The sequence below is a fragment of the Lactobacillus psittaci DSM 15354 genome (assembly GCF_000425905.1).
Taxonomy (GTDB): domain Bacteria; phylum Bacillota; class Bacilli; order Lactobacillales; family Lactobacillaceae; genus Lactobacillus; species Lactobacillus psittaci.
In genome coordinates this window covers 1-45,043 of sequence record NZ_KE384473.1, presented here as the reverse complement: position 1 = coordinate 45,043, position 45,043 = coordinate 1, and the positions used below count along the sequence as shown (strand labels likewise).

General features: G+C 36.0%; 36 protein-coding genes, 26 tRNA genes, 2 rRNA genes, 1 pseudogene and 1 other annotated feature. Of the genes and pseudogenes, 3 read left to right on the top strand and 62 right to left on the bottom strand.

Features of this window, described 5'->3' with window-relative positions:
* Positions 1-404 (bottom strand): annotated as a pseudogene (locus tag H628_RS07465) (hypothetical protein); the annotation flags it as partial.
* A gap of 561 nt (positions 405-965) precedes the next feature.
* Here H628_RS07465 and H628_RS0104545 point away from each other — a divergent pair.
* Entirely contained in the window at positions 966-1,922 is a 957-nt protein-coding gene (locus H628_RS0104545) for a GHKL domain-containing protein (protein WP_162139506.1), read from the top strand.
* Between the two features lie 3 nt (positions 1,923-1,925).
* Positions 1,926-2,666, top strand: coding sequence for a LytR/AlgR family response regulator transcription factor (locus H628_RS0104540; RefSeq protein WP_027825372.1), 741 nt, complete (start codon positions 1,926-1,928; stop codon positions 2,664-2,666).
* Positions 2,667-2,738: 72 nt separating this feature from the next.
* Here H628_RS0104540 and H628_RS07320 read toward each other — a convergent pair whose 3' ends face one another.
* From H628_RS07320 to H628_RS07315, 43 genes are all read right to left on the bottom strand, one after another.
* Positions 2,739-3,575, bottom strand: a complete 837-nt coding sequence (locus tag H628_RS07320; protein ID WP_027825371.1) for an SLAP domain-containing protein — start codon at positions 3,573-3,575, stop codon at positions 2,739-2,741.
* A 388-nt stretch (positions 3,576-3,963) separates the two neighbouring features.
* Positions 3,964-4,851 (bottom strand): ribose/proton symporter RbsU, encoded by an 888-nt coding sequence (gene rbsU / locus H628_RS0104530; protein WP_027825370.1) that lies wholly within the window; start codon positions 4,849-4,851, stop codon positions 3,964-3,966.
* Positions 4,852-4,947: 96 nt separating this feature from the next.
* Entirely contained in the window at positions 4,948-5,553 is a 606-nt protein-coding gene (locus tag H628_RS0104525; protein WP_027825369.1) for a response regulator transcription factor, read from the bottom strand.
* Between the two features lie 2 nt (positions 5,554-5,555).
* A complete protein-coding gene (locus H628_RS0104520) occupies positions 5,556-6,665 on the bottom strand; it encodes a sensor histidine kinase (RefSeq protein ID WP_027825368.1) in 1,110 nt (369 codons plus the stop codon).
* A gap of 18 nt (positions 6,666-6,683) precedes the next feature.
* Positions 6,684-7,421, bottom strand: a complete 738-nt coding sequence (locus H628_RS0104515) for an ABC transporter permease (RefSeq protein WP_027825367.1) — start codon at positions 7,419-7,421, stop codon at positions 6,684-6,686.
* A gap of 2 nt (positions 7,422-7,423) precedes the next feature.
* Positions 7,424-8,293 carry an ABC transporter ATP-binding protein gene (locus H628_RS0104510; protein WP_027825366.1) on the bottom strand — a complete coding sequence of 290 codons (870 nt, stop codon included), beginning with the start codon at positions 8,291-8,293 and terminating at the stop codon, positions 7,424-7,426.
* Positions 8,294-8,420: 127 nt separating this feature from the next.
* The gene (locus H628_RS0104505; protein ID WP_027825365.1) at positions 8,421-9,977 is read right to left on the bottom strand and encodes a HAMP domain-containing sensor histidine kinase; all 1,557 of its coding nucleotides are present in this window, start codon (positions 9,975-9,977) and stop codon (positions 8,421-8,423) included.
* The gene (locus tag H628_RS0104500; RefSeq protein ID WP_027825364.1) at positions 9,952-10,674 is read right to left on the bottom strand and encodes a response regulator transcription factor; all 723 of its coding nucleotides are present in this window, start codon (positions 10,672-10,674) and stop codon (positions 9,952-9,954) included. The genes H628_RS0104505 and H628_RS0104500 overlap by 26 nt, the downstream gene beginning before the upstream one ends.
* A gap of 167 nt (positions 10,675-10,841) precedes the next feature.
* Positions 10,842-11,384, bottom strand: a complete 543-nt coding sequence (locus H628_RS0104495; RefSeq protein ID WP_027825363.1) for a YceD family protein — start codon at positions 11,382-11,384, stop codon at positions 10,842-10,844.
* Between the two features lie 3 nt (positions 11,385-11,387).
* Positions 11,388-12,542: a nucleotidyltransferase gene (locus tag H628_RS0104490; protein WP_027825362.1), complete on the bottom strand. Its 1,155-nt coding sequence runs from the start codon at positions 12,540-12,542 to the stop codon at positions 11,388-11,390.
* Between the two features lie 2 nt (positions 12,543-12,544).
* Complete coding sequence (rsfS, locus tag H628_RS0104485) at positions 12,545-12,892, bottom strand: ribosome silencing factor (protein ID WP_027825361.1); 348 nt, start codon at positions 12,890-12,892, stop codon at positions 12,545-12,547.
* 1 nt (position 12,893) lies between these two features.
* Positions 12,894-13,502, bottom strand: a complete 609-nt coding sequence (gene yqeK / locus H628_RS0104480; RefSeq protein WP_027825360.1) for a bis(5'-nucleosyl)-tetraphosphatase (symmetrical) YqeK — start codon at positions 13,500-13,502, stop codon at positions 12,894-12,896.
* The gene (locus tag H628_RS0104475) at positions 13,495-14,124 is read right to left on the bottom strand and encodes a nicotinate-nucleotide adenylyltransferase (RefSeq protein WP_027825359.1); all 630 of its coding nucleotides are present in this window, start codon (positions 14,122-14,124) and stop codon (positions 13,495-13,497) included. The genes yqeK and H628_RS0104475 overlap by 8 nt, the downstream gene beginning before the upstream one ends.
* 12 nt (positions 14,125-14,136) lie before the next feature.
* Complete coding sequence (yqeH, locus tag H628_RS0104470; RefSeq protein ID WP_027825358.1) at positions 14,137-15,246, bottom strand: ribosome biogenesis GTPase YqeH; 1,110 nt, start codon at positions 15,244-15,246, stop codon at positions 14,137-14,139.
* Positions 15,231-15,761 (bottom strand): YqeG family HAD IIIA-type phosphatase, encoded by a 531-nt coding sequence (locus tag H628_RS0104465; RefSeq protein ID WP_027825357.1) that lies wholly within the window; start codon positions 15,759-15,761, stop codon positions 15,231-15,233. Before H628_RS0104465 ends, yqeH begins: the two co-directional genes overlap by 16 nt.
* 88 nt (positions 15,762-15,849) lie before the next feature.
* Positions 15,850-18,438, bottom strand: a complete 2,589-nt coding sequence (gene adhE / locus H628_RS0104460) for a bifunctional acetaldehyde-CoA/alcohol dehydrogenase (protein ID WP_027825356.1) — start codon at positions 18,436-18,438, stop codon at positions 15,850-15,852.
* Between the two features lie 235 nt (positions 18,439-18,673).
* On the bottom strand, positions 18,674-19,030 hold the full coding sequence (rplT, locus tag H628_RS0104455; RefSeq protein ID WP_027825355.1) for a 50S ribosomal protein L20: 357 nt from the start codon (positions 19,028-19,030) through the stop codon (positions 18,674-18,676).
* A 45-nt stretch (positions 19,031-19,075) separates the two neighbouring features.
* Positions 19,076-19,276: a 50S ribosomal protein L35 gene (gene rpmI, locus H628_RS0104450; protein ID WP_006584434.1), complete on the bottom strand. Its 201-nt coding sequence runs from the start codon at positions 19,274-19,276 to the stop codon at positions 19,076-19,078.
* 27 nt (positions 19,277-19,303) lie between these two features.
* Positions 19,304-19,831: a translation initiation factor IF-3 gene (infC, locus tag H628_RS0104445; protein ID WP_081662451.1), complete on the bottom strand. Its 528-nt coding sequence runs from the start codon at positions 19,829-19,831 to the stop codon at positions 19,304-19,306.
* Between the two features lie 25 nt (positions 19,832-19,856).
* Positions 19,857-19,975 (bottom strand) — a sequence feature (ribosomal protein L20 leader region).
* Positions 19,976-20,041: 66 nt separating this feature from the next.
* Entirely contained in the window at positions 20,042-21,973 is a 1,932-nt protein-coding gene (gene thrS, locus H628_RS0104440; protein ID WP_027825353.1) for a threonine--tRNA ligase, read from the bottom strand.
* A 291-nt stretch (positions 21,974-22,264) separates the two neighbouring features.
* The gene (locus H628_RS0104435; RefSeq protein ID WP_027825352.1) at positions 22,265-24,220 is read right to left on the bottom strand and encodes a M13 family metallopeptidase; all 1,956 of its coding nucleotides are present in this window, start codon (positions 24,218-24,220) and stop codon (positions 22,265-22,267) included.
* 22 nt (positions 24,221-24,242) lie between these two features.
* Positions 24,243-25,157: a primosomal protein DnaI gene (gene dnaI, locus H628_RS0104430; RefSeq protein ID WP_027825351.1), complete on the bottom strand. Its 915-nt coding sequence runs from the start codon at positions 25,155-25,157 to the stop codon at positions 24,243-24,245.
* A 3-nt stretch (positions 25,158-25,160) separates the two neighbouring features.
* Entirely contained in the window at positions 25,161-26,489 is a 1,329-nt protein-coding gene (locus tag H628_RS0104425; protein WP_027825350.1) for a DnaD domain protein, read from the bottom strand.
* A 5-nt stretch (positions 26,490-26,494) separates the two neighbouring features.
* Positions 26,495-26,962: a transcriptional regulator NrdR gene (gene nrdR, locus H628_RS0104420; RefSeq protein WP_027825349.1), complete on the bottom strand. Its 468-nt coding sequence runs from the start codon at positions 26,960-26,962 to the stop codon at positions 26,495-26,497.
* 3 nt (positions 26,963-26,965) lie between these two features.
* The gene (gene coaE / locus H628_RS0104415; protein ID WP_027825348.1) at positions 26,966-27,553 is read right to left on the bottom strand and encodes a dephospho-CoA kinase; all 588 of its coding nucleotides are present in this window, start codon (positions 27,551-27,553) and stop codon (positions 26,966-26,968) included.
* Complete coding sequence (gene mutM / locus H628_RS0104410) at positions 27,550-28,380, bottom strand: DNA-formamidopyrimidine glycosylase (protein WP_027825347.1); 831 nt, start codon at positions 28,378-28,380, stop codon at positions 27,550-27,552. Before mutM ends, coaE begins: the two co-directional genes overlap by 4 nt.
* A gap of 11 nt (positions 28,381-28,391) precedes the next feature.
* Entirely contained in the window at positions 28,392-31,043 is a 2,652-nt protein-coding gene (polA, locus tag H628_RS0104405) for a DNA polymerase I (protein ID WP_027825346.1), read from the bottom strand.
* A gap of 108 nt (positions 31,044-31,151) precedes the next feature.
* A complete protein-coding gene (murC, locus tag H628_RS0104400) occupies positions 31,152-32,462 on the bottom strand; it encodes a UDP-N-acetylmuramate--L-alanine ligase (RefSeq protein WP_027825345.1) in 1,311 nt (436 codons plus the stop codon).
* 101 nt (positions 32,463-32,563) lie between these two features.
* Positions 32,564-34,642, bottom strand: coding sequence for an LTA synthase family protein (locus H628_RS0104395; RefSeq protein ID WP_027825344.1), 2,079 nt, complete (start codon positions 34,640-34,642; stop codon positions 32,564-32,566).
* Positions 34,643-34,730: 88 nt separating this feature from the next.
* The gene (locus H628_RS0104390) at positions 34,731-35,735 is read right to left on the bottom strand and encodes a lysylphosphatidylglycerol synthase transmembrane domain-containing protein (protein ID WP_027825343.1); all 1,005 of its coding nucleotides are present in this window, start codon (positions 35,733-35,735) and stop codon (positions 34,731-34,733) included.
* Entirely contained in the window at positions 35,732-36,778 is a 1,047-nt protein-coding gene (locus H628_RS0104385) for a glycosyltransferase family 4 protein (protein ID WP_027825342.1), read from the bottom strand. The genes H628_RS0104390 and H628_RS0104385 overlap by 4 nt, the downstream gene beginning before the upstream one ends.
* Positions 36,771-37,937 (bottom strand): glycosyltransferase family 4 protein, encoded by a 1,167-nt coding sequence (locus H628_RS0104380; RefSeq protein ID WP_027825341.1) that lies wholly within the window; start codon positions 37,935-37,937, stop codon positions 36,771-36,773. Before H628_RS0104380 ends, H628_RS0104385 begins: the two co-directional genes overlap by 8 nt.
* A 102-nt stretch (positions 37,938-38,039) precedes the next feature.
* Positions 38,040-38,123: transfer RNA gene (locus H628_RS0104375), tRNA-Leu, on the bottom strand.
* A gap of 34 nt (positions 38,124-38,157) precedes the next feature.
* Positions 38,158-38,228 (bottom strand) — tRNA-Cys (locus tag H628_RS0104370).
* Between the two features lie 55 nt (positions 38,229-38,283).
* A tRNA-His gene (locus H628_RS0104365) sits at positions 38,284-38,356 on the bottom strand.
* 13 nt (positions 38,357-38,369) lie between these two features.
* Positions 38,370-38,440: transfer RNA gene (locus tag H628_RS0104360), tRNA-Trp, on the bottom strand.
* Positions 38,441-38,444: 4 nt separating this feature from the next.
* Positions 38,445-38,526 (bottom strand) — tRNA-Tyr (locus H628_RS0104355).
* Between the two features lie 8 nt (positions 38,527-38,534).
* Positions 38,535-38,607: transfer RNA gene (locus H628_RS0104350), tRNA-Phe, on the bottom strand.
* Between the two features lie 5 nt (positions 38,608-38,612).
* Positions 38,613-38,686: transfer RNA gene (locus H628_RS0104345), tRNA-Asp, on the bottom strand.
* Positions 38,687-38,689: 3 nt separating this feature from the next.
* Positions 38,690-38,763 (bottom strand) — tRNA-Met (locus tag H628_RS0104340).
* A gap of 6 nt (positions 38,764-38,769) precedes the next feature.
* A tRNA-Ser gene (locus tag H628_RS0104335) sits at positions 38,770-38,860 on the bottom strand.
* Between the two features lie 31 nt (positions 38,861-38,891).
* Positions 38,892-38,963, bottom strand: a tRNA-Glu gene (locus H628_RS0104330).
* Positions 38,964-39,120: 157 nt separating this feature from the next.
* Positions 39,121-42,054, bottom strand: coding sequence for a YhgE/Pip domain-containing protein (locus H628_RS07315; RefSeq protein WP_051237965.1), 2,934 nt, complete (start codon positions 42,052-42,054; stop codon positions 39,121-39,123).
* A gap of 198 nt (positions 42,055-42,252) precedes the next feature.
* On the opposite strand from H628_RS07315, the gene H628_RS0104320 reads away from it, so the two are divergent.
* Entirely contained in the window at positions 42,253-43,197 is a 945-nt protein-coding gene (locus H628_RS0104320) for a diacylglycerol/lipid kinase family protein (RefSeq protein ID WP_027825340.1), read from the top strand.
* Between the two features lie 96 nt (positions 43,198-43,293).
* Here H628_RS0104320 and H628_RS0104315 read toward each other — a convergent pair.
* The 18 genes from H628_RS0104315 to H628_RS0104230 form a co-directional block, all read right to left on the bottom strand.
* Positions 43,294-43,383, bottom strand: a tRNA-Ser gene (locus H628_RS0104315).
* A gap of 3 nt (positions 43,384-43,386) precedes the next feature.
* Positions 43,387-43,460 (bottom strand) — tRNA-Ile (locus H628_RS0104310).
* A gap of 5 nt (positions 43,461-43,465) precedes the next feature.
* A tRNA-Gly gene (locus H628_RS0104305) sits at positions 43,466-43,536 on the bottom strand.
* An 18-nt stretch (positions 43,537-43,554) separates the two neighbouring features.
* A tRNA-Phe gene (locus H628_RS0104300) sits at positions 43,555-43,627 on the bottom strand.
* A gap of 7 nt (positions 43,628-43,634) precedes the next feature.
* A tRNA-Asp gene (locus tag H628_RS0104295) sits at positions 43,635-43,708 on the bottom strand.
* Positions 43,709-43,711: 3 nt separating this feature from the next.
* Positions 43,712-43,785: transfer RNA gene (locus H628_RS0104290), tRNA-Met, on the bottom strand.
* Between the two features lie 27 nt (positions 43,786-43,812).
* Positions 43,813-43,886, bottom strand: a tRNA-Ile gene (locus tag H628_RS0104285).
* Positions 43,887-43,895: 9 nt separating this feature from the next.
* Positions 43,896-43,969: transfer RNA gene (locus tag H628_RS0104280), tRNA-Met, on the bottom strand.
* A gap of 22 nt (positions 43,970-43,991) precedes the next feature.
* Positions 43,992-44,065, bottom strand: a tRNA-Pro gene (locus H628_RS0104275).
* A gap of 5 nt (positions 44,066-44,070) precedes the next feature.
* Positions 44,071-44,144 (bottom strand) — tRNA-Arg (locus H628_RS0104270).
* Between the two features lie 9 nt (positions 44,145-44,153).
* A tRNA-Leu gene (locus H628_RS0104265) sits at positions 44,154-44,239 on the bottom strand.
* Between the two features lie 12 nt (positions 44,240-44,251).
* Positions 44,252-44,323, bottom strand: a tRNA-Gly gene (locus H628_RS0104260).
* 10 nt (positions 44,324-44,333) lie between these two features.
* A tRNA-Thr gene (locus H628_RS0104255) sits at positions 44,334-44,406 on the bottom strand.
* Positions 44,407-44,435: 29 nt separating this feature from the next.
* Positions 44,436-44,517 (bottom strand) — tRNA-Leu (locus tag H628_RS0104250).
* A 14-nt stretch (positions 44,518-44,531) separates the two neighbouring features.
* Positions 44,532-44,604 (bottom strand) — tRNA-Lys (locus H628_RS0104245).
* An 8-nt stretch (positions 44,605-44,612) separates the two neighbouring features.
* Positions 44,613-44,685 (bottom strand) — tRNA-Val (locus H628_RS0104240).
* A 4-nt stretch (positions 44,686-44,689) separates the two neighbouring features.
* Positions 44,690-44,806: ribosomal RNA gene (rrf, locus tag H628_RS0104235) — 5S ribosomal RNA — on the bottom strand.
* A gap of 58 nt (positions 44,807-44,864) precedes the next feature.
* Positions 44,865-45,043: ribosomal RNA gene (locus H628_RS0104230) — 23S ribosomal RNA — on the bottom strand; the annotation flags it as partial.

The following is a 45,043-nucleotide window of genomic DNA, read 5'->3' as shown; positions in this document are numbered from 1 at the left end:
TCTTTAGTTGTTGGTGTTGTTTCTGTGTGAGCACTGTTACTTAATACAATATAACTTGAGTCAACCCATTGACTGCCACCAAGGTTGTACCACTTGTGGCCATTTGCATCAGTTACATAGCCGAATACCTTCCAGCTAGTACCATGTGCTAAATATCTCTTAGTTGGTTCGTTACCTGGCTTTGACCAAACTAAAATACCATAACCAGGAACGTAGTTAACACGGCCAGTTGTATCGAGCTTTACTAATTCTTTCTTAACATCATAGTAACCTTGACCCTTAGTAGAATCCTTAGCTACGTAACCCATATCTACAGTAGCAGCCATTGCTGGTTGAGCTACGCCCATTAATGTTACACCGGCTAATGCAGCTGCAGAAGCTGATTTTAAGGTATCTTTTTTCATTGTTAATCCCTCTATATGTTACAAAATCGTTACAATGTTTCAGTTCAATTACATAATAACACAGTTACGAAAATTCTCAATAGATTTTCTAACTTCAAATATAGCATTAATTTACTTTAAATTTTAAAAATCTCCTATTTGATTGTTTTAAGCTCTTATTCGTAGAAAAACAATCTATTAATTTTTGATATAATTACAATATATTTTCAAAGGTAGAGTTAAAGTATGGTTTATGTCAGTTCTCTACAATATATGTTTATAGACGGAACCAACATTATTCTTATGTGGACTATGGCTGCACTAATAGCTAATATCAAATCCTGGTGGTATTGGTTTTTCTTACCAGTCATTACATTTTCTCTATCATCAATTGGCTCTGACAGCGCATTTCTTTTTAGTATTGCATTATTTTGCTCATTTTTATTATCCAGAATTTTTCAGTGGAGAGATTTCAAAACTAATTTTTATAAAAATATTTTGGGTATTTTAGTTGCCATAGGAATTAATGAAATATCAGATTTTTCTTCATTTATGTTAGTATTTAATTTTTTTAAAATAACTTTGAATGAAAGAATTATCAATGGCTGGTCAATTATTACAATTTACTCAATTTTTAACTTACTAATCTGTACATTACTACTTATTTTATTTAAAAAAACTATCTTATTAAGAACTGTTACTTTAGCAGATCAAAAAACACTTCTCTTCGAAGTTGGAATTTTTGAAATTACAGTAATTTTATTTTCCGAAATAATGAAAGCATACAACGTCTTAGGTATAGCTAGAAACGTTATGTTTTTATTCATAATTGTACAATTCATGACTTCAATGTTCATCATCAATTCAAATCGAAAAAGACAAAAAGAAGTTGCTGCAAACATTGCCTTATCATCCCAAATTAAGACAATGAAAATATATCTTTCTGAAATTGAAAAGAACTATCAAGTCATCCGTAAGTTTAAACATGACTATAAAAACTTACTTTTAGGACTAAAAATAAGTAATGATAAGTCCTTAGATGAAACGTATCTTAATGACTTAGACAGCTATTCAAATCAAGTATTAGACCAAAATATTTCTTTATTTAATGATTTGGCTAACATAAAGATTGAATCTATTAAGTCGCTACTTTTAATTAAGTTAATTGAAGCTCGGCAAAAGAAGATTGATACTAATTTCTTCTGTAAGAAACCTCTTCAAAATATTCCTGTACGTGATGTAATTTTAGTTAGAGTACTTGGGATTGTTTTAGATAATGCAATTGAAGCTAATGAAGTAATTCAAGATAAAAAAATGACCATCGGAATTAATCAAACCGAATCAGATATTAATATAGTTGTTAAAAATCATTTTAGTGGTAATCCATTATCCCTAAAGCCTGGTGAATCAACTAAAGGGGCAAATAGAGGCTTGGGATTATCTACTCTTGACAATATAAATAAGCAAACTAAGAATTTAGACATTAAGCAATATGTTGAAAATGCGAGTTTTGTAACTTTGATCACTTTAAAAGGATAAATTATGACACTTTCAATTTTTTTATGTGATGATAAGCCTAATTTTTTGAGCTACTATCAAAAGCTAATTGATGATTTAATTCATGTTAATGGCTATCAGATGAAGGTGGCTGTTTCTTCTGAAAAAGCTGATACTATTATTGATTATCTTAAGAAGAACCAGATAAAAGAAGGGCTTTGCTTTTTAGACGTAGACTTAAACACCACTTATGACGGGATTGACTTAGCCCAGACAATTTCAAAACTTAGTCCTGATATAAAGATTGCGTTCCTCACGTCTTATAGTGATTATGCCTTGGAGGCAATTCAAAGTAACGTTGAACCGATAGACTATATAATCAAGGGGAATTCTAAGGAGCGTGAACAAATAAATAAAATTCTTGATAAGGTATCAAGCCAAGTTATAATTTCAGATGATGCCTTACCTTCGAATTTCAACTATATTACTTTGTCTAACGGAACTTTAGAATATAAAATTTCAATTTCAAAAATAATGTATGTCGAAACTGCAACTAAGCCACATATGATTTCTATTATTGGTGAAGACTTTAAATATGACTTCTATACCAGTCTAGATGATATTCAAAAACGAATTCCGCAATTAATCCAGGTTCATCAATCAATTCTTATTAACCCAGCCAACGTAACACAAATAGACTATAAAAATAGGAAGATATTCTTTTCAAATAAGAGTTCATGCTTTTTTGCAGTTAGAAAAGCTAGTCTTTTAAAGAAATATTTTTAAGATAAAAACACCTTACAATCATTAGACATTTTGTCTGACATTGTAAGGTGTTTTATTTTGCTTATTTAACCACTAGTACATTATATTAATCCACTGGTTAGTTCCAACCCGATACCAGGTACCATGGTTGATAACTTTACCAGTAACTTTCCATCTACTACCTAATGGTAATACTTGACCTGTTGCCTTGCCATAGCCATAAGGAGAATCATAAACCTTATTGCCTTGCTTCAAAGTTACAGTAAAAAGCTTATTTGCTTTAATGATACCAGTAACACCACTAGCTAGAGGATCACTTTCATTAATGGCGTATTTACCTTCAATCCATTGGTTACCACCTAAGTTATACCAGCTATTATCACCAATGTATTTAATCTTGAAGAACTTCCATCTACTACCATTTGTTAGATATTTATTACTACCTGTTACCCCAGGATTAGACCAAACCATCACTTTGCTATTTGGCCAATAACTAACCCTTACCACTCCAGTTATGTTATTGGTTGCATTTGAAGTGGTTGTGGCTTCTGTGTGAGCATTATTATTTAATACGATATAACTTGAGTCAACCCATTGACTGCCACCAAGGTTGTACCACTTATGACCATTGGCATCAGTTACATAGCCAAATACTTTCCAGCTACTGCCATGTGCCAAATATCTCTTAGTTGGTTCGTTACCTGGTTTTGCCCAAAGTAAAATACCATAACCAGGCACATAGTTAACACGGCCAGTTGTATCAAGCTTTACTAATTCTTTCTTAACATCGTAGTAGTTAGGTCCCATTGCAGGATTTTTTGCTACATAGCCCATATCTACAGTAGTAGCCATTGCAGGTTGCGCTACTCCCATCAATGTTAATCCAGCTAGTGCAGCTGCAGAAGCTAATTTAATCACATGTCTTTTCATTTTTGCGCCTCTATACGTTAAAATCTTTACTACAACTTCAGTGTAACACTACCCCTCCATTTTGCAAACGGTTCCAAAAACATAATAATTCAAGTACTATGAAGCTCTATATAAATATCAACATAAAAGTTACGGAGGTGGGAGCCATGCTAAATTGGATAGACTGGAGTTGTATGGTTAGTTGATTTTAGCTTATTTGATAACAAAAAAAGCTAATCATAAAGATTAGCTAAACAAAACCAGTCGTTCAAGTTACGATTGAGGTCAGCGAGATTGCAGCTCGTTGGCCTCTTTTTATTTACAAATTATACACTAAAAAGTTTAATATTCCAACTATTTTCCATGTAAGAAACAATCATCTCTCATTGAATGGCACTATGTACCATTATTAAACCAAAACAGTCATTGAAGCAGCAACAACAATTAAAACTAATCCTAAGACAGTTACCACCATTTCTCTCTTGGCCTTGTTTTGTCCTAGTAACCAAATACCTGATAAAGTTGCCAAAACTACTGAAGTTTGTGAAAGAATAAAACCAGTAGCAAGACCGTTCATATTTGGTTGGGCAGAAATCAAATAAGTTAAAGCTGCAAAGGCAAAGAAAAAGCCTGAAATAATATGCTTGTATGAAATTTTTTCTTTAATTGCTGACTTTCTTTGGTGCTTTAATGATAAGAAGATAGCATAAATTACAGAAACTAAAACCATCCCTGTTGCTTGTGGCAAGAATGCTTGCAAGCCTGACACATGAGCAGCTTGTGGAGCAGCTGAATATGCCCAGTAACCTACTTGGCCAATTACTAATAATAAGATGGCCTTTTTCAAAGTTTGCTTATCTTCATGGCTCTTATTTTCAGTCCAAACAGTAAGCCAAGCACCACAAATGATTAAGATTAAAGCTAAACTCCCGATTGTCTTGTCAAAGCTACTTGGCCAGTCACCAAGAGCTAACACGCCCCAAAGTGAAGTCACGATTAATTGTAAAGCGGTTGAAATTGGCATTGCACGTGATGATCCAATCAAAGTGAATGATTGGAAAGTGATGATTTGCGCACTTGCCCAACCAATTCCAGATAAAACTGAAAAGACAAAATTCATTCCAACTGGTAATTGAATTTTAAGGGATAAAGTAACAATTAATGCGAAAATAAAGGTTCCAATCGTTGAACCTAAGATTTGATTTTCAGGCTTTCCACCAATTTTACTTGCGATTGTTGGATATAAGCCCCAACCCACAAAAGGTCCTAGGCCAATTAAAATTGCGAATGTATTCATATTAAGTCCTCATCTCAGAATGTATAATACCGCTTTCATAACAGTACAAGATGAAATTTTATCATACTTCGCAATCGCTTTCAATAACTTTTTGAATTAAATCCAGCCCTTATCTCGCGCAAGGTTAAGTGCTTCCAAACGTGACGAGGTTCCAGTCTTGCTGAGAATAGAAGAAATATAGTTTCTCACCGTTCCTTCTGACAAAAACAGCTTTTGAGCTAACTCTTTAGTAGTAGCGACTTGTTCAAGCATTTTGAGAATTTCTAACTCTCGTTTAGTTAATGGATTGTCGACTTCATTTAAGACCCCACTCACAAGTTTGGGGTCAAAGACGGTGTTGCCTTCTAAGATGGCTCTAATTGCCTTTACCAGTGAATCACTAGGACTATCTTTTAAGAGATAACCATCAACTTTTTGCGCTAATGCTTCTTTGAAATAATTAGCCCGAGCAAAAGTCGTTAAGATAATGATTTTCCCTGGATAATCTTGCTGGCGCAATTCTTTAGCAATTTCTAGGCCGCTTTGTTTGGGCATTTCAATATCAAGTAAGGCTACATCCACTTTTAAGTCCATTATTTGACTAGCCACGTTTTCACCAGTTAAACTAGTGCCCACTACTTCAAAGTCTTCTTCTAAATCAAGTAACATCTTTAGAGCTGAATTTAACAACTCCTGATCTTCAGCTAAATATAAACGTGTCATAACTACTCCTTAGGTAAGCTAATACTAATTTCTACCCCATTTTTATCAGAAATTGCAAAGCTTCCCTTTAACTTATCAACTCTAGCCTGCATCCCGCTAATGCCAAAATGTTCCCGACTGGAATGTTTATTAGTTTTATTTTTTAAGCCAATCCCATTGTCTTTAATTTTGACAAAATAGTTATTGCTATCTTCATTAAAATTAATCTTAACTAAATTGCCATGACTATAACGAATAGCATTAGCAATAGCTTCTCTAATAATAAATGATAACTCATTTTGAATATTATCTGGCCAAGTGAAGGCTTGCTTTTGATTCTCAGTTGTTAAGTCAAATTGTGCGTTTTCTAAGTTTTCACTCTCAACAGCCAAGACTTGGACCAACTTTTGTTTGCGTAAATCAGCTACGATTTCACGGACTAAGCTTAGATTATCCCGCGCGTTCTTGCCAATTTGTTGAATTTGCTTCTTGGCTAAGTCTGGATTTTTATCTACTAATTTTTCAGCTAAATCCGCACTAATTGCCAGGGTTGAAAAGACTTGCCCTAAATTATCATGTAATTGTCCTGCAATCCGGTCACGTTCAGATTGTTTAACAATGATTGATAAACGCTGATAATCCTGCTTTAAGGCAAATCTTTTTCTTTGAGAAATCGCAAATGAATGGGCAAAAAAGACGCAAGAATAAGCAAAAATTAAACCAAAAGCTAAATTGAAATCAAAGCCTTGTTTGAGGATAGAAAAGATAGCACAAGCTGTAATTACAGTCAGATAAAGAATTGCGCGTTTCATAAAAATATGAGGCTTAATTTCACTAAAGCCAATGCAAAAGCCGGCGAAAATAAAATTATAGTAATATTGGTAGTTAATCACCCATAAAGCTGCAATGATAATCATGATAATGATTTCCCAATCATATCTGGGAATTTCATCCCCATAAGAATCACGATAAAATTTTGCAAATGGAATTAGGGCTAAAACGCAAACCCAATCAAGTAAACTTTTAAGTGGCAAGGCAATAAAAAACGCTACCAGCAAAAACAATAAATAGTAATAAGGCATGGCCCCATACTTTTTTGGAAAGAGGACATGCCTATTTAAAAATTCTTTCAATCTTTTTCTCCTTAGTAATTAGGCTTTACGACCCTTTGTTTTAATAACAAGTCCTAAGATTAAAACTAGCACAATCAGCCAAATGAATAAAGTTTGTAATTGGCTAGTTGCCAAGTTTTGTTTTAGAAGTAAGTTTAAACTTAACTCTGAAACTGGATGACCTAACATAATTTTACCAATTTTTTGCAAATAATCTGGCATGATGCTTAACGGCCACCAAAGCCCTGACAAAATTGCGATTGCAAACATGAGTAAGTTAGCCAATGCTCCAACCGCATTTTCATCGCCAACAAAAGAAATTAGCACACCAATTAAGGCAAAAGGAATACACAAAATCGGCACTGCAACTAGTAAAACGAGCCAATTTTCAAAAGACAAGTTTACCTTATTAACAACCACACCGACTAAGGCAACAGCACTAATTGCGATTAGATTCATAATTTCAAATACGACAAAGATGTTGGTATAGTAACTAGTTAAATTAGCTGGTGATAACTTAACAAAAAGTTTAAAGCCACTTTTATCATCACTTGATAATATCCTTGATAAAGTTGTCAGTGAATTAATTAAAATACCATAAACTATCATACTGACTAAAAAGCGCTTATTCCAACCTGCTGGAGCATTACTAATTGCAACTTTAGTATAAATTAAGTAAAAAATAGCTGGTAAAGAAATGGTGAAAATAAAGAAGAAAGGATTTCTAAGTAAGAAGCGTTTTAGGTTGATTTTTAATTGATAAGCAAAGTTTTTCATGATTAGTCCTCCATCCACTTTTTCATTAAGCTTTCGAGATTACTTTGAGCGATTTCAAGATTTTCAACTTGATTGAGATATTTGATGAAGCTTGGCAAAAATAAGTTTAAATCATTAACCTTTAAAGTATAGTGATTGTTGTTTTCATTAATATCTACAACTGCAGGTAGTTCAGTAAAGCTTTCTTTTTCAAGCTGACTGACAAATTTAACTTGAACAGTCTGGTTCTGCTCTTTCATTTGCTCTAAACTGCCATCAAAAACTAAGCGATGATTATTAATAATTAAATAGCGGCCTGCTATTTTTTCAAGTTCTTCTGGATAATGGCTAGTGATCAAAAAAGTAATACCCAGCTTTTTAAAGCCGTTAATCTTTTGCCAGAATTCATTTCTAGCATCAACATCCATCCCCGCAGTTGGCTCATCTAAGTAAACTAATTTAGGATTGCCGGCCATAACAATTGCAAATGAAACTCGCTTCAATTGGCCACCAGATAACTTATCAGTAAATTTATCTAGTAAAGTTTCAATTCCTGCTAATTCTACTAATTTCTCAAAAGGTAATGGATTTTGATAAAAAGATCTCGCTAAATTTACTGCCTCTTTTACTTTTACTCTGTCTAATCTAACTGAATTTTGTGACATGACCCCAATCAGATTGCGGTCAGGCTTAGCTTGTTCAAAGATTTTAACAGTTCCAGAATCTTTAGTAATTAAGTCATTAAGGAGTCTAATCAAAGTGGTTTTTCCTGCACCATTTTTTCCAAGTAAAGCCACAATTTCTCCGGCTTCAATTTTGAAATTAATATTACTTAAAACGGGCTTTTTATTAAATGATTTAGATACATTATTTACTTCAATTGCGTATGTCATTAATTCTTCCTCCTTTAACTATCTCTAGTTTATCGGAGAAAGAAAACACTCTGTAGTAAGTTTCATCATGATAAAAGATGACATTTGTCATAAAAAAACAGCTAGGTCAAAAACCTAGCTGTTTTAATTATTTGCCCCGTTGGGCTTTTTCTTTTTTCTTATTTAACTGTTTAACTTCTTTTTTAGTTAAAACTGGGAAGCGCAAGACAAAATTACTTCCACTACCTAAGACGGAATCAACGCTAATCTTACCGTGGTAACTTTGAGTTAGCTTTTGGGCAATTGATAAACCTAAGCCATTACCACCTTTTTCACGTGTTCTAGCCTTATCAACCCGGTAAAAGCGGTTAAAGATTTTACTCTTTTCACCTTCAGAAATACCTTCACCAAAGTCTTGTACACTAACAACAGCTTCGCCATCTTCAACACTCGAACTAACAATAACTTCTTTACGGTCAGTTGAATACTTAATGGCATTATCAATTAAGATAATCAACAATTGTTCAAAATGACTATGATACATTTGAATCATAGTATCTTCACTTAAGTCATTATTTAATTGCAAGGTGAAGTCTTGGTGCACTAACTGTAAATCACTGACAACTCTAGTTAGAACTTCAGAAACGTTAGTAACTTCATTCGGATATTGAATATCAATTTGTTCAGCCCGCGTTAAATCAAGCATTTCCTGAATTAAATGCTTCATTCGGTCAGCTTCTTGTAAACTAGCTTTGATTGATTCCTCTAAGATTTGTGGATCATCCTTACCCCAACGTTCAAGTAAAGAAAGGTGTCCTTCAATTACAGCAACTGGTGTCCGTAATTCATGAGAAACATCCCCCACGAATTGTTTTTGCTGCTGAATATAACCTTGAACTCGGTCAAGCATTTGGTCAAAGCTCTTGGCCAATTCGCCCAATTCATCTCGCCTTTGCAAATCAGGAATTCTGACTTCACTGTTAGGATCTTTATCAATCTCGCGAGCGACTTTAGACATTTCATTAAGTGGCCAAACAATCCCCTTAATAATGAAGTAAGAAATCAAAATAAAAATACAAATGGCGATTACTGATACCCCAATCATCCAGGCTCTTAAATTATTAAGCATCCGATTGGCACTGGACATATCATCAGTAACAGCAATATAGCCGGTAATCTTGTGACTTACACTTGATCTAATTGGCTTATACAAAGTTAAACTTTGTTTACCAACTTCATTGTTATTTTTTTGTTCCAGATGGGTAACATCACTGATAAATGGTGCTAAATTTCGACCGTTGGTAAATACAGCTTCACCTTCACGGTTAAAGACTACTACACTAATATCCTGATTAGTAAGGTTTTGCAAGATATCATCATCAAAAAGATTCTCGCTCTCACTATCAGATGAAATTGTGGGTCCCCCATTTAAAATTCTTCTTGTATTAGGAGAAAGGGCTGGAACAACATTTGAAATTTGTAATTCTTTATTAATGTCAGTTAAGCGCCTTTCAAAATTTTCAATAACATTGACCGTGACTTGACGCTCTTGGTTAAAGAACTGCTGACTAACTAAAGAATAGATTATAACTGAGAACACAACAAAAGAGACCGTAATGGTTAAGGCCACAAAGCTCACCCATTTTTTCACCAAAGAGGTGTGATTGGTCTCTTTTTTGTTAGTTTGCTTCTGGAACTGGCGCATCGTCTTCTCTTACCATATATCCAGTACCTCTAACTGTCTTAATGTATGAAGGACGGTCAGGAGCATCAATCTTATTACGTAAGTAACGTACATAAACTTCGACAACATTAGTTTCAATATTGGATTCAGGTCCCCAGATTTTATTTAAAAGTTGTTCACGGCTAACAACATTATTCTTGTTTTCAATCAAGGTCATTAATAAGTTGTATTCACGCTTAGTAAGGTCAATTACCTTATCATCACGGTGGACAATTCTGTTTGCAGTTTCAATAGTTAAATCATTAAACTTAATGACCTTTTGCTTAATAGCAGCATTGCCTGAAACTTTCTTTTCAATTCTAACGCGGCGTAATACGGCACGTAAACGAGCTAATAATTCTTCAATTGCAAAAGGTTTAACAATGTAATCATCAGCACCATGATCAAGACCAGATACACGATCGATAACTGAATCACGGGCTGTCATCATAATAATAGGGGTAGTCTTAACTTGTCTTACTCGACGAGCAATTTCTAAACCATTAAGATCTGGAAGCATTAAGTCTAATAAAATTGCATCAAAATTGTTGTTTAAAGCTAAATCTAGTCCCTTACGACCATTATTTTCAACTACAGTTTCGTATTCTTCATGTTGTAATTCAAGTTGCACGAAACGTGCCAAATTCTTCTCATCTTCAATAATTAAAATCTTTGCCATTATATCAACCTTCTACCAATATCAAAAATTTAATAACGCCTGTCATTTAAAAATAAAATAAATAACAGGCACTTTTTAATAATTCAATAATATATTACCTGACATTTTTTTACAAGTTTTTTAAGGATATTATTGCAAAAAAAGAAGGCATCTTGCCTTCTTTGCATTTATTCATTTTCCTGCGGGAAAAGTTTCTTTAATTTTTCAAATTCTGGGTTCACTTTATGACTTTGTCTTTCAGAATAATCTGCTTCAGAAATAACTTCCCAATCTTGTCCATGAGGATAAATATCATCTTTGGCTTCTTCATCAGTCAAAATTGTAGTTGGTAAATTTAATAACAAGTTATCTTCAATTGCAGTTTGTAAATCAATCATGTCGTTTTCTATTGGCATGATTGTGTCATTTTCCTCTAATTCTTCAGCTGTTGGATTTCGATCTAAGTAATTTTCAACAAAAGAAAAGTCTAACTGAAGCTCAACTGGACTCAATGAACGACTTGAAGGAGCAACAACATCCGCACTAACTTGAAAATTACCAGTCACAAATGGTTCTTGGTAAAAGAACTGGCACTTAACTTGAATATTTTTAGCATCAAGCAGTAATTCTTTTGCTCGCTTCAAAAATTCAGGTCTAATTTCTAATTCTGTTTCGATTTCAGTTAAGGGTTCACGACTCTTTTTAATTTGAGAAAAACTTATTGTTAACATAATTTATTTCACCTCACTAGGACGGCGACCAAAGTTCTGGTCAACGCCAATAATTTGTTCAAATAACCGATCAACACGGACATCTAAAGCTAGACTACCAAATTTAGAATTCTTTTGATCCACTTTTGAAACGATTGGAATCTCTGCATGCTTACGCAAGTATTTAAGATAATTTCTCCCTCGTTTACTATAGCCTAATAAAGTGGTACTAATTTCACTTCTAGCAGTATCAATATCACTTTGAGTGATATTGAGTAAGGTATACAAGGATAAACGACGCAAGCGAGAATAAGTATAACGCTTAGATTTTACCCTTCTTAAAAAGTCGGTAAAGTCATAAGCTGAGTGAATTTCATGCTTAATTTTGAATTCAAGGCCTTCACTCATTTGATAGATTTGTCTTAATTCAGATAAGCTTGAAGATTCAATTCGATATTTCAAAAAATCAAAAAGTAAATTCCAATTAGGATAACAGTTTTGCTTAATTAAAAATTCTGCTTCTGCCTTAGGTAGCCACTCCTCAAGTGTCTCTAAGTCTGGCTTATTTAGTAAATAATTTCGAATTGCACTAGCGCTTTGTACAACACGTTCACGTGATAATAAGTCATCATGATTTGCTCCAATTCTAGTTATAGGAGTAAAAGTCATGGGATTTTTTAATTTACTGTTAGCAACTGCATAAGCCAATGCCAAAATAATATTAGGTTCATTCACCTCACGCCCAACTTCACGCGCAACCATTTGATTATATTGCGTTGAGTAGGTTTGAGAATAGTCCTTAAAATCCATTTTACCTTTAGGTATTTCAGCAATTCTTTGTCCTAAATAAGTAAAATTCAAATTAGCATCTTCGACGCCAAAGACTAGATTTTCGACACCTAATTTACTTAGTATTTCCATACTACCTTCTGCAAAAATATCAGCTGGTTCAACTGCATATGCAAATGGTAATTCAAATACTAAATCAGCGCCACTCATCAAGGCATATTTTGCTCTCGTCCACTTATCAGTAATCGCCATTTCACCGCGCTGAACGTAGTTACCTGACATAATGACAATCACTGGATCTTCACCAGCAGCCATGCGAGCTTGATTTAACAAAAATTCATGGCCCGAATGAAATGGATTATATTCAGCAATAATTCCTGAAACAGCCATTACTATTCCTCAGGTAAATCGAGCTTTTTACCAGCAGACCAAAGAGTTTCAAGGCCATAAAAGTCACGAGCATCTTCGGTAAAGATGTTAACCACAACATCCCCCAAGTCGACTAAAAGCCAGTTTGAATCACGAGTACCTTCAACGCGGTAATCATGATAATCATTTTCCCTAACCTTATCTAAAATACTATTAACCAAGGCATGAAGTTGACGGTTGCTGCTTGCACTCGTTGCAACATAAAAGTCTGCTAAAATACTTACTCCACGCATGTCATAAGCTTCGGTTGCTTCACCATGACGGTCACTAATCGCATCCAAAGTAATATCTAATAATTTTTCGCTATTCAAATTAATTCTCCTTTTTAATACTCCAAACGTTATAAGCTGCAATTGTTTTAGGATAAATCTTAGCTCGCTGCTTTACCAAAAATTCCAAAGTATGAGCTAATTCAAAACCAACACCATCATCTAAGTTAGCAAAGGCAACTTTGCGCGCTGTTTCAACTCCTGGAAAATCGCGGTGAGGTTCAATAAAATCAGCCACAAAAACAATTTTATCTAATGTTGTCATGGTAACATCAGCAGTTGTGTGACGCTTAATCGCAGTTAAAATTTCATCATCACTAATCTTTAAATCACGTTCAATAAAGTGACTACCAACAATTCCATGCCAAATAGCCCGATTCCAGTTAAGTAAATCTTGATCAAAACCATTTGCAGGATCTTTAATAGCTGCGATAAATTCTTCAACTGGAACTTGCTTAGCATAATCATGAATAAAACCCGCTAACGCAGCCTTTTCTTCATCGTAATGATTGAGTCTAGCTAACTTTCTTGCCGTCTCTGAAACACCGATGCAGTGCTGGAAACGTTGTTCATCCATATTTGATTTTTCTTTAGCAATTAATTCTTCACTAGACAAAGTTGAATAAGTCTTCTTAAAAACCAAATCAGTCAAGATATAGCCCCTTTTCTTCAATATATTTTCGTACTGAGTCTGGGACTAGATATCTAACTGAAGTTCCAGTCTTAATAGCTTGTCTAATTGCCGTTGAAGACAGGCGAATATCAGGTGCATCAACCCAGATTAATGGATAATGGGGCTCTTGTGGATATCCTGGGCGTCTAATTCCGACTAAAGTAGCTAAACGCGCTAATTCATCTGCATCTTTCCAAGTATGGAAACTATTAACCTGGTCGCTTCCCATAATTAAGTAATAATTATTTTCCGGAGCCTCTTTTTTCAAAAAGCGCATCGTATCAATTGTATATGAAATTCCACCACGGTACAATTCCAATAACATTACCTTAAACTTGGGGTTATCTTTAGTAGCTAATTCCAGCATATTAGCCCGATCTTGTGCCGGCGTTTTTAGTGCTAATTCTTTATGAGGAGGAATATTGTCTGGAATAAACCATACTTCATCTAAATGTAACTTTGTTAAGACTTGTTCAGCTGCAACCAAATGGGCAATATGGACTGGGTTAAAAGTACCACCCATAATCCCAATTTGTTTACCAGAAACATTTTTTAACTCCTCTGCCTTCACTTTAGGCTTATTTTCAAGCATGCATTCCATTTTTGCCACCTCTTAAATTAATGCTCGCCGAATACCTTGGCCAATCCCTCCAGGTAAATAGGTATTAACAACTACTCCTGCAGGAATGGTAACAAAACCGATGCCACCAAATAGCAAGTCACTCTTGACTTCAGGATGATAGGTTTGCTTATGCATTGCAGGCAAGTTCTCATTACCCCTTGGTGGGGTCAATAAATCTCCTTTATGTTTTTCATAAAATGCATCTGCATTTTCAGTTTTAGTTCGGTGAACATATAAATCTCTTGCTACATAAACGGTAAAACTAGTCTTTTCACCAGCAACATAATCAATTCGACCTAAACCTGCTAAGAATAATGTTTGACCGCTATTTAACTGATAAGTAGCTGGTTTTAGCGGTTTCTTAGGAGCAATTAAGTCCAAATCTTGCTTATCTAAGTAACTAGCTAATTGTTTTTGGGTCATAATTCCGGGAGTATCAACTAAGAAGTGTCCATTATCTAGCGGAATTTTTATTTGGTCAAGAGTTGTTCCAGGGAAGCGTGAAGTTGTAATTAAATTCTCTACATCCCCCATCTCGTCAATAATCGCATTGATTAAAGTTGACTTACCAACATTAGTAGTTCCTACAAAGTAGACATCTTGATCTTGAGAATTTCGATCTAAGTACTTAATTAAATCAGTCAAATTCCGCTTTTTAGCAGCACTAATTAAGAAGATGTCTTTAGGGTATAACCCCATACGATTTGCTTCTTGGCGCATCCAATCTTTGATTTTAGATTCTTTCGAATTTAATGGGAAAAGGTCGATTTTGTTACCAACTAAGATAAAGTCATTGTTGCCGACAAATCTTTTAAGAGAAGATATTAATGAATTATTGAAATCAAAAACATCAACTACATTTACAACTAAGGCCTTTTTAGTACTCAAACTATTTAATAAACTCAAAAAGTCATCATTATTAAGTTCTACTGGCATAATCTCATTGTAGTGCCGCAGACGAAAACAACGTTTGCAATATACTTCTTGATCATCACTATTTAGGGCCTTGGTTAGTGCACTTTGGGGCAAAAAGCCTGCTGCATCTTCATTATCACTTTGTAAAACCGCCCCACAACCAATACATCTTAATTCTTCATCCATTCTAAGCTCTCCTTAAATACAACCTTCTTTTTTAAGTTCAAAAAGAAGAAAATTATTTTTTCAAAAAAACGATTTATTCTAGTGTTCCATTTATCAGTTTCAACTAATGGCTTAACTAAAACTGTCTTTACACCTGCTAAATTACCAGCTTGCATATCAGTAATTAATTGATCGCCAACCATCAAAACTTGGTCTTGCTTCAAGTGATAATGCTTTAAAGCATGATTTATTCCAATTGGAAGTGGCTTTCTAGCTTTAGCCCAAAACTTAATCTTAAAGGGATCCAAAGCTTGGCCAACTCGTTGCTCATTATTATTCGAAATTACGATTAATTCGATTCCTGCTTGAGCTAACTTTTGGTTAAACTTGGCCATCTCTTCTGAACTATCTTTAATATTCCAGGCTAGTAAAGTATTGTCTAAATCAGAAAAAACCGCCTTAATCCCCATCTCTTTTAACTTATTGGGGTCTAAATGATAAATTGTATCAATTGTGTAATTAGGTCGAAAAAGCAATCTAAACACTCCTATTTTAGTTACTACTATTATAAGAAAAAATGCCCCAGGTCTCAACAAAGAGAGACCCGGGACACTAGAAAATTAACTAAGCTTGGTAAATATTATTTAACAATTCTTTGATTTCACTAACTTGCATTGCACTTGGATTAGTAACCGTATTTTGATCGCCATATGCTTCAAGAGCTAACTGGTTTAGAGCTTTTTGATATTCACTAGCACTTACACCATAATCTTTTAGCTTCATGCTAATATCAAGATTATTTGCTAAGTGGCTTATCTTCTCACATAAGCCATTAATTAATTCTGCTTGATTCTTCCCAGTTACTCCTAAATCGCGAGCCAAACGAGCATAGTCTTCATCTGCGCGATAAGTAGCATAATGTGGCCACATAGCTAATTTTTCAGGTCTTTGACTATTAAACTTAATTACAGCTGGTAAAACCAAGATATCACTAACGCCACTTGGTAAGTTAAAATGCGAAGCTAAAGTGTGAGCAATCGCATGACCCACTCCTAAGAAGGCATTACCATATGCCATCCCTGCTAGCGTTGCAGCATTGTGCATTCTACTTCTGGCTGCCAAATCACCATGATAAGACTTTTCCAAATTGTCAAAGATTAATCTTGCAGCTTCCATTGACCAGCCACGAGTAAAATCAGTGGCCATCGTTGATACATATGATTCAATTGCATGTGCTAATGCTTCAAAGCCAGCATTAGCAATTAAATTTTCTGGCAGAGTTTGAACAAATTGATCATCTACAATTGCAACATCTGGGCTCAATGAATAGTCACATAAAGAACGTTTAACCCCAGTCTTATTATCTTTGATAATCGCAAATGGAGAAACTTCTGAACCTGAACCTGAAGTTGTTGGAATACATACTAGCTGTATCGCATTATCCTTTGGGAAGCGTACTGTCCGCTTCCTAATATCTAAGAATTTTTGATAGCTATCTTCAAAAGTCATTGATGGGTCTTCATAAAAGAGTCTCATTGCCTTGGCAGCATCCATCACACTACCGCCACCGATAGCCAAGATAACATCAGGTTTAAAGATTTTCATTCGATGAACCCCATCTTGAACCACTGCAGAATCTGGATCTGGATTAACTGCTTCAAAAATTTCATAACTCTTTTCACCGCGACGACTCGAAATGATATCCGTAATTTGATTGCCAAAAGTATCAGCCACTGTCTTATCTGTCACAATGAAAAAGCGTGAGACATTTGGCATGTGACGCAAATAATTTGCAGCATTATGTTCAAAATATGTCTTTTTTGGAACTTTAACCCATTGCATATTATCACGTCTAATCGCAACCGTCTTTATATTTAATAAGTCCTTAGCACTTACATTATGTGATAATGCATTCGCACCATATGATCCAGTCCCTAAAGTTAATGACGGCATTAAGTTATTATACAAATCTCCCACTCCACCAAGAGCAGCTGGAGTATTAACTAAGATTCTGCAAGCCGACATTTTCATTGAGAATTCTTTAATCAATTCTTGATTTGCTGTGTGAATTCCAGCTGTATGACCACGACCACCGTAATCAAGTAATTGACTACAAATATTTATCGCATCTTGATGATCCTTGGCCTTATACAAAGTGAAGACTGGAGATAATTTCTCAGCAGATAATGGATACTTAGGACCTACTCCTTGGTATTCGGCAATCAAAACTTTGGTTTTTGCAGGAACAGTTAAGCCACATAATCTAGCAATTTCACAAGCACTCTTACCTGCGATTGGACCCGCTACTGTTCCGCGTTTAGGATCGATAAACTTAGAAGTAAATGGCTTAATTTCACTCTTTTTGAGGAAATAACAGTTCCACTTCTTAAATTCAGCCTTAACTTGATCATAAATTGAACTATCAACTACAACACTATTTTCAGAGGCACAAACCATACCATTATCAAAAGTCTTAGATAAAACTATGTCATAAACAGCTCTCTTAATATTTGCACTAGCTTCGATATAGGAAGGTCCATTACCAGGGCCAACCCCAATCGCTGGTTTACCTGAAGAATAAGCTGCTTTGACCATCCCAGGTCCACCAGTAGCCAAGATCATTTGAACATCTGGATGAGTCATTAGTGCATTTGTGGCTTCAATACTTGGATGTTCAATCCATTGAATACAATCTTTAGGTGCACCTGCTTTAACAGCTGCTTGACGGATAATTTCAGCGGTCTTAACACAACAGTGTTGAGCTTGAGGGTGAAATCCAAAAATAATAGTATTTCTTGTCTTTAAAGCAATCATTGCCTTGAAAAAGACGGTTGAAGTTGGATTAGTTACCGGTGTAACTCCTGCAATAACTCCAACTGGCTCAGCGATTTCAGTTAATTGTTTTTCAGGATCTTCATTGATTACACCAACTGTTTTTTCGTGTCGCAAAGAATTCCAAATATTTTCGGTGGCAAACATATTCTTAATTGCCTTGTCCTCAACAACACCACGTCCAGTTTCTGCAACCGCCATTTCTGCCAAAGCATAGTTATTTTGTTCTCCAGCTATCGCAATTGCCTCACAAATTTTATCAACTTGGTCTTGATCAAAGTTTGCTAAAACATCTAAAGCCTTGTGGGCTTTTTTTACATATCCATCGATTACCTCATTAATAGATAAAGCTTCATTTACAACTTTTTTTGCTAGTACCATGAATAGATCCTCCTACTATGTGAATCTTTTTACAAGATGAGTATAGTTCTATCCAAGAGCTCTTGTAAATAGCTATTTATCCTTGTTATTTTTTCACGATAAAGCTTTTATTATCAACTTCTACCCTCTCAATACCGTAAGCGCTATCAATATATTTTGCATAGTTCAGTATTTCACATGCAAAGTAATAAAAAAGACCAAGAATTTAATCTTGGTCTCATCTAAGAACTAATTCTTAGTTTAAAGCCTTCTTAGCAGTAGCTGCTAATTCAGCAAAAGTCTTTTCGTCGTTGTAAGCAATGTCAGCTAACATCTTACGGTTGATGTCAACACCAGCAACCTTCAAACCGTGCATTAACTTGCTGTATGAAAGATCGTTTTGACGAGCTGCTGCGTTAATACGAGCAATCCATAACTTTCTAAATTCGCTCTTACGCTTACGACGGTCACGGAATGCATACTTGTATGAAACAAATAATTGAGTACTTGCTGCTTTAAATTGCAAGTGCTTTGAACCACGGTAACCCTTGGCAAGCTTTAAAATCTTTTTACGACGTTTACGTGTAACAGTACCACCTTTAACTCTTGGCATCTGAAATTCCTCCTAATTCGCTATCTGTATTTCAAAAAAATGTTATTAACGCATTTGGGAAAGCATTTGCTTGATGCGCTTTAAGTCACTGCGTGAAACCATTGCAGCTTTTCTCAAATGACGACGTTGCTTCTTAGTCTTACCGTGGAAACGGTGACCAGTAAATGCGTGATGACGCTTTAAACCACCATTACCAGTTCTCTTGAAACGCTTAGCTGAAGCGCGGTGTGTTTTTTGTTTAGGCATGTTTATTTCCTCCAATTAACAAGTTTTTTACTTCTTATCCTTTTCACTCTTAGGAGCAAGCATTAAGAACATACTTCTGCCTTCCATCTTAGGTTTAGCAGTAACATTAGCAATATCCTTAGTTGCTTCTGCCATCTTCTCTAATACTTCAAGTCCTAATTCAGTATGAGTGATTGCTCGACCTCTAAAGCGAATAGAAACGCGTACTTTTGCGCCCTCTTTGCTTAAGAACTTTCGAACATGGTTCAACTTAGTGTCGAAGTCGTTACCTTCAATAGTTGGACTTAAACGGATTTCCTTAACACTAACAGTCTTTGACTTCTTACGTGATTCCTTAAGCTTCTTTTGTTGTTCGAAGCGATACTTACCATAGTCCATAATGCGAGCTACTGGTGGCTTAGCATTTGGTGAGATAAGTACTAAATCTAAATCTGCATCGGCTGCTTGGTTTAAGGCTTCGTTTTTAGAAACGACACCAATTTGTTCACCATCTTCGCCAATCAAACGAACTTCGCGTGCGCGAATACTTTCGTTCAAAATTAAATTCCGTGGTATAACGATTCACCTCCATGTTAATTTGAGGACAAGAAAAAAGCGGGTATGGATAAAACAACCCGCCTTTAATCAACAGAAATTATCGATTAGCCTAGAGGTTTTATCTTTAACTTAGGCGAGAAGCGGGAGCTTCTTCTTGTTCTCAACTAGTTAAACATTATACTTTATCAAGCTATACCAGTCAAGTTCTAAATTAATTTCAAATATTGATTACTTTTCTCTTGAATATGAATCTACATCAGCTTGTAATTCATTGATAAATTGATCTAAGCTCATTGATTCTTGCTTTTCAGTACCGTAAGGACGAACGTTTACAGCGTTACTGTTCATTTCATCGTCACCTAATACTAAAGTGTAAGGTACCTTTTGAGTTTGAGATTCACGAATCTTGTAACCCATCTTTTCATTTCTAAAGTCAACTTCTGCTCTGAAGCCGCGCTTAAGTAATTCATCACGAACCTTCTTAGCGTATTCACCATGAGCATCTAAGTTAACTGGGATAATTTCAACTTGTTCTGGTGCAAGCCAAGTTGGGAAAGCACCCTTGTAGATTTCAGTCAAGTAAGCAATGAATCTTTCCATAGTACCAACAATACCACGGTGAATCATAACTGGACGGTGTTCTTCGCCATCTTGACCAACGTATGACAAGTCAAATCTTTCTGGAAGCATGAAGTCAAGTTGGATAGTTGACATAGTTTCATCGTTACCCAAGGCAGTCTTAGTTTGGATATCAAGCTTAGGACCGTAGAATGCTGCTTCACCTTCTGCTTCAACGTAGTCAAGGCCTAAGTCATCCATAGCGCCCTTAAGCATCTTTTGACTTCTTTCCCACATTTCGTCATTTGCAAAGTACTTGTCAGTGTTCTTTGGATCACGGTATGACAATCTGAAGTAGTAATCAGTAATGTCAAAGTCCTTGTATACATCCATGATTAACTTCAAAATCTTAGCAAATTCTTCTTGAACTTGTTCTAATGCTACAAATGTGTGACCATCGTTCAAAGTCATTTCACGTACACGTTGAAGACCTGAAAGGGCACCTGATTTTTCATAACGGTGCATCATACCAAGTTCAGCAATTCTGATTGGTAATTCACGGTATGAACGAATGTGGTGCTTGTAAACTTGAATGTGGCTTGGACAGTTCATAGGACGTAATTCAAGCATTTCGCCATCACCCATATCCATTGGTGGGAACATGTCTTCACGGTAGTGTGCCCAGTGGCCTGAAGTCTTGTAAGCATCAAGGTTCATCAAAACTGGGGTGTATACGTGTTGGTAACCATCAGCTAATTCTTTATCGATGATGTAACGTTCAATAACGCGACGAATAGTTGCACCCTTTGGCATCCAGTAAGGAAGACCTGCACCAACCTTAGGATCTACAAAGAAGAGGTCAAGGTCACGACCGATAGTTCTGTGGTCACGTTCCTTAATTTCGGCACGACGCTTAAGGTCTGCTTCAAGATCTGCTTCCTTAAAGAAGGCGGTACCGAATAATCTTTGAAGCATTGGGTTAGAACTCTTACCTTGCCAGTAAGCACCAGCTACTGATAATAACTTGAAGTGCTTTACCTTACCTGAGTTTGGTAATAATGCAGCAAAGCCAAAGTCGACAAAGTCACCCATCTTGAAGGCAGCAACTTCATCGCCTTCGCTCTTAAGAAGTTCCATCTTAAATGGGTCATTCTTAAATTGAGCTTCAAGTTCACTCTTCTTAACCATAACTGGTTCAATTGCTTGACCATTCTTAATTAACTTAGCAATTGCCTTTTCTAATTCTGGTAATTCAGTTACCTTAATTTGATCTTCTTTGTCAGTATCTACGAAGAAGCCATCTTCATTTGCTTCATGTTCACCTAAGCGAAGTTCTGGGTACTTAGCTTGAGCTGCTGCTTCAAGTAAGAAAGCAACAGTATCACGTAAAACTGCCAAACCTTCTTCATCTTTATCAGTCAAAATTGCAACTTCACTATCTTTTTCAAGCATGAAGTTTACTGACTTAACTTCTCCATCAACTTTTGCAGCTACCGCAGCCTTACCAAGAGAAGTAGAAATACCCTTAGCTAAATCTAATACTGAAACGGCTTGATCAAAGTCTTTCTTTGAGCCGTCTGGTAAAGTAATTGAAAAACTCATCTAAAAACCTCCGGAAACAAAAAAAGCCCCAGCATGAGAAAATCTCACGCTGGGACGAATATTATCGTGGTTCCACCCAAATTTAGCGTACAAAAAATACGCTCTCAAATAGATCGATATTGGGATCAAACCAAGTTTATTAACATCTTCAAGAAAAAAGGTGGGGTGCTATTTTAATGGGGGCTTTCAGAACTAGGCCCCTCTCTCTGAGACAAATAGCATCATGTCTTTTATCTAAGAAAAATTATACCCCGTCAAAAATATGATGCAAGTCTTTTAGTTAAATTCTTGCTACCAAATTTCAACTCGCTTATCAGGATCAAGCCACATGCCGTTATTTTGACTTACTTGATAAGTTTCATAAAATTCTGGCTGACATTGAACTGGCAAGTTAACTCTAGTAGGTTGTGGTGCATGCACATCAACACTAACTTCAGTCTTAATAGCTGCTGGACGCTGAAGTTGAGCCCATGAACGAGCATAATTTTCAAATAGCTCTTTCATGTTGCCATTTTCCAGTTTATTGGCTTGAATTGCACAAGTTAAACCACCTAAGTCAGCAATGTTTTCAGCAACAATCTGTCTACCATTTAATTTACTTGGACCATATTGAACGCCATCATATAAGTCGACTGCAGCTTGGGTCCGCTTTTCAAACTCATCGAAGTCTTGTTTAGTCCACCAATTAGTTAAATTACCTAGTTCGTCAAATTTAGCACCATTGTTGTCAAAAGCGTGTGAAATTTCATGTGCAATAGTCGCCCCGATTCCGCCATAGTTAGCAGAGCGACTTTGCTTTAAGTCATAAAATGGTGCCTGCAAAATCCCGGCAGGGAAAGTTATGTCGTTTCTTTGTGGGTCATAGCAAGCATTATTCATGTTACCTGGCATGAGCCAAGTATTGCGGTTAACTGGCTTAAATAACTTAGCTAATTGATATTTAGCCTTAATAAGGGTGCATTTCTTTTCATTTTCGTAAAGACTTAATTCAGGATCAACTGCTAATTCATCATAAATTGCTTCTAATTTTTCTGGATAGCCAATCTTTAAAACTAAGGCATTTAACTTAACAATTGCCTTGTCCTTGGTTGCTTGTGAAAGCCAAGTATTATTTTGAATTCGGTCTTCGTACACCTTGATCATTTGCTTAATCATCTGAGTAATATCAGCCTTAGCTGCTTTACCTAGATACTTTTGACCATAAAAGACACCTAAAACTTCATCAAAGAAGCCATTAGTTAAATAGTAGGCTTGTCTTTGAACTGAAGGCAATTCAGCCATCCCACTAATTGCCTGACTGAATGGGAAAGAAGCCTCTCGCATTTCCTGAGAAAGAAATCTAGCACTATTATTAATAAACTTCATTACCATCCAGCCCTTAATTTGAGCGAAATTATCAGGATTGAATAAGGCTTCAATTTTATCTAAATAGCGAGGTTCCATAACAATAACCCGTTCTGGTAATTTCTCTAGTAAGTTTTCAAGATAAGTCTTAATAGTAAATGACTTAAACTTACTTAAGAATTCATCAAGAGCTAATGGGTTATAGCAAGCTGGATAATCAGACCATTCTTCAGTTGACTTTACAACTTGTGCTAGCTTTTGATCAAAAGCTAAACCATCTTTGACCAAGTTCTTGGCTTCTTCTTTTGAAACACCGGCCATTTCAAGTATTTTTTCAGTTTGTTTAGCTAAAATATCTAATAACTTTTCAGCATCAGGTGACTTGTATGAAGTAGTATCAGGTAAGAATGTACCTGGTCCAGCAAAGTATAAGGCATGCTTTTGAGTATCTTTCATATCCGTATCGACTTCAAAGGCAAATGGCAATATTACTGCTGAATTGAGAATTTGAGTTAAATTCTTGGAAGCTAAGGTATTAAAAGCAGAGAAATTTTTTAAGTCCAATAACTCATGTAAATCCTTTTGAATTGGCAAAGTCTTGTCAGCATTTCTCTTATCAAGATTTAGCGCCACTTGATAAAAAGCAACTGCCTTAGCCAAATTAGGTACACTATTTACGTCTTCTTTGCCGGCTATCAAAGCTTCAAGATCATCTTTCATGCGTTTTTCAATTCGCATATCAATTTCGGTGTTTACCCCAATTTCAGTTCGGTCTTCAGGAATGACAGCATCTTTTTGCCATGTTGAATTAACAGCTAAATATAAATTATCCTTTGGACTAGCATTAACATCTGCTTTAGTTAAATCGCCAGCACCACCGCGAACCTGCATAAAACGTCTCATAATCATATCTCCATTCCTACAATTAATCATCTAAACGAAGATTTTTACCACCAACATCTACTTCTTTGCCTAAAAACTTAATGCGTTGCATCAAGCGCTTAGCCTTAACTGGCTCAATATTATTACGAGTTTCTTCAAAATGCTTTTCCAAATCATCAAAACTTAAATTAGAGCTAAAGAAAGTAGGTAAAAGATTGTCCATCCGATATTGCAAAATAACCCCTAAGACATCATCCCTTGACCACTGAGATAGACTTTCAGCGCCAATATCATCAAGAATCAAAATATCTGCCTGACTAATGCGGTTGATTTCTTCATCAAGATTTTGTTCTTTAATATGAGTACTCAAATTAGCGAAAAAACTAGGAGTATGTAAAAAGATAACCTTTTTCCCCATTTCAGCTAAAGCGCGTGCAAGCCAAGCTAATAAATAAGTTTTTCCTACACCGAAGTCACCTTGGAGGTAAAGTCCTTGGCTATAATCTTTAGTCTGAATTTCAGTCAAGAAATTATTAATTGCCGCCATAGCATCTTTGCGCTCACTAACTACGTAAATGTCTTTGCTAGTAACGTTACGATAGCGCTTAGGAACGTCAATTAATTCTAAATGTCTACTTGCCTTTTGTTTAAGCAATTCTTTACTCTTTTGACTTGTTGGAACATAACTTAAATCAATTGTTCTTCCATGTAAAACAAGTCGAGGTAAGTAACCTGGAATTGGATTCTTCCCTGTTTTTGCCGCTTGCTTTTGCTGATGAAATTGAAAGATATTATTCAAACTTGAAAGAATAATATCTTTTGAAACTTTATTTTGATTAATAAAGGCTACAACGTCTGGATCTTTTAGAGCTTCATTAATTAAGGCTTTACTATCAATCGCCTTATCTTTAGCTCTTTTATCAAAGGCCGTACTAAGTAAATCATTTATCTTTTCCATAAATTAGTCCTTTGGATCAAATTTTTGTAAGTTTTTCATTATTTCTGATAACTCTTGGTCATCATTACCGCTACTATTCTTGTTGGACTTATCTTGTGCAAGTTTCTTTTTCCAGTCTGTTCCTTGCTCTACTCGTTTTTGCTTGTAAGATTTCTGATTACGTCCTTTTTGCCACTTACGAGTAAATTCAAGTGCAGACTCAGGTGTAGTAACTTGATGTTGCAACCAGGAGTTAGCAATTCTACCAGCAATATTATCTGATAAAACAGAATCATAATCTAAACATGTTTTGATTAGAATATTTAACCAAGCATCTGGCAAGTGATAATTCATTTGCAAACGACGTAAAACATTACGTTCATTGTATGTGGTAAAGCCACCCTTTTCTGCCTTTAACTTCTCTAGAAATTTAAGAGGGGTTAAGCCTTTAGCTTGTTTTAGCAACTCTTGTTCACTATCATTCAAAGATACTTGGGGCTTAACTTCACGTGAAAATGCTTGTGCAATCTGCTTTTGACTAGTTGTCTGACTGGCATGATTATTTAAAATGAATTGAATTTGCTTAATATTAAGCTTATCTTGACCAGGAACAATTGCTTGAGCAGCAAGATTCACAAAGTCTTGTTCACCTATACTATAAAATTGCATTAACTGGCTGATTTCACTAGCGTGACTATCTACTTCATTTCCGCTAATCCCATAATGCTTAAATAAGTCTTTGATGAAATCCCAGTCATATTGCTTTACTTTAGTTGGAAAATCAGCTGTATTTTCAACCTGATTTTGCGCTACTTCTAAAACCTTTTGATCGGGATTAATTGCTTTTTCAGCTGAGAGATGGAAAACATCAAAAAAGCTAGCTGAAACATTTTTAGCTTCAGCAACAAAACCTGGAAGCTTTGAATCAAACTCTTTAGCCAAATTTTCAAAAGTTGTAGCCCCTACCTTTTCTAAAAGTAAACTACTCAATAATAAAGTATTAAAGAATTGCTTACTTGATGCCACATCAACTAATTCAAAGGCTAAATAGTCACCTACACCTAACATTTGACCATGATAGGTTTTAACCAACCCGCTTGCCTCAAGCTTATGTAGGCTTGAAAAAAGTTCCTTTAGATTGATATCTAGTATTTCTTGTAATTGATATAAACGCTTTCCCTGACTTTTTAGTGGAACATGCCGATAATCATGCATCAAAGTATAATAAAGTGCCACCGCAACTGGACCAATAATTGGCTGATATAAACTGGTCAAGATTTTATCTTGCTTGAGCGATAAATCAACTCGATTTAAGACAAAATATGTCAACTTAGGATCTGCTGATTCGTACATTTAACTCACTTCGTTTGCTCGTGTTTATCCATGATATCTTTCATCGTCTTCATGAAACCTGAAATATCTTGGAACTGACGGTAAATACTTGCAAATCTAATATAAGCAACATCATCGACGTTAACCAATTCATTCATCACATATTCACCAATTTCTTTTGATGAAATTTCACTAACACCTTGCTTACGCACCTTGTTTTCAACATTATCAGTAATTTTATCTAATTGATCACTTGTTACAGGGCGCTTTTGAGCTGCAGCTGCAACACCGCGCAAAATCTTTTCGCGATCAAAAGGTTCTCTAGTACCATCATTTTTAATAACCAACAAAGGAGTTTGTTCAACTCTTTCAAAAGTAGTAAAACGAAAACCACAGTTTTCGCATTCTCTTCGGCGTCTAATAATTCTTCCTTCATCAGTCGGACGAGAGTCAATAACTCGGGACGCATTTTTATGACAATTAGGACATTGCATTTTTTACACCTCTATTTTTTTAATTATAGCTTCTAACTTTTCACTTAATGATTCTATTGTACCAGTATTTTCAACTGCATAAGTAGCTAGCCTTAATTTTTCTTCAGTTGACATTTGACTGTTAACTCTTGCATTTGCCTCTTCTTGAGTAAATTTATTTCTTTGCATTAAACGCTGAATTTGCATCTCTTTTGGAACGTAGATTAATAAAGTAGCATCAAACTGATTCTGAGAATCACTTTCAAAAAGCAGTGGCATATCAACCACACAAATGTCACTTTTTGCTGCTTGCTTTTGCCGTTCAACTTCACGATTAATTGCCGGATGAGTCAATTCATTTAATTTGGCTAGCATTGTTTTATCTTGGAAAACAAATTGCCCTAATTTTATGCGGTCCAATTCAGCGTTAGGCTTAAAGAAGCTAGGTCCAAAAAAGCCTTCAATATTCTGCCAATTTTCTGCTCCTGGTTCTAATAATTCATGCGCAATTTGATCGCAATCGACAATTGTTATTCCCTTTTCTTTTAAAATTTCATCTGCTGTACTCTTACCTGAAGCTATCCCTCCAGTTAAGCCTAAAAAGAATGTCATTTGTACTCCTTTTGACAAGATGGGCAAAAAGTTGTCCCTCTACCATTTACTTTTATTTTTTTTAGTTTTTCACCGCAACGTGGACAAGCTTGGCCAGCATGACCATACACCTTTAAGTGTTCTTGGTATAATCCGGTTTTTCCAGCTGCATTTAAGAAACTATGGACTGTTGTTCCGCCAAACTTAATTGCTTCAGCTATTGTTTGATTAATTGCTTCATGTAAAAGTTTTACGCTGAGTGCAGGTATTTTCTCTGCTAAACTTTCCGGATGAATCTTAGCTTGCCACAAACACTCATCAACATAGATATTTCCTAATCCACTAACGACTGTTTGATCTAATAAAGTGTTTTTGATATTTTTCTTTTTCTTTTTTAGTGCCTTAATAAAATAATCTGACGAAAATTCTCTACTTAAAGCTTCAGGGCCTAACTTACTAAGCCCTGTAACCTTACGTTCAGTGCCAGTAATAACTAATTGCATTCTGCCAAATTTTCTGACGTCGTTATAACGAAGACTAGTACCATCACTAAAGCTAAACTCAACATGATCATGTTTATCTTTAGGAGTACTATTCTTAACTAAATGATATTTTCCCTCCATTCGCAGGTGCGACACTATCGTGTAATTATCAGACAAGCGAATTAATAAAAATTTGGCATAACGGTCAATTTTTAAGATAGTCTTCCCCTTAACCTTTTGGGCAAAATCATGACTATCACCATCAATAATATTGGGATACCAAACAGTTACATGCTTAATTTTTTTATTTAAAGTCAATGCTGCTAAAGTCTTTCTCACAGTCTCTACTTCTGGCATTTCTGGCATTTTAAATCTCCTTACTTTGCTTCATACCAGTCATGTCCCCAATTGGCATCAGCAATAAGTGGCACATCAAGTTGAACTGCATTTTGCATAACTTCTGGAACAATCTTTTTAATTGTTTCTAACTCATCAGCTGGTACATCAAAGATTAACTCATCATGAACTTGGATTAGCATTTTAGTTTTCAAATTCAATTCATCAAGTTTTTTTTGCATATTAATCATCGCAATTTTAATAATATCAGCAGCCCCACCTTGAATTGGTGAATTAATTGCGGTTCTTTCTGCAAATGAACGGACATTAAAGTTTTTAGCATGGATGTCTGGCAAATAGCGTCGACGATGCATAATTGTTTCAACGTATCCATTTTCACGAGCAAAGTTAATTTCTTTATCCATGTAATCTTTGATTTTTGGATATTGCTCAAAATAATTATCAATAAATTCTTTAGCTTGTTTACGGCTAATACCCAAGTTTTTAGATAAGCCGTAATCACTAATACCATAAACAATACCAAAGTTAACAGCCTTGGCATGACGACGCATGTTTGGTGTTACTTCATCTGGTGAATCTAAGTGGAATATCTTCATTGCAGTATGAGCGTGGATGTCATAGCCGGTCTTAAAGGCTTCTTGCATATTTTCATCACCAGAAACATGGGCCAACACCCGTAATTCAACTTGAGAATAGTCACAAGAAAAGATATAGCCATCATTATCAGTTGGAACAAAAGCTTTTCGAATTTTCTTGCCTTCATCCAAGCGAACTGGAATATTTTGTAAGTTTGGATCAACTGAAGAAAGACGTCCAGTAGCTGTTAAAGTTTGCTGGTAACGTGTATGTACGCGGCCATCAGGTTGAATAACATCTAATAAGCCCTTGATATAAGTTGATTGTAACTTAGCTAACTGGCGATATTGTAAAATCTTTTCAACAATTGGAGCTTGCGATTTTAACTGCTCTAAAACATCAACACTAGTTGAATAGCCGGTTTTTGTTTTCTTAATTACAGGTAACTGCATCTTTTCAAACAAGATTTGTCCTAATTGCTTTGGAGAATTAATATTAAACTTTTCACCAGCTAAATCATAAATATCCGATTCTAACTTAATTAACTTAGTACCAATTTCTGCACCTTGTTCAGTTAAAATTCTAGCCTCGGTTTTAAGGCCTGTAATTTCCATTTTTGCTAAAACATGGGCGACTGGTAATTCAATAGTTTCATACAAGTCATCTTGTTCATGTTCTTTTAGGCGCTTTAATAATTCTGCCTTTAACGCCTCAATTGCCACAACTTTATTAGCTAAATGATTGAAGAAAATTTCTTCATCAGGAATAGCTGCTTTTTTACCTTTACCGTAGATGTCAACATCAGATTTAATTTGGTAATAGTCATATAAATGTGCTATCTCACCTAAGTCATTACTATTATTTTCATTATTAACTAGGTAGGAAGCTAATAACATATCATAATCTAAATGCTGAGCCTTTATTCCAAGACGATGTAAGCCAACTAAGGTCTTCTTTAAATCAAAGACGTTTTTATGACAACTACCTTCAAGTAGTTCTTTATAAGGCTTAGTTAAAAGTAAGTTAACATCACTTGAAACATAGACTTTCTCACCAATTTTTAGACTAAAGCCTGTAAAGTCAGCTGTATGATAGTTTTCTCCAAACATCCCCAAATAAAAACTAATTTCAGCTTCTTCTGGTAGTTGCGTCTTTTCTGTTGCAACTTCGTATTCAACCTTTTTTTCTTCAACTTCGCCACTAGCACTGGCTAAACCTGAATCATCTAATTCAGCCAAAAAACGTCTAAAATTCATTTGCTCATAGAAGCTACGCAATTTCTCAACATTAGTTGCTTCAATCTTTAAATCAGCTATCTCTGGTTCAACTGGACTTTCACAATTAATTGTGGCTAATTTTTTCGCTAAAAAAGCTTTGTCTTTGTCATTAATTAAATTCTCTTTGAGCTTTGATTTTTTCATATCATCAAGATGCTCATAAACCCCTTCAACCGAACCATATTTTCGAATTAGGTTAGAGGCCGTCTTAGGTCCAACTTTAGTGACACCAGGATAATTATCTGAATTATCACCCATTAGAGCCTTCATATCGATAAATTCAGTTGGCGTTACTCCATTTACTTCTTTCATATGTTCAGGGGTATATGCTTCAAGGTCGGTAACACCTGACTTAGTCACATAAACTGTCGCTTTATCGGTAGCGAGCTGAGTTAAGTCTTTATCCCCTGAAAAAATTGCTACTTGAAAACCAGCTTCTTGGCCTTTTTTAGAATATGTACCAATAATGTCATCAGCTTCATAATCAGGAAGTTCATATGACTTAATTCCTAAATCAGCCAGTAATTCTTTAATATAAGGTAGTTGTTCTAACAACTCACTTGGCGTTTTTGCACGGCCTCCCTTATATTCTTTAAACATTCTGGTTCTAAAAGTGGTTTTGCCAGCATCGAAAGCAACCAATGCATGGCTAGGTTTTTCTTGCTTTAAAATAACATCAAGCATATTTTTGAAGGCATAAATGGCATTGGTATGTAAGCCTTCTGGATTTTGAAATCGATCTAACTGACGATAAAGGGCATAAAAAGCTCTAAATGCAACTGAATTTCCATCAATTAAAAGTAATTTTTTATCTGCCATTTCTTTCTCCTTCTTAACATCTATTCAAATATTTATTTTAACAGTTTTTGAGGTAATAAAAAACAAAGAGGATGGCTATCCTCTTTGTTTATCTGAGATTATTTATTCTTATAATAACTTTTCAAAAGCATCTTCATACTTTTCAATATCGCCAGCACCCATGAATACGACTACTGCATTTTCATTCTTAGTTAAATCCTTGATATTAGCTAAATCAATAACTTCACTACCTGGGATTTGGCTAGTAAGATCTTCACTTGAAATATCTCCACTCTTTTCTCTAGCTGAACCAAAGATTGGAGTAATGTAGGCCTTATCAACGCCTTTAAGGATTTCAATAAATTGGCTAGCAAATTCTTTAGTTCTTGAGTAAGTATGAGGTTGGAAGACAACAACCAACTTCTTATCTGGGAACTTTTGCTTAGCTGCTTGGATTGTAGCCTTCATTTCAGTTGGGTGGTGAGCGTAGTCATCAATCACAGTGATATCACCGAAATCTTTTTCACTAAAGCGACGTTTTGCCCCACCATAACTAATTAAGCCCTTCTTGATATCTTCCATTGGAACTTTTTCAGTTAAGGCAACTCCAATTACCGCTAAGGCGTTCATAATGTTATGGTCACCAAACAAATGAGTCTTAAATTCACCTACAGCCTCACCATGTGCCTTAACACTAAAGCTAGTGCCATCAGTTGACTTAACAACGTTATAAGCTTGGAAGTCATCGCTATCTTTAAAGCCATAAGTATATTTTGGAATTTTGGTTTCAATTAATTTCAAACGAGGATCATCGCCCCAAACAAAGAGTGCCTTCTTAGTTTGATCAGCTGCTGATTGGAATGCTCTTTGCGTGTCATTAATATCAGTAAAGTAATCTGGGTGATCAAAATCGATGTTGGTCATAATCTGATAATCAGGATGATATGCTAAAAAGTGACGACGGTATTCATCTGCTTCATAAACAAAGAAGCGTGAACCTTTAACGCCGCGACCTTCACCATCACCAATTAAATATGAAGTTGGAGCTGCTTCAGTTAAAACATGTGATAATAATGCGGTAGTAGAAGTTTTTCCATGGGCCCCACTAACACCGATACTAGTATATTGTTGAATAATTTCTTCAACAGTATCTGGGTAAGAATGCATTGGTACACCTAGTTCAAGGGCACGTGCTACTTCTGGATTTTCAGACTTAAATGCATTACCCTTTACGATAACTTGTCCACTTTTTTCGATATTATCGGCATTAAAACTCTTAATGACAATATTTTTATCTTCAAGCGGTTTTTGGGTAAATGTTTCTATATCAATATCACTACCCGCTACTTGATAACCTAAATCATTCATAATCAAGGCTAAAGAAGCCATACCTGTACCTTTAATACCAATAAACCAATATTGCTTTGTTTTATCTAACATAATCATTACTCCAAATTCAAAAATATCTTGAGTTCAATCTTTTTCATGATACCATTTTTTTCAAGAAAAAAGAGCCCCTTTAGGCTCTTTTATCAGTAATTTTATTTACTATCCTTTTTCAATTCTGGTGCATCAGTTGAAAAATCTGCTTGAGTTGTCTTTTGGCCATTTTTATACCAAAGACTAGATTTCTTCTTTTTATCAGCTGCATATAAGCGTTTCAAAGAAATCTTCTTTTGGTAGTCATAGTTTTTTGCCTTAACAGGTTTAAACCAACTAGGATGGTAAAAACGCAATAAATTACCACGTATTACCCGATCAGAAAGTGATAACTGAGTCGTTACCTCATTTGACATTGCTTCAAGTTCAGCCTTTTGCTTTTTCGATGGATGCTTTATCTTCTTACCAGATTTAGTGTAGTAATAAGCACCTGTAACTTTACTATATTTTGGTGAGATAAAATCACCATTTCGCTGTGCAACTAATTGTTGTCGATTAGTTGCCAATAAGTCATGACCAAATTGGATAGTCTCTGAGTCATTAATTCCTAGCAAATTCAATAAAGTTGGTAAAACATCTATTTCACCACCATAAGTATGATTGATACCACCCTTAAGTCCTGGCATGTGAATCATAAATGGGACACGTTGTTGCTTCAAATTATCAAGATCATTATATGACTTCTTATCTAGCAATTGCGCCATTGCCTTGTGGTGATTTCCAGAAATACCATAGTGGTCACCATAAAGAACCAATAAGGTATTCTTTTCAAGGCCAGTCTTTTTAAGATATGACATCAACTCACCAATTGCTTGATCTAAATAGTGCGCGGTTTGAACATAACCATCAACAGTTGAATCCCCAGTATCGGTCTTATCAATTGATTGATTCTTCTTGTCGATATCATAAGGATAGTGGTTAGTTACGGTAATCATTTTTAAATAAAATGGTTGTGGCAGGCGTTCAATATACTTAATTGACTGATCAAAGAAAATTTTGTCCTTGATGCCATAGCCAATATAATAGCCCTTCTTATTCTTGTAATAACTAAGTGGCATAAAGTATTGATAGCCAAACTGCTTATAAGCATTATTTCGATTCCAGAATGAACCTTCACCACCATGCATAACAGCTGTAGTATAACCGCCTTCTTGACTCAAGATTGCGGGAGCTGATTCAAAAGTATTTGACGTCCCATAACTTGCCATTGCTGAGCCTGAACTTAAACCATAAAGTGAATTTTCAAGCATCATTTCGGCATCAGACGTTTTCCCCTGACCAACTTGATTGAAGAAGTTATTAAAACTAATCGTATCACTTTCGTGATAAAGCTTATTCAAATTAGGAGTGACTTCTTCACCCTTCCACTTATAATCAATCAAGAATTGTTGAAAACTTTCCAGGTGGATAATTAACACATTCTTGCCTCTTGCTACTCCAGTATAGCTAGCATTATCAGCAATTTGATGACGCTTGATGTATGCCTGAACAGCCTTAATATCTGAGACATTTGCTTTAGCCATTTCGGCATTATTTTGTGCAGTTTTCACACCATCATAAAGGGCATATTCGTTCATTCCCAAGTACTTAACAATATAATTATTGTCAAAAGTTCTAGTTAGTAACCCTGAACGATCCTTTTGAGACATGACTAAATTTAAACCCATCAAAGTCAGAGCTAAAACTTCAACTAATGATGTTACTTTCACTTTTAATCGACGAACATCAATTTTAAAGACTTTAAAAATTAGCATAATTAAGATAATTAAAACATCTAAAAATGCTAAAAAGTCAGTTGGCTCTGTAATTCCAGCAATACTTTTGCCCAAATTATCACTGGTTGAACCGGAAGTTGACATAATTGCAAACGACAAGAAATTAGAAAATTCTCGGTAGTAAAGAATATTTGCAAACAGCCAAAAGCTCATAATGGTATCTATGGTAAAAATAATCCAATATGATTTTCTACCTTTGAAAAACAAACCAATTCCTAGTAACAACATTGCAGCTGGAATCGGATTCATCAAAAGCAGAAAATGTTGCATTGCCCCTTTGGCACCCAAACTAAATTTATTCAAATAAATGTAGTAAGTCTTTAGCCAGAATAAAGCTAAGACAAATGTAAAATACCCCAATTTGGTATGAAAGAGCCAATTGGATACTTTTTTGGCACGTAACATCCAATAAATTCCTTTCAATCTTTCTTTCAATTAATGATACTACTTACTTCAGCTTGCTAATGAAAAGTGGCAACCATTTAAAGAAAAATTAATTGCTTTTTGCTGGCTTGAAAATCCAAGCAAAAATTCCCAATAACATCCCCATGAAATAAGTAAAAAATCTCCAAATAAATAGTCCTAAGACAAGTTGAGCATTGCTAACAACATAACGTTTAAATAATGCTTGAAAACTAAATTCAGCTCCACCACTTGCACCTGGAATTGGAATTGTTGCCATAAAAAGCACTACTAAAATATTCATTGCTAGTAAATCGAAATAATTAGCCTGTAAATTTAATGCTAATAGTGTCAAAAATGGGACACTAAAATAACAGCCAATTTGTAAAATCGTTAAAACTAGACTAATTAGTAAGGCACGCTTGTTTTTCATAAGTACTTTACTTTCATGATGATAAGAGTCAATTTGTTTTATAAGTCCCACTTGAAACTTTTTCGCCCTATTCTCGTTACTAATTCGTGCTAAGGCCTTTGATAATAAGTAAGTTATTTTTTTCAAAGGACGATAAGCAAATAGAACTAAAAACAAAAAAACTATTGAACTAATATGCAAAATAAAGCCTAAAATTATAACAAGACTTAAAGCCCGATAATTCACCATAATAAAGTTAAATTTAGTGACAAAGGTAATAATATAGGCAAAAAATACCACAATCTGATAAATAATAAATTTCATCATCAATAAAGAGGTGGCACTACCTACACTATATCCCATTTGTGAAAGAGCAAATAATTGAGCGGGCTGTCCACCTGTCGCTAAAGGTGTAATTGCATTAAAAAGTGACTGAATTAATGGAACGCGATAAAAATGAATTAGCTTTTTTACTCCCTTGCTTTGACTCAAAGTTTGCAAAATCCCCGCTTCACATAGATAAGAAAATAAGACAATCAGAATTATTAAACCTATATAAAAGTAATTAAGCTTAGCAACTTGGCTAACTAGAGTTGTAAAATTAGTAGTCTTTAACTCTTGATAAAGTACTAAAGAAGATATAATCAAAACTACTAGTATACCAATTAAATGACCTTTTTTCATGGGCGAATTTGTCCTAATTCAACTCCTAGTCGATATTGCTCATTATAAAAATCTCTCCAAATTTCAGCTAAGTGTTCTTCTGAATACTGTTCACTGGCTTTTTTGGCAAGAGCTGAATATTCTTTCAAAATAGTAGGATTTTTAACAAGCTTGTGAATAACTTCGTTCAATTCAGAATAGTCGTTACCAGATAAATAATATCCATCTAAAATCGCCTTATATAAATCAAGGTTTCTTAATAAAACAGGTGTATGACAAGATAAAGCTTCCAAAACAGACATTGGGAAGAGTTCATCAAATGATGGTAACAAGAATAAATCAGCAATATTTAAATAATTCACCAATTCTTCACGATCAATAATTCCCGTAAAAGTCAAATTCTTAGGTGGGTTATCAAGTAAGGCCTTGTAATGATCATAGCCATCTGTCATTTTTCCAAAAGAAAAACCACCAGCCCAAATAAATTGAATATCTGGATTAGCTTGCGCAAGCTTGGCAAAATCATCTACCCCCTTACGCTCTTGAACCTGTCCATCCCCAAAAATAACAAATTTATCTAGTGGGATACCCAACTGTTTTCTAAAAGCATTTTTTTGCACAGTAGTTTGAGGATAAAACTCACTTTTTGCTACAAAATTAGGAATATAACGAATTTTCTCTCGGTCTAAGCCATGTGCTACTAACTTATCAATAAAGATTGGATTTACAACTACAATTTGATCCATTCGTTTATAAAAGCTAATCACATAGTCATAAAATGCTTGTCTAGCAGGAGCTGGTAGTTTGATTGAGCCTTCAAGCGTCTCTGGTAAAAAGTGAACATACCCAATTTTTCTGCCTCTTGCTTTTGAAAAACTATTTAAGAAATAAGTGGGATTAATTGTGTGATAATGTGTTAAATCACTTTGGCCATATTTATTGATAGTCACATAAAAATCATCTACTAATCTTGTTCTTAGTAATTTAATTAATTCTTGATAAGCAGAACCAACACCTTGCCCTTTAACTGAATCTGCTTGAGAAAACATATTAATTCTAATCATGCTTTACCTCTTTATCTTGATAACTAGCAATTGTTTCTTTATAAAAGTCGACCACTTCATTTCCAAAATGCTTTGCTGATAAACTATCTAGTTTATTAGCTAATTTTTCAGGATTAATTTTATTTTTGCCTGCTCGCAAATAAGTTTCAATTGCATCTTTCATTTCATTTTGGCTACTAAAAGTTTTACCGAATTCAACACTGTCAAATACATTTTCAGTATAATCTGTTGAAAAAACAACACTTCTAGTTCCAGCCGCCAAAGCTTCAATATATGTTAAACCTTGAGTTTCTGTATCACTTGCAGATACAAATAAATCTGCCATACGGTAATAATTACCAACATCCTCATGTGGTATATCCCCTGTAAAGATTACATAGTCTTCAAGCGTTAACCGTTCTACTTGATCTTGCAAAAGATCTCTATCAGGACCATCGCCAGCAATAACAAGTTTTAGATTTGGAAATTTTTCGATTAAATCAGGTAATAAGTCCAAAATACGATCAATCTTCTTTTCAGCAGCTACCCTACTTAAAGTTAGCATTACTAAATCATCTGGCTTAATTCCTAATTCAGGTCTTACATCGCGCTTTTGATCACCATTCATACTTTCAATATCAACACCTGTAGGAATGACTCTAATCGGAATTTCTACATCATAGCGCGTTAATAAGCTTTCAACCCGTTTACTTGGCGCAATCACTCCATCCATGCTCTTTAAATATGCTTTGGTAAATTGTTTTACATGGACAGGCTTTAAAAGGTTACCATTTAAAACATAATGTAGATAATCCTCATACATCGTGTGATAAGTATGAATTGCTGGGATATTTAATTGATGAGCTACATACTTACCGATTAACCCCATCGAAAATTCAGTCTGGGTATGAACAATATCTAGCTGTACTTCCTTTGCCACTTTGGTTGCTTCAAATAAACCTCTAAATGCAATTCTTCTATCAGTAAAAGAGATAAATGGAACACTTGAAAAACGGAAGACATTTGGTTCAACAGTTCCTTTGGCAATATGAGGATCAGTTGTCGTAAAAATAAAAACATTGTGCCCTTCTTTTTCTAGTGCTCGCTTAAGAGTTTGAATTGAAGTTGCCACACCAGAAAGTTGGGGGAAATAAGTATCAGTATATAACCCAATATTCATAAAAAAACCTCCATACTTTAGTTATTATAGAGATATAGTTGCTGGCTTGCAATTTTATATAATAAAAAAACTCGTTTGAACTTAATCAAACGAGTTAACCTATAGCGGTGATCGGGGTCGAACCGATACGTCCCAAGGGACACCAGATTTTGAGTCTGACGCGTCTGCCAATTCCGCCACACCGCCATGTACTTCAACTAACGACAACTGAGTCATTATAAGGCGGGGGTCGGATTCGAACCGACGATTAAGGTTTTGCAGACCTCTGCCTTACCACTTGGCTACACCGCCATCAGTTTTCTTCTTATGTAGTGAAATGAGATGCCTTTCAGCATCTCAATCCTAGGGCGGAATATGGGATTCGAACCCATGCATGCCGGATCCACAAACCGGTGTGTTAACCCCTTCACCAATTCCGCCGTGAAGTACTAACAGGGATAGTAGGAATTGAACCCACACCAACGGTTTTGGAGACCGTTGTTCTACCTTTAAACTATATCCCTATTATGGAGGAGAGTGGATTCGAACCACCGAACTCAGGGAGAGCGGTTTTACAGACCGCCGCGTTTAGCCACTTCGCTACTCCTCCAAAAAACATGGCGCGGGACGGAATCGAACCGCCGACACAAGGAGCTTCAATCCTTTGCTCTACCAACTGAGCTACCGAGCCATTTACGGTCCATGACGGATTTGAACCGACGATCTCCTCCGTGACAGGGAGGCGAGATAAACCACTACTCCAATGGACCATATTGCGGGAGCCGGATTTGAACCAACGACCTTCGGGTTATGAGCCCGACGAGCTACCAGACTGCTCCATCCCGCGATGATAAGGAGGATGTGGGATTCGAACCCACGCGCGGGCAAAACCCGCCTGACGGTTTTCAAGACCGTTCCCTTCAGCCGGACTTGGGTAATCCTCCATTTTTCATCAATGAATATTAAATTGATGAATGACCCGTACGAGATTTGAACTCATGTTACCGCCGTGAAAGGGCGGTGTCTTAACCACTTGACCAACGGGCCGTTCTCTTTGTTTTGTACCTCTTGCCGAAGCACAAATATTATAATACCTAATACCTACTCTTTTGTCAAACCTTTTTTCAAAAAAATTTTGATTTTTTTCGAAAACATGTAAAAAAGGGATTTTCTCAATCGAGAAAATCCCTTTATATCAACGTATTTACATTGTTGTTTTAGCTTGGGCTGCTTTTCTTAATGCTAACTCCTTGTTTTCAATTAAGTACATCGCAACTAATAAGAATAGAGCATAGAATGCGAATGCTACAATCCAGAGAATTAATGCATTTACATTTGCATAACCATTTCCTAATCCACCAGTGATTGCTTGACGGAAACCGTTAATTGCATAAGTCATTGGTAAAAATGGGTGAATTGTATTGAAGAATGAATCGGTAACTTGCATTGGGAACATACCGCCAGCACCACCAATTGATGCAACAAAGATTAGTAAGCCTGCAATTGTACCAAAGCGACCAAACGCTAAAGTAAATAACTGCATAATTGCCATTTGCGCTAAAGTATAAGCTAAACTAATCCAAAATAAGGCATCAATATGGTCAACTTTTAAGCCAGCTGCCATCATCACAAGGTTCAAAATTACAACCATACCTAAAGTTACCAGAATGGCTTGCTTAAACTCATGAATTAATACATCCTTAGCTTCTGAGAAATCTTTAAGTTTTCTACGAGCTGGAAATTCAAGTGTAAAGATTAATACCCCAATGAATAACCCTGTCGTCATGGCAAATGGGGCTAAGGCATGACCATAATTAGGCACTTTACTGCTTGAAGTATGTGTCAAGTTTGTTGGTGAGCCAAACATCCCAGCATTTGCATCACTACCATTAGTTGAATTTACTTTTTCTGCACCTTGCCCTAATTGATCTGCCAAAGTACCTGCACCTGCATTAAGTTTATCCATACCGGCACGTAATTGGCCAGAATTACTATCTAAAGTTGAAGTACCTGTAGCTAATTGATTTACACCAGAAATCAATTCAGGAACTTTGCCATTAAGACTTGCTAAAGCAGTATTTAATTGACTTGCACCACTAGTTAACTTGCCACTATTAGAATTAAGAGTACCTACTCCAGTATTAACTAAGCTTACACCATTAGTGTATTGCCCTACCCCATCGTAAAGCTTGCCAAAGCCTGTAACTAAAACAGGAGAATTAGCTTGTAATTTGCGAGCACCAGTATTTACTTGAGTTACGCCTGCAGTATATTGACTAATTCCATCATATAACTTACCAAAGCCCATTACTAAATTTAATGAATTTGCATCAAGCTTATTTGAACCAGCATTGGCAGTATCTACACCATTGGTATATTGATTAATACCAGCAACTAAAGTATTAATTGAACCAGTTGAATCAGCAAGTTGCTGAGTACCAGCCGCAATTTGTGAAGTTGCACTTGATAAAAGTGCAATCTTTCCTGGCATTGCATCCAGAAGTCCCTTGTTCTTTTCTAGATTTGCAAGCAAGGTATCAGTTTCACTCAATAAAGTTTGAGCATTTTGCATTGTATTTTGGAATGCTGGAAGTTGATTATGCAACTTGGTCATTTGATCCATTATTCCAGATAATTGATCTTGAAGTGGCATCAATTCTCCAGTAAAGAAATTATTGATACCACTATTTGCAGTTTGAATAGTGCTCGTTTGTGATTTCAAATCACCTGAAATTTCTTGAAGTTTAGCCTTAGTTGCTGTACTCATATTGCTGTCAGAACTAATTAACTTGTCGATTTCATTTGCATCATTAGATACACTTTCTTTTGCATTGTCAATATCAAAAGTAGAACCCCAGGCACCTGCACCATCATTACTAATTTTGTCCATGGTAGCCTTTAAGCTATTAACATCAATACCTTGAAGTGTGTCTAAAGCTGATTCAACATCTTTTAATTGCTTTTCAAGACTTGTTACTTGGCTTTGCATTGCTAAAGCTGCTGTAAGTTGACCAACAATATTGCTTGATTTCAAGGCAGAATTAAATGAACTTACCCCACTAGCAACTTGTTGAGCCCCAGAATTAAGGGTACCGAATTGGCCACTTGCAGTTTGCAATTGTCCTGCACCAGCTCTTAATGCAGCTGAGTTACTGCTTAAAGTATTTAAACCTGTATTTAATTGAGTTACACCTGAAGTATATTGACCTAATCCATTTTTAAGGGTATTCATACCCGTCAAAATAGTATCATTATTTGAAACCAATTTATTGGTGCCAGTAGCTAATTGATCTACTCCACCAGTATATTGGCCCAAACCACTTTTAAGAGTAGTCATCCCATTCATCAAAGTACCATTTTGGGATACTAACTTGTTAGTACCTGCAAATAAGGTATTTACCCCACCAGTATATTGATTAAGTCCAGTTAAAAGTTGTCCAGAGCCACTAACCAATTGTTGTGCACCTGCCTTAAGTGGACTTACAGAGACTTTCAGGGTTTGTACACCATTATTTACTTTAGAAACACCAGCGGTGTATTCCTTAGTACCATCAGATAGGGTAACGGTCCCGTCACTGATCTGCTGAGCACCATTTGCTGCTTTAGTCATTCCTTTACCTAAAGTCTTAAGTTGACTAAACATGGCAGTAGCATAAGCTTTTGTTACAGATGAACGAATACTTGCATCAATTGACTTAACACCAACCTCACTCATGGTTTCAGCTAAATAATTTAGTGAATCATTAGTCGTATAATGCAATTGCATCTTTTTAGGATGCTTAGATAAAACTGTGGTCGCATTTTTTGAAAAACTCCGAGGAATTGTCACAACAGTGTAGTATTGGCGATTCTTCAAGCCTTCTTTTGCTTGTTTTTCACTTACGAATTGCCATTTAAGGGCATGATTTTTCTTAAGTTGAGCGACAGTTTGATCCCCTACTGCAAATCTCTTCTTTTGATAGGTAACAGCTTGGTCTTTGTTAACAACTGCAATGGGCAAATTTCTAGCCCCTGCATATGGATCCCACATCGATTTAACAAAAGACAAGCTATACAATAGTGGCGCAAAAACAGCGGTTGCTACCATTATTAAAGTAAGGATACCATGATCCTTCATCCAATTTTTCATCTTGTCCATGAAATACTCCTACTAGCTCTGTAATAGAGACTTTTTCTATATATAAGTTAATTTGTATAACTCAATACTTAAAAATTATAGTCTTCTATCCATTTTTGTCAATCGTATATTTTAAAACTAAAAAAAGATGACAAAACTTATTCTCTTTGATAATCTATATAGCAGTTGATATGTATGTATTTTAAAGGATATTTTTATATGAATTCTAATAAAAAAATTTTTTCTATTATTATTAATCCAGAAGCTGGTGGAGGCCATGCAAAAAGTATTTGGCCCCAAGTTAAGCAAATATTAGATGAAAAAGAAATCAGTTATCACACTTTTTTTACTGAATACATGGGCCATGCGCAAGCTTTAGCAAAAAGAATTGCGGAAGAAAAAGCCACCGATATTTTATTAATTTTAGGTGGTGATGGTACATTACACGAAGCAATAAATGGTCTTATGAATACAAAACCAAATTGCCAAATACCTCTATCATATATACCAACAGGTTCAGGAAATGACTTTGCACGTTCATTTGGAATATCAGAAAATCCAATAAAAGCCTTAAATCAAATTCTTAACGCAAAAAAGTCTACTGAAATCTTTTTGGGTCATTATCACGAACTAATTGGTGGTAGAAGTGGTTACTTCCTTAATAATCTAGGAATTGGCTTTGATGCTAGAATCGTCCACAAGACTAATTCATCCATTTTGAAAAAATTTCTAAATCAAATTAATCTAGGAAAGTTTTCTTATGCTAGTAAAGGTATTTCAGCTTTTTTGGGACAAGGAACATTTAAGCTTAAACTTGGCAATAACACCTTTGAAAGATCCTATATTGCGATTATAAACAACGGACCTTATATTGGTGGTGGGATTGAAGTCTCACCTGAAATGAGCCTTAAAAAGCGGCAATTAGAGCTCTTTCTGGTAGAAAAGAAAAATGTGATGTCACTATTGAAAATTCTATTTTTATTCATCAATGGTAAGATTGATCAAAGCAAGTATGTTCACAGATTTAAATCTTCCAAGTTTAAAATAATAACTAAAAAGAGTCAATTTATTCACCTTGATGGAGAGGAATTTGCAAAATCAGAAGTGGAGCTAATTGTTAGCACTGCTTCGTATCCTTTTTGGCAAGAATCAAAGACAAAATAAAAAGATATTGGTCTGAATTGATCAATATCTTTTTACTTGCATTTTTTATAGTGATAGATAAAAGAAAAAGCACTACATTTACATGTAGTGCTACTACGGAGCAAGAGAGATTTGAACCCTCGCGCCGGAATTATCCGACCTACACCCTTAGCAGGGGCGCCTCTTCAGCCACTTGAGTATTGCTCCATATGGGCCTAAATGGACTTGAACCATCGACCTCACGCTTATCAGGCGTGCGCTCTAACCAGCTGAGCTATAGGCCCATATAAGCGGGTAACGAGAATCGGACTCGCGACTAAAGCTTGGAAGGCTTTTGTTTTACCACTAAACTATACCCGCACATATCTAAAAAAATAATGGCGCGGGACGGAATCGAACCGCCGACACAAGGAGCTTCAATCCTTTGCTCTACCAACTGAGCTACCGAGCCATTCTTACGGTCCATGACGGATTTGAACCGACGATCTCCTCCGTGACAGGGAGGCGAGATAAACCACTACTCCAATGGACCATATTGCGGGAGCCGGATTTGAACCAACGACCTTCGGGTTATGAGCCCGACGAGCTACCAGACTGCTCCATCCCGCGATTATATTAAATTAAAAGGCCTATAAATGGACCTTGTAGGACTCGAACCTACGACAAGACGGTTATGAGCCGTCTGCTCTAACCAACTGAGCTAAAGGTCCAAGCAACAATAGCGGCGGGGGGGATCGAACCCTCGACCTCCCGGGTATGAACCGGACGCTCTAGCCAGCTGAGCTACACCGCCAAAAAGTAATCATAGATTACAATCGGGAAGACAGGATTCGAACCTGCGACCCCCTGGTCCCAAACCAGGTGCTCTACCAAACTGAGCCACTTCCCGAATAGTGCACCCTGTAGGACTCGAACCTACAACCTTCTGATTCGTAGTCAGACACTCTATCCAGTTGCGCTAAGGGTGCATCAATAAGTGCCGAGGACCGGAGTCGAACCGGTACGGTTGAAACCAACCGCGGGATTTTAAGTCCCGTGCGTCTGCCAATTCCGCCACCCCGGCATCATTATTGAAAGCGGAAGACGGGATTCGAACCCGCGACCCCCACCATGGCAAGGTGATGTTCTACCACTGAACTACTTCCGCAAAATATAAATGCCGATTATACGATTTGAACGTACGACCCCCTGTTTACAAGACAGATGCTCTACCAACTGAGCTAAATCGGCAAATTGTCAATGTGTGGTTTGGCAACCAATACGGGTGGTGGGACTTGAACCCACACGTCCGAAAACACTAGAACCTAAATCTAGCGCGTCTGCCAATTCCGCCACACCCGCGATATTAGGGCCAATGAGCTGTGAGGGACTTGAACCCTCGACCCACGGATTAAAAGTCCGTTGCTCTACCAACTGAGCTAACAACTCAGGAATTATGGAGGATACAGGGCTCGAACCTGTGACCTCCTGCTTGTAAGGCAGATGCTCTCCCAGCTGAGCTAATCCTCCATGTGCGCGGCAGCTACCTACCCTCGCAGGCAGTTTCCCACCAACTACTCTCGGCGTGAAGAAGCTTAACTTCTGTGTTCGGCATGGGTACAGGTGTATCCTTCTTGCTATCGCCACCGCACTCTTTTTTGAGCTTTTACGCTCAAAACTGAATTTCAACCAACTAAAAACCTTGCGCTTTGGTCAAGTTCTCGACTGATTAGTACTGGTCCGCTCCATAGATCCCTCTACTTCCACTCCCAGCCTATCTACCTCATAGTCTTTGAGGTGTCTTATTGCTTTCGCAAAGGAAATCTCATCTCGAGGGGGGCTTCGCACTTAGATGCTTTCAGCGCTTATCCCTTCCATACATAGCTAC

Coding starts and splice junctions, on each gene's coding strand:
- adhE (WP_027825356.1), bottom strand. CDS start 18,438: ATGGTACTAGCAAAAAAAGTTGTAAATGAAGCTTTATCTATTAATGAG.
- rbsU (WP_027825370.1), bottom strand. CDS start 4,851: ATGAATACATTCGCAATTTTAATTGGCCTAGGACCTTTTGTGGGTTGG.
- dnaI (WP_027825351.1), bottom strand. CDS start 25,157: ATGGAAAAGATAAATGATTTACTTAGTACGGCCTTTGATAAAAGAGCT.
- H628_RS0104385 (WP_027825342.1), bottom strand. CDS start 36,778: ATGATTAGAATTAATATGTTTTCTCAAGCAGATTCAGTTAAAGGGCAA.
- H628_RS0104505 (WP_027825365.1), bottom strand. CDS start 9,977: ATGCGCCAGTTCCAGAAGCAAACTAACAAAAAAGAGACCAATCACACC.
- H628_RS0104475 (WP_027825359.1), bottom strand. CDS start 14,124: ATGGAATGCATGCTTGAAAATAAGCCTAAAGTGAAGGCAGAGGAGTTA.
- H628_RS0104510 (WP_027825366.1), bottom strand. CDS start 8,293: ATGACATACGCAATTGAAGTAAATAATGTATCTAAATCATTTAATAAA.
- murC (WP_027825345.1), bottom strand. CDS start 32,462: ATGTTAGATAAAACAAAGCAATATTGGTTTATTGGTATTAAAGGTACA.
- H628_RS07315 (WP_051237965.1), bottom strand. CDS start 42,054: ATGGACAAGATGAAAAATTGGATGAAGGATCATGGTATCCTTACTTTA.
- nrdR (WP_027825349.1), bottom strand. CDS start 26,962: ATGCAATGTCCTAATTGTCATAAAAATGCGTCCCGAGTTATTGACTCT.
- rplT (WP_027825355.1), bottom strand. CDS start 19,030: ATGCCAAGAGTTAAAGGTGGTACTGTTACACGTAAACGTCGTAAAAAG.
- H628_RS07320 (WP_027825371.1), bottom strand. CDS start 3,575: ATGAAAAGACATGTGATTAAATTAGCTTCTGCAGCTGCACTAGCTGGA.
- H628_RS0104380 (WP_027825341.1), bottom strand. CDS start 37,937: ATGAATATTGGGTTATATACTGATACTTATTTCCCCCAACTTTCTGGT.
- H628_RS0104500 (WP_027825364.1), bottom strand. CDS start 10,674: ATGGCAAAGATTTTAATTATTGAAGATGAGAAGAATTTGGCACGTTTC.
- H628_RS0104495 (WP_027825363.1), bottom strand. CDS start 11,384: ATGTTAACAATAAGTTTTTCTCAAATTAAAAAGAGTCGTGAACCCTTA.
- H628_RS0104435 (WP_027825352.1), bottom strand. CDS start 24,220: ATGAGACGTTTTATGCAGGTTCGCGGTGGTGCTGGCGATTTAACTAAA.
- H628_RS0104395 (WP_027825344.1), bottom strand. CDS start 34,642: ATGTTACGTGCCAAAAAAGTATCCAATTGGCTCTTTCATACCAAATTG.
- thrS (WP_027825353.1), bottom strand. CDS start 21,973: ATGAGTTTTTCAATTACTTTACCAGACGGCTCAAAGAAAGACTTTGAT.
- H628_RS0104425 (WP_027825350.1), bottom strand. CDS start 26,489: ATGTACGAATCAGCAGATCCTAAGTTGACATATTTTGTCTTAAATCGA.
- mutM (WP_027825347.1), bottom strand. CDS start 28,380: ATGCCAGAAATGCCAGAAGTAGAGACTGTGAGAAAGACTTTAGCAGCA.
- polA (WP_027825346.1), bottom strand. CDS start 31,043: ATGGCAGATAAAAAATTACTTTTAATTGATGGAAATTCAGTTGCATTT.
- H628_RS0104515 (WP_027825367.1), bottom strand. CDS start 7,421: ATGAAAAACTTTGCTTATCAATTAAAAATCAACCTAAAACGCTTCTTA.
- yqeH (WP_027825358.1), bottom strand. CDS start 15,246: ATGGATGAAGAATTAAGATGTATTGGTTGTGGGGCGGTTTTACAAAGT.
- rpmI (WP_006584434.1), bottom strand. CDS start 19,276: ATGCCTAAACAAAAAACACACCGCGCTTCAGCTAAGCGTTTCAAGAGA.
- coaE (WP_027825348.1), bottom strand. CDS start 27,553: ATGACATTCTTTTTAGGCTTAACTGGAGGGATAGCTTCAGGTAAGAGT.
- H628_RS0104320 (WP_027825340.1), top strand. CDS start 42,253: ATGAATTCTAATAAAAAAATTTTTTCTATTATTATTAATCCAGAAGCT.
- H628_RS0104540 (WP_027825372.1), top strand. CDS start 1,926: ATGACACTTTCAATTTTTTTATGTGATGATAAGCCTAATTTTTTGAGC.
- H628_RS0104525 (WP_027825369.1), bottom strand. CDS start 5,553: ATGACACGTTTATATTTAGCTGAAGATCAGGAGTTGTTAAATTCAGCT.
- H628_RS0104390 (WP_027825343.1), bottom strand. CDS start 35,735: ATGAAAAAAGGTCATTTAATTGGTATACTAGTAGTTTTGATTATATCT.
- H628_RS0104490 (WP_027825362.1), bottom strand. CDS start 12,542: ATGGCTGTTTCAGGAATTATTGCTGAATATAATCCATTTCATTCGGGC.